Origin of the sequence: Mesorhizobium sp. YM1C-6-2, assembly GCF_003666685.1 — a bacterium.
GTDB lineage: Bacteria > Pseudomonadota > Alphaproteobacteria > Rhizobiales > Rhizobiaceae > Mesorhizobium_K.
In genome coordinates this window covers 1-55,830 of record NZ_RCIZ01000017.1, presented here as the reverse complement: position 1 = coordinate 55,830, position 55,830 = coordinate 1, and the positions used below count along the sequence as shown (strand labels likewise).

Here is a 55,830-nt window from a genome sequence, read left to right as displayed (position 1 = left end):
CACCCCCCAAGCCCCGATCCTTGCAAATTGGCCGGCGCCACCCCGAAGCCACCCACCTCCGGATCAGGACGCCGGCCATTTCATGTCCTGAACCACGCCAAGATCTTCATCACAGACTCGCCCAGAAGCACCACGCCGCCGAGTATGCCGAGGATCGTGATGATGATCCACTTCGATACCTTGGCGAAGCCGATCAACGCCCGGACGAGCGGCATGCCGGCTTCAAGAGCCTTGGCATCCTCCACGGTCAGATCAGTCAGGAACTTCCGCGTCGGCTCGGGAAGCTCGGCAAACTGCTCTGCGATCTTGGCGTCCCTGTTCATGCTATGCCTGCCCCCTGCCGAGATAGAAATCGATCCGCCGCCGGTCCGCGCAGATGATACGAGCGATGCGCCGCTTCGGATGCTCGGCCACGTATTGCGCCGCGGCGCGCTGCGACTGGATCTGGCATTCCATGACGCCGAGCCCGTCGGCCTGGACATGCGGCCGGCAGTCGCCGCCGGCGAGCGCACAGGTGAGCAGGATGAGGGCCATCATGGGCGCCACCCGCAGGCGTGCTCGCCATATTCGTTGTGCGAGACGATCCAGCGTTGCTCGCCGTCCGAGTAGTTCGTCCCCTCGGTTGCGGGATAGGCGCTCGAGACGTCGCAGAAGCTACCCACGCTTGCGCAGCCAGCGGCGAAAGCGCTGATCGAGAGCGCCAGGATCAAGGCCGGCAACCTCATCATCGATCTCCTTCTTCTCCTTGATGGATTTCAGGCGGTCAGCCACCTGCTTGTTGCGTTCGTCCTGGCGGGCGTCTCGGCGCAGATAGACGACCGCAGCGCCGATCGCCGCGAAGAGCACGGCATAGAGCCCACCTGGTCCGGTCAGGAAGGCGACGATCGCGGAGCCCATCACAGGCTCCAGATGCCGGCGCCGAAGATGGCGGCGAGGCCGAACACCACCGCCACGAAGATCGCGAAGAGGATGTTACGCATTGGGGCGGTCCTTCACGAAGTAGCCGACGGCAAAGCCGACGAGATATGGCAGCGGCTCCCAGATGACGGGGTCGGCGAACTGCGGCCATGCCTGCACGACGAGCGCCTTGACAACGCCCGCGATCGACGCCGACAGCATGGCGGCCGTCAGCTTGTTCGTCGGGAGCGCCGTGGGCTGATTGACGGTCTCCATGTCACTTCTCCTTTGGTGGTCCGAATATCCAGCCGAGCACCGTCTGCACGATCCTCCACCAGAGGGCTTCGGGCTGCTTCGGCGCCGGACCGGGTTTGACGGCGGGCGGCCGGTCCTCGACGTGGACGACGACGGGCCCCGTAGGCAGGGCAGGCTTGGCCGCTGGGGGTGTCGAGCTAGGCTCGACAGGCTTGGACGCGCCCACGGGCTTCCTCGCGGCGTCTCTGGCCAGCGCCAGCACCGTCTCCACCTTCTCAGGGGCGATCAGGGATTTGTTCAGCCCGTCGCCGGCGTAATAGGACTGCCCTCGCCTCACCCTCCGGCTTGCGCCCTGCGTGTCGACGAGAACCGGAAGCGACGCCCATTCCTGCGCCAGCCGCTTGCCGAACTCGGCGGCGCTGATCTTGCCCGCCACGAACGCCTCGTAGCCACGGCGCTTCAGCAGGTGGTAGCCCAGCCGATCCTGCAGGTTGGCGTCCAGCTTCTGCGAGGGGGAGAGCCCGAGTTCGGCGATCAGGCCGGACAGCGTCGCCTTCATGAACTGGTAGCGGCCAGTCGCCGAGGAGCCGAAGCGCTTCGTCCACGATCCCTGCTCGGACTGCACCTCCGCCAGCGTCATCGACGTGACCGGCTTCGGCAGCTTGCCCTGGTTGTTGCCGTAGATCGTATCGTAGCCGCGCGGGGCCTCGATGCCGCCGATGAAGTCGAGCAGCATCGCCGCTCCGGCCGGAACGGTCTTGTCCATGGTCAGTGCTCCGATGATGACAAAGAGAAGGGCAGCCGCTAGCTGCTTTCGCATGCCGGGCTGCTTTGAGAAGTGGAAGACTAAAGCACTACGACCAACGCGCTTGCTTTTGCTGCACCATTGGCGAGGATGATCCCCGGCGGAATTACGGGCGGGGGTCCGATCATGAATGTTTTTGTATTATGCACTGGTCGCAGCGGGTCGGCGTCTTTCGCGAAAGCTTGCAAGCACTTCACGAATTACTCGGCGGCCCATGAAAGCAGGAGCCGCGTCTTCGGGCCCGGACGTTTCGACTACCCCCCGAACCACATCGAAGTGGACAATCACCTCGCGTTTCAGCTCGGCTATCTCCATCAGCGGTACGGCAATGACGCGTGCTACGTTCATCTCGTGCGGGACCGGGAGCGCGTCGCAAAAAGCTTTGTCCGGCTGATCGACAGCCCGGTGTCCAATGTTCGCGGGTTCGCGACCGGTGTTCTGATGCGTCCGGAACTAACCGATGAAGAACTTTGGGCGGCAAGTCTCGATTACGTCGACGTGGTGTCGGCCAACATCAAAGCCTTCCTGAGAGACAAGACCCGGACCCATTTCGTGGACATAGACGACCCGGTAGAGGCATTCCTCGCTTTTGCAGAAGACATCGGCGCTGAGGGGGATTTGGACGCGGCGGTCAACACGCTAACGACCCCATCGAACCTCAAGCTGAACACCGCCTATGCTCAAAAGAAGAACCTGCTGCAGTATATTCCCAAGGCGCTGAAGCGGATTGCCGGCGGCTGAGCATCATCTCAGTTCAGACTTCTAAGCCGGAGAACAGCCCTGCCAGGATGTAGAGGCGGATCGACCACGCGTAGCGCAGCACGGCGCGCCAGTTGGGCACGAGACGCATGGCTGGCTTCCTTGTGAAAATTGATGTGAGGTCGTAAAGTCGCGCCGTATTCGGGGCTGGGGGCAGCTATCGAATGGACATTCGGAGCGGAATAGTCACCGTCGCGCTTTGCACGGTCGCCTTCATGTTTGCTGACGCGATCCTCTTGCTGGGATCGAACGTGCAGATCGCTCCTCAGAACTGGCTTGAACTCGCCAAGGTGGCTGTCGGTGTCGCCTTCCTATGGTCTGTGACCTGGTTGGTCGACAGGAGGCTGGCGGGCGATCCATCTCGCATTGCCCTGCTGATCAAGCGAGCGTCGGCATCGATTCGCCTGATGCTCGTGGCAGTCACCGTTTTCGTGCCGATGACGTTTGCCACGACCCTTTTCATGTTCCTCGCAAGCGCGACATCCGCGCCGCTAACGGACGCCTACCTGGCCGAAATGGACCGGGTGATGGGCTTCGACTGGATAGCATTCCATCAGGCAATGAGCGGTCCGATCACAAGCCCTGTCCTGATCTTTGCCTACCACGCGCTCGGGCCGCAGGTTCCGCTGGTACTCCTCTATCACTCGGTCATGCTGAAGCGGCGGCGCATCATTGAATTCCTTGTTCTGCTGGCCGTAGCGGGAGTCCCTACTGCCATCGGCATGTATTTGTTTCCGGCCGCCGGTGCCTATTCCTTCTACCAGATCGATCCAGGCCAGTTTTCGGCGCACGCCGGCATGTGGCATTATGATCTTCTGTTGCGGCTCCGCGCCGGTGAGCCGTTTGAATATCTTGTCACCCACCCTGCTGGCCTGACGACGTTCCCGTCCTTTCACACGGCGCTTGGCTTGCTGATTATCTACTCGCTGCGCCACGCGCCGAAGGTGATCCTGTTGCCCGTGGCAGCCGTGAACGCCGCCATGATCGTCAGCACTCTGCCCGAAGGAGGGCATTACCTGATCGATGTGATCGCTGGCGTAGTCGTGGCTGCTTTTGCAATCACGTTCGCACGCTTCGCAGCCCCGGCCCCCATGAACGAGGAAATGCCGTTGCCGGCGGCGTGAAGTTCTCGCGCAGGCCGACATAGCGGCGCGGTCGCGATCCACGCCGGGTCGGGCTTTGTCGTTTCTCCATATAAGCGAGTATATTTTCGGCGAGGTCTGCCTCTCGACATCCCGAAATGGTTAAACGGGCAAAAATGCTTGCGAAAACATCATCTTGGCAGTCGTCGTCAAGAACAGATCAGTTAACGAGTTATTAAATCCCGTTGACACTTTAGCGATTTCTTGTGCAAGCTTCAGTCTGGCGATCTGGGGATCGTCTTTGTTTTGAGGCGAAGGGGAGTATCGTAATGCGCAAGTTGCTTGCAAAGTTCGTGCGCGAAGAAGACGGCGCGGCGATGATCGAATACACGGTTCTTCTGGGCATCATCACTGTCGCGGTGATCGCGACGATCATTCTTGTCGGCACATGGGTTTCCGGCGAGTGGTCGGACCTGAACGCCGCACTGCCGGCTTGATTGGAAGCGGAACTGAAAACCTACGCCCTATGGTTCCTCACTGGCATCTGTCTCGGCGCTTTGACGGTTGCTGCCTACAAACAACCGCTTAGCCGGCCGTACAAGACGTGGAGCCCTTGGGTTGCTGAGAACACGCTGCGTTTTTGAGTCACCCACTTGAGGCGCAGCGGAGAGGGGTCGGTGAAAGCCGGCCCCTTTTCTTATGACCTCGGGAACGCCGCGGCCGGCACCGTGTATCCAGCATCCGAAGCATAGCGTGCGACGCCCTTGGTGATGCGGACTTCATCCAGCCATCCGTTCAGCGCATTGCCGGCCGCGCCCTGCGCTCCGAACCGGAACGTCTCGGCTATGTTTGCCTGCGTGGTCGTCCAGCCGGTATCCTTGGCGACCATCGTACCGTTAACGTAAAGGCGCAGGGTGTTCCCGGATCGATCGACCGCGACATGGTACCATTGGCCGGTCGTCATCACGCCGGAACTCGATGGAAGCTCAGGGTTTGACGGCACGGTGCTGCGCCAGCCAAACTTCAGCACGCCAGATGAACTCAAATCCAGGATGAATCCGCGCGAGCCGCTTGTCCCTCCGGACTGGCTAAGAATTGCGTTGGCCGTCGCCAACGAATTGAACCGCACCCACGTCTCGATTGTGAATGCCGCAGACCCAACGTTCCAATCATCGCTATCGGGCAGTGCGACGTAGTCGCCGGTTCCGTCGAGCAACAGCGATCCGCCGCCGAATTTCGACTGTGCCGTGTCGATCTGGGCGTTGCCCAGGAACGTAAACGGCGAGTGCCCGGCCGGGCTGTCGTCAACGGCTGTCGTCGCTCCATCCGTCCCATCGAAGCCGACGAGCAGGACGACGTTGGCGAAGTGAGGATCGGTAGCTACCGGCTCCTCTACCTCGAGCGTAAAGCTCACCAGATCGGCGGTGCCGGGCGGATCGCTGCTGTCGGTGACGCGGACTGACAGGCCTGTGAAGGTGCCGCTTTCGGTCGGCGTGCCTCCGACGGCGCCCGTATCCGGATCGATTGTGATGCCGTCCGGCCAGTCGCCGACCAGAGAGAAGGTGTAGGGCTCGATACCGCCGTCCGCCGTGACCGTGAAGCCGGCATAGACTTCGCCGACGGTTGTCGTAAGGACCGATGTGCCCGAGATCACAAGCGAGACCGCCACGACAGTGATGTCGTAGTGCTGCCAGCTCCGGTAGCCGTCGCGAACCGAATAGACGCGGATGATCCCGGCATCCTCGCCAGCGAAATCAGCATGAGGGATCGCTTGAGACGTGCCGCTGATCCCGGAATAGGTCTCCAGCACGTTCTCGTCGATGTCGAGCACGTCGACCGTGACAGTTGCACCGCTTTCCGGCGTCACATCGGCGACCGTCCAGTCCTGCAGATTGTCCAGCACAAGCCGGCCGGGCGGGCGTGCCCAGGAGACCGTGAACGGGTCCGATCCGCTGACGTCGACCGGACCGGTATAGCCGGGATCAGTCGCGACTGTGACACCCTTCGGAACGTACGGCCGGATCGCGCGGCCGTCGAAGGTGACTGTATCGGCCGGCGCGTCGACCAGTTCCAGCCCGCCCTGACCAGTCACCGGGAGCAGCTTCACGCCGAGCACGTCGGCGTCCGTCCTGGCCTCGAAATCGGACATCGAGAAGTCATCGAAGAAGATGATGCTGGCGCCGGAGGCATGCTCCGCCGGAACGGTATCGAGGCAGCCGCGGCCAAGCGTCAGGGTTTGGCCCGAGATGGCATCGATCCGGACGATCTCAGCGCCGATCACGGCCAGTGTTCCGATGACAACCTGATCGAGATCGACGTCATCAGTCACATCGACCGACGTGTCTCCGCGTTCGAGTGCAGCTCCCAGCAGGGCATGCGGCGCGAAGAAATCGAGCGTGTCGGCAGCGTCCTCATAACCTGAACCGGCATCGATCGAGATGGTGGCGTAGAGTGTATCCTCGGAAGGCTGCGCACCGGCAACCTGCAACAGTCCGGCGTCGGCATCCGTGGTCAGCAGCGCGTCGGCGTCGGTACCGACCATCTGCACCATTTCGCGGTAGGGCATTTCCCAGACCAGCCGCGGCGTCACCACAGCAGGCTCCGAAGCCGGATTCTCCCAAGGCGATTCCCCGCCGTCGACCAGGATTTCCTCGCCGAGGCTGAACACGTCCTGCGCGAACTTCAGGCCTATCGCGTTCTTCCGGCCATCGCCGAACGTGAGCTCGCCGACCCGCATCACCTCGCCGGACAGATCATGCCTCGACGAGACCAGCCGGAAGGGATCGCCTGGATTGAGGCTTTCCACGGTCCGCTTGCATGTGATCCGGCCCGATGCCATGCCGGCGCCCAGCGCCTTCACATCGCGCGTGCCGACCCTGACCGCCAGGTTGGCCCCGGTGATGCCGGGATAGTGCCGCGTCGTCGATATAAGTTCGCCGGTCTCCTGGATCTGCGCGATGTTGTGCACCGCCCGGCTGGCATCCTTCGCCTTGGCACGGTCGTGATAGGTGACGATGACCGAATTGACCACCTCGGCCGGCTGGCGACGGGAAACCTCGTCCCATTCAACCACATCGTCTTCGTCGACAACCGGGATGGTGTCGATGTCGTAGTCGGCCCGGATCGGCTTCAGGACGAACTTGCCGGTCTCGCGCGACGTGTAGAGGAAGGCATCGACATGGGAGAGCACTGTGTTGATGAACTCGCCGATCTCCTCCTCGCGCTGCCAGAGCATGGAGAGCCCGAACGCTTCGGCATAGAAGGCGTCCGCTGCCCCGGTGAAGCTGACATCGTCGATGTCGCTCTCGTTGTAGCCCATGCCCCAATTTCGGTCGGTCAAGCACTCCCGGATGATGTGCGCCGGGTTCATATCCTGCCCGATGGCAAAGATCGGCCAGAGCACGGTGTTGGTGAAATGCCCGCCTATGAACGCCGTGCCGTGCTGCGCGTTGTAGAGGAAGTATGTAAAGGCGATGCCCTTGCGCACGTAGTTGCTCGCCGCGATATCGAGGTCCGAAACGACCTCCAGGTCGGACACCTTGATCTGGTAGACGTGCTTGATCACGTTGCCGCTGCTACCGGAATCCGCCACGATCACCGTGCCCGCATTCGTCGCCATCCGCTTCGAATGGACAGGGATACCGAACTGCGCCGGGAAACTCGTCGAGGACCGGTGCAGCGTGGACAGTTCTTCGCTGAATACGAAGATCCCTGTCCCGGCGGTGACCGCGACCTCGCCATTGACGTAGGCGATGGCTTTGATGTTGCCGGGTATCGAGGCCGACAGGTCGACCAGCGTTTCAGCCCATGTGCCGTTCCAGGTCACGCGAATGACGCTAGTGCTGTTGACCAGCCGGCAATAGGCATAGGTCGGCCCCATCGAGATCGTCTCGACGAAGGCGCTGCCGGGATGCGATGCGCCCACCTGCGTGTCATCAAGCGACCAGCCGGACTCGCCGCGGCTCAACAGATACCAGGGATTCGTCTCCGTGCTGATCGGCCCGATCTTGACCAGCGCATGGCCCTGGCGCTCGCCCATGACGAAGCCCCAGTTGAGGATATTCCCGAGATTGAAGCTTTGCAGAATCGTATCGGGATCGGAGATGCGACGGAATTCGAGGAAGCACGGAATGCTCGCCCCGAGATTGCCGCCGCTCATGACAACCAGATCTTCGGAATCGGTGATGTGGACGCGACCGCCGCCAGCTATCGATCCAGTGAGTGTTACGGTATCTAGGCCGCCATCCGGCAGGTGCCAGACCTTGACCGTGTTGCTCTCCGACCAGACCGCATAATCGCCGTTGGTGTCGACCTGGCCCTCGGCGTTCATCGTATCGCCGGACGCGAGTTCAAGGCCCGGCTCGTCTTCGGCGATATGCTCTGAGGGCACAGCGGCCTTCGCCGGATACCACTGCTCAGTGCCATCAGAGCGCAGGAAGATGCGCTGCAGCGTGAACGCCCACGGCTTGATGTATGGCGTCGTGCCGATATACATCCGCCGCAACACAGCGGTGACCACGCCCCGGAACGCCGGAACTGCCGCCCCAAGCTTCGAGACCAGATAATCGTTCTGGTCCTGCGTCGGCTCGCCCATTTCGAGGTCGAGCGTGCCGGAAATGCCACCTTCCCGGTCCTCGCCGCCGAACAGCCTGCTCTTGCTGATCGTGATCGGCCCGCCCGGTGCCACCCCGCGGAATGCCACCTTGTCGCCGACACGGATTTTGTAGCAGGCATCCGCCGGGCCGTGGCAAAGGGCCATCTGCATGCCGAGCGAGTATTTGTGGCCGATGGTCTGTTTCGGCCCAAACAGCCCGTAACGCCGAGCTCCCTTGATCGCACGGGCCCGAAGATCGCCGTACCAGGTGACGTTCGGCGACTTCAGTTCGCGCGTGCCGAACAGGACCGGGATTTCCCGGCCCTCCTCCGCAGTCGGCGCCTGGAAATCATCCAGGCTTGCCGGTTTGGCGTTCTGCGGCTTCGGCGTCAGCACGAGCTGCAGCGCAAACGACGCCAGCCCGATGATGATGTTCCAGAACATGGCTCAGACGATGCTGATCGAGAACGGGTTTTCGTCAGGCATGAAGGGGAAACTCCCGTTGTTCTCGATGTTGTCGAAACGGTCGTTGCAGCGGGGGACGGAAAGATCGCAGCCCGGATAGATCGTCACCGAAACCGGCAGAGTCGCATCGTTCAGGCCAGGCAGCGGATTGAGCAGCGTGCAGACCTGTCCGACATGAGCGGAGAAGAAGCCGAATGCTCCCGCGTATTCGATCATGCCGGCCTTGTATTCGCCGTCCGGTTGGTCGTCCGCGACCGGGATAGTGAGCGCGAGCCCGTCGATCGCCGTCACCGTCGCCGCAACCGCGAAATCCGCTTTGTCGAGATTGCAGCCCTGATGATAGAGCGCATGCCGACACGTCCGCTGGTAGCGTGCCCGGCAGCCCGGTCGGCGCAGCGAGGTGAAGATGCTTTCCGAGACGACCTCGATGCTCTGGGCCGCCGACATGGCACCGACGACGCGGCCCTTCCACACGACGCGCAGGGTATCGGTCAGGTCGGTGTGATGCCCACGCCAGACCGTGACAGTTGTGATCTCCGAAGCGGCCGGCAGTAGAGACCGCGCGAACTTGTCGGAGAGCGGGAAGGTGAACTCGACCGACGACTTCTCGATGCTGCCGGTCTGCTCGAGATTGCCGTGCCTGACCGGCGACTTTTCGAACCAGTACGGCGTGCCGCCGATGGTGCGCTGCAGCCTGGTCGCATCCGACGTCAGCCGGACGGGCTTGATGCCGTTGTCGAACAGATAGAGGAAATAGGGCTGGGCGTCGGAGACCGAACCTTCTGGCGTGTCGTAGCTCATGCAGGCGTCTCGATGACGGGGATGCTGACGATCGAGGCATCGTCGAATTCGTGCCGGATCTCGACACTGTCGGCGCTTAACCTGACCTTCGACATGAAGCAGAACAGTGCCACATCGGCCGCCGCAACCGATTGCCCGAGCGCCGAAGAGATCGTCAGCACATCGTTGAAGCCGGCAGGGGCAGCCCCCAGGATCTCGCGATAGAATTTCGTCCCGTTGGTCAGCAGGATCATGACGTGCTGGCCGGCATAACTATCGACGTCCGGCGAGATGCTGGCGACCGTAATCGTCGTTGCCGCTGCCCCGATGGTGGCCTGCAGCGATAGATCCGCATTGAACGATGGTAGCCAGAACGGCTTCTGCTTTCCGTTCAGCGAGTGAATCCAGCAGCGCCGGCGCCACAGCGCCGCACCGCGCCATTCGTGGAAGCTCAGCGTCTGACCGAAGTCCACATAATCGCGCACGGTCTCGACGACGATGGGCCCGAATCCGTTGTCGACATACTCGGCAGCCCGGACAATCGATTCCGCGATGTCGCTGACCAGCTTCGGTGTTTCCGAGATGACGTCGAGATCCTCGTACTGATCATATCCCGCGTCCTCGTCGAGCCAGATGTTGTCGATGACCTGGAACTTGGCCGAGATGTCCTGATAGGTCGTATCCCGCAGGACCTGGAAGCCCTCGTAGGGCAGGGCGGAGCGCAACGGCAGGATGGTCGGACGGATGAAATCGCCGCCGACCGGACCCAGCAAGGTCAGCATGTCGTCGGCGATCGCAGATATCCGGCAGCGGGCGTAGCGCTCCGGGCTTTCCCAGATCAGCACACCGCCGTCGACGCGCCAGTCGCCGCGCGTGGTGTCGATCGCGATTGTGGTATCGGCAGCACCAACATCGCCTGCCAGGCTGATGCCCTCGATCCAGACCGGAACGCCGACCGGTGTTCCGGCGCGCCGTCTGGCGTAGTCCTTGGCGCGCGAGAACCTCGCCGGCGTCGTCCGAACCGCATAGGAGAAGAATTGCCGCGGAGCCTTTCGGAGCGCTATTCGCTGCTCCCCGGTTCGAGCGCTGAGAATATCCGTCAGGGTCTCGATGGTTTCCGTCACTGGCAGGAGTGGTCGGAACGGCCACGGCTCCCGCAGGATGACGTAGTTTGGATCGGTGAACTCGATCTCGTCCATGACCAGATCGGCCGGATGCAGCAGATAGTCGAGCGCCGTTTTGACGGCCGGCACGATATGCGCGGCGAGCGTCAGATCGGCCGACGTGACGTTGACGGTCGCCACGGTCAGGCCCCGGGTCCGACCACGGAAAACGCTTCGGACGTGATAACGTCAGCCGCGGCAACTGCCATCGGCTCGACAAGCGCACCGACCGCCAGCAGTTTTGAGGCGCCGGCGTCGACAAGCGCCCAGTGCGTGATGTTCCCTGTTCCCGTCGCCGCACCGTCCACCACGGCCGAGACAATGACCCTGCGGCCCTTCGGCGAGGCGGCTGTGGGCGATCCGACCGTAGGTGTGGATTTACTTCCCAGGGACAGGGAAACGGCCGTGGCGTAGCTTGTGGGCTCCGCGGAGCAGTAATGCAGGGTGTCCACGTCAGCCGTGAGCACCGCCAGCCCATTATCCAGCACGTCTGGGTGGATGTAGGCCATATTATTTCCCGTTCCTGCGCATTGCGTTGATCAGTACCTTCTCGCCCTGCGCCGTCGCGAGGTAATCGCCGACGACGGTAGGATCGAAGACGTTGATGATCTTGAAGCGGTCGCTGCCGTTGGAGTTGGCGTGCGCGGTGTTGCGGTTCGCCGCGACATAGCCGCCCTCGGCGAAGCCAGGCATCCTGCGCATGGCCTCAAGCGTCGAGACGCCGATCCGGCTGGTCGAGGCAGCATCGAAGACGAATTCGCCGCGGTGAACGAGGCCGGCCGGCTCATACTTCCCGCCAAAACCGGTGAAGCCGCCATCCGTGAACAGGCCGCCGAAGCCGCCAAGGATGTGCGCCGTCGCCTTTGGCGAGATCGAGTTCATGAAGCCGAGCGCGCCGCCGGCGCCGCCGAACGATCCCATCAGACCCTGGAACCAGGAGGAACCGCCGCCCATAGGAGAGGACAGGAAGCTGCTCAGCATGCTGCCGAAGTTGTTCAGCCCGCCAGCTGCATTGACGAGGCTCTGGCTGACCTGGATACCGGAGACCGACACCATGTTCATGGCTTCTGAGACGGAGCCGGTCACCTCCGTGGAGACGTTGCCGAACTTCTCCAGAGCTTCCTCGGCTCCCTGGAGACGGCCGCTGAAGTTGTGGGCACCCTCCGGATTGCCCCATGAGAAACCACGGGGCCGCTCGAAGCCCGCGAAGGCGCTGGTCGCGCCGCGCACGTCCTTCGACCCCAGCAAAGCCTGCATGGCCCTGCTTTCGGTGGTCTGAAGCTCCTTCCACGCAAAATCGAGTTGGCTCGACACGCTGCCGAGGTTGCCGCGACCGCCGATGTGGTTGAACAGCGAGCCGGAGCGGTCATTCCACTGGAACAACCCGAAGGCATTGCCGCCGTCGCCGACCGCGAGCGGATTGAAGGCGCTCTCGGCGCTGACATTGCCCATGATGCCGGCGATCTGATGCGGGGCGAGGCCCTTGCCGGCAAAGAAGTTCCAGACCTGACCCGCGATGCCACCACCCGACACGCTGCTTGCAGCGCCCATGCCGGGGGCGCCCGGCGAACCGATGCCGCCGAGGAAGCCCGGCGCGAAGTCGTTGGCGAGAAGACCGAGGTTGCCAGGTGAGCCGATGCCAGCGAGTGACATCGGGACGCCGTTGCCATTCGCGGGAACGATCCCGAGCATGCTGGCAAGTCCGCCCGCCGACCCGAACTGAGCAGGACTGCCGCCGAAGCCGCCCAGCAGCCTGCCTACACCAACGGGTGCACCATTGATGAAGACGGACGCCGCCTGCACCTGCATCGACGCCACGGCGCGCTGCGCGCCAAGCAGATTGCCAAGAACACCCCCGAAGCCACCGCCGCGACCGCTCGATGCGCCGGAACCGAAGATCCCCAGATCGGCGATACTGTTGAGGTCAGACCCGGTCAGCCAGTTCTTCAGCGGGTTGGTAACGGCCAGATCGAACGCCAGCCGTGCAAAGTCCCGGCCGACCTGCTTCAGCACTTCGCCGATATCCTGCCCGCCCTCGAAGAGCGAATCGACCAGACTGTCGATTCCGTCGCCAGCCTGGTCAAAGATCGACTGCCAGGTATCGCGGGTGCGCTCCAGCTGCGCGTTCTGAGCCGCCAGATCGGCCAGCGCCGCCGCGTTGGCGCGCATCGCGTTGGCCTCGGCTCCATACAGATCGATGCCGAGCCGGCGGATTTCCTGCTCGACTTTCAACTGCTCGATGACGCGGGCTCGGGCATCCTCGCTCATGCCCAGCGTGGCGATTTCAGCCCTTGCTGTCTCGATCCGGTCCTGCTGACCGCGAATGGTCGTGCGGGCTTCCTCGATCGCGCGGAGACGGCCATATTCGGCGGACTTCTCGCGAATGCGGGCGATCTCGGCCTCGTCGACGGCGACGTTGTTACGGGCGGCGTCCTCACGAAGCTGCTGCAGAAGTTGATGCTCCAGGCGCAGTCGTTCCGTCTCAGCTGTGGACTTTCCGATCAGTTCCAGGTCGAGCTGCGCGGAAGCCAGCGTGGCGTCGAGCGACCTGTTCCGCTCCCGCTGGGCCTCGGCGAGATCATGCTCGGCCTCGATAAGCGCGCGCTTGCCCGCAAGTTCGATGCGGTCCCGGCGGGCCTGGGCGCTCTCATCGCCATTGTAGGTCGCCGCCTCGCGCGCCCGTGCAGCCGCCGCAAGCTCGGCTGGCGAACGAGCCAGCATCTGCTGCGTCTCAGCGTCAAAGGCTTGCTGGCGCCGTTGGGCGGCGACCGCCTCCTGGGCCTGGAGAAGTGTCAGTGCGCGACGATCGGCGATATTGATCGGGTCCTGCGACCCGATAATGCCGTCCCGAATTCCCTCAAGCGCTTGCTCCAACTGAGCGGCCTGATCGGTCATCTCGAAGAGGCGATCCCGCCACTCGTTCAATCGCCCGGGATCGGTCGCTGCAATCTCGGATATGCGGGTCTGGAAACGGGCAAAATCGGGGTCACCGTCAACGATACCCTGCCGCAAATCCTTCATGGCGTCGCGGAACGGGGTCGGCACGACGTTATCGAAGTCACCCGGAAGGATCGCTCCCCAGATGCCGCGATTGCCAAGCAGCCGTTGGTCAAGACCTTCACGGACGCGATCAATCTCGCCCTTCTGTGTGATCTCGAGCAGCTTGCGCGACCGGCTTTCCGCAGCCGCCAACGAAATTGTGGATCGCCGGCCAAGCTGCTCGGCGCTGTTTCCGACTCGCCCATAGGCAGCGTCGAGTGCATCGACCGATCTGATGTAGTCGTCGAGTGACTTCTGGACGTCCTCGCTTCCTTCCTCCGAGGAGGTGAAGAACTGGATCGCCGCAGCGGTTGCGGCGGTCAGACCGACGGTAAGCAGCATCGTCGGGTTGACGAGCGACATCAGGCCGGCTCCGAGGGCAGACACTCCGCCCCCCTGCAGCATCGCCATCGCCAGTTGCGGACCCTGCTGCAGCCCAACGGCAAGCGGCGCCTGCCCCATCATGGACATCATGGCGATGTCCTGAATCTGGAAAGCCGCATTGGTGGAGTTGAAGCCGCCCACGGTGTTCTGGTTCGCGGCCGCGGGATGGTTGGACGGGCGGCCCCAGGGACCAACGAATTCCTGTTCGCGAGATACGATCGGCACCCGGCCCGACGGCCGGTTGCGCACCAGGAAGTTCTGCTCGATCAGACGGGCGTTTGCGCGGGATATAGCAGCCGCGAGCTCATCCTGCCCTCTCGCGGCGAAGACCGAAGCGTCGCCCATCATGCCGAACTTGCGGTAGATCCCGTCAAGGATCGGCTCGGCCTGCGCCATCGTGATCTTGCCGCGGTCTATCCCGGACGACAGGGCATTGAGCGCCGTATTGAACCGCTGTGCGTTGGCGTAGCCATCGACATATTGCCGCGACAGGCGCGCGAGAACATCGCCCGACACGCTGATCTTGGTGTCGGTCTGCTGTACGGCGGCGCCGACCTGCTGCGATGAAGCAGCCATAGCGGTGTCAGCCGCGACCTTGGCGCTGGCTCCGGCCTGATACTTCGAGGCGTCGAACTCGGCCGAGACGCGAAGGGAGGATAGCTGCACAGTCACGTCGTCATCCTCCCTTCTTTTTGCGGAGCTCTGTTTCTCGCGCGACGTGGTCGAGCCACTCGGCGTCGATCGCGGTCATGAAGCGGTGGAACAGGGTAAAATCGGCCGGCGGGATCTCGTTGTCCTGGGCGAACCGACTGATGGCGATGTAAGAGATCGGGGTTTCACCGCCGAGCGCCCCATATTGACGGTCGTGGCGTAGTGCTTCCCATGCCCGCCAGTACAACTCATGCCAAGGTGCCGGTTCGGCGTCGTCCGGCCGGTCCTCGATGTGAATGGCATCGGCTTCGTCGGGATTCTCATCACGGACGCGCTGGAGCCAGCCCTGATTGCCTTCCTGAGTTATTCGCCACCGGAAGGCTGCTCGGAGTTTTTTTCCGCATCCTCGACGAATTCGAGGTCGATCTCCGAGACCTTGGCCGCGCAGTATTCCACCGCGGCGACAACGTTACGATACGCCGGGTCGGACAGGATGCGCTGGGCGGCGTCGGGAGAAAAGGCCTCATCGAGCCCGCGCCAGTTGTGCAGGATGTGCTTGCAGTAGAGCTTGCCGAGCTCGGTGATCTGCACCTGCTTCGGGATCGGCTTCTTCTTGTAGGTCCGTGCCAGCCGCTGAAACAACAGATCGCGCGCGGTCTCGTAGGCGGGGAGGTGGAGGGAGGAGACGTTGAACGCAACACCCGGCCAATCCGGGTAATCGATCCAGTCGCCCTTTTCTTCGCGAGCGAGGTCGGCTTTCACCGAGGAAAGCTTGACGGTCATCGGATAATCCTTTGTCGGAAGGGTAGCCGGGCGTCCGACAACGCCCGGCCTTTCTGCGCAGAACTCTACTCCCGCTGTCGGGCGGGATCCGTCAGGCCTCGAAGTATTCGAGGCGATCGAGGATGATGTGCGCCGAGGTCAGGGTGTCCTTCGAGGCCTGACCGGTCAGGGGCAGCATGGCGTCGGTATTCTTCGCCGTGGCGTTGGCGGCGCCATCGGTGTATGTCAGCCGCGGAACCCCCCAGATCATGGCCTGGCTGTCCTTGGCGATACGGACGTTGATGTTGGTCGCGACGCCGGAGAACAGCTTGGAGAGCAGCGAATTGGAGCCGAAGTAGGTCTCCAGAGCTACGCCGACATCCACAGAACCCTTGCCGATATCCTCCGGCCCGACCAGACCGTCGGAGCGGATGCCGCCAATCGGCCGCAAGTTGTTCTGGATCGTGAACCGGGCGGAGCGGATATAGTTCGGGCCGCCGACGGCGGTGCCGTTCTCGGCTATGCGGCCGACATTGACCGCGGCCGCCATGACCGGGTTCATGGTCGCGGCATCCGGCGAGGCGTCCAATGTGACCGCTCCCTGCGCGCCGGTCATTCCGGTGAAGGTGATCGATGTCGTCGCGATCTGCTCGGAGACGAAACCGAACTCGCCCTGGCCGGCGACCATTCCCCGGCTCACCTGGTAGGTTGGCGTCTGCTGGCCCATGAAGCCACGCTCGATCGTCTGACCGAGGGTGAGGACGCCGTTCTTGAGCTGGTCGCCGAACCAAACCTTGAGCGTCTTGCCGGTGCCGGCGTCGGTCGTCCAGCCCGTGGGCAGGTTGTCCAGCGTGAGAGCGTTCTGAGCGATCGCCGTGATGCGTGCCCATCCGTTGCAGGCAGCCGTCGCGAATTTGTCACCCGCCGCGCTGCCGCCGATCTTGATCCAGCCCCCGATGTTGAGGCCGAGCGAGGTGAAATCGAGCGAGGAAGACGTCAGACCATCCGCCGCCGCAGCGATGTCACCGGAGGTGCCTTGAAAGCCAATCACCTTGAGCTTGGCGGCTGCCGGAGGAGCGGTTTCGGCCGACAGCGAAAGCGATGAGCCGACAATAGTCGTCGTGGTCGACGAAGCGGCACGAAAAATCTGATTGTTGGCAGAGTTCGAGAAGCCGGTGGCCCTCACCAGATGTCCGGCAACAACCGCCGAGCCCCCGGAGGCGACGACATAGGTATCGGTCGTGGTGCCGGCATCCGTAACCACGCTGTCGGCAGTGCCATCGTTGTCGAAGGTCGGCGTGTTGTCCCATTCCGAGCAGAACAGCGATTCCAGCCAGTCGGAGAACGGCCAGTTGTCGACCGGATAGGAGAGCTCGCCAGGGACGGCGCCGTTGTTCTGCTCGTTGACCTTGATCGGATCCGAGTTCATGCGGTCGTCGCGCAGCTCGTTGGAGTTGACGAATACCGGCGCGAACCTGATCTGCTCGCCGGTGACGCGCGCGGTGCGCATCCTGGGCGTGTTCGGGGTCGTTCCGAGCGTTGCTTCCCTCACCGAAGTGAGACGCATGCGGTTGGCGTCAGACATGTTTGGTCTCCATCATGGCAAAGGACGCCGCGGCCTTCGAGACCGTGGCGAGGCGAGCGAAAGTCTGCTGGGGAGGTCTATTCGGCCGGCTTTGACTTCTTCCCGGACGGCTTGTCGGGTTCCGCGATGAACTTGCCGGCGGCGAGATTTTCGATGGTGTGCGGCCCGACATCGGCGCCATCGGGAACATCATCACCCGCCGAGAACCGCTGAATTCGGGTGTTGAACGGCTTAAGAACCTTGAGCATGGTCATTCATCCCTTTGCCAGTCGATGGTCGCTGTGAAGGCCCAGTAGTTGGCCTTCTTCATGCCGGGCTCGCCGGCGCCCTTTGAGGCACCGAAGAAGGTGACGGCCCCGATGTCCTGCCCCTTGAGCAGATCGACGAGCTGATCGGCGTATTGCCTGGCGAGACGGCTGCCGATGTCGTTCTGCGTCATCACGTGCAGGTAGAGTTGCCCGGCTTCACGCCAGAGATTGTCCTCGCGAGGGTCCGCGCCGATCGACGCCTGGTCGAAGACGTCGCCGAAGATCTCGACGAAGACGAAATGCGCCGGGTTACCGGGCAGTTCGTAGGGCTCGTTTTCAAAGACGAGCGGTGTCGTCGTCCATTGAGCCCGCAGATACTGCTCGATGGTGTCGAAGGTGGCTGCGCTGGACATCAGAGGGCATTGATCACGATGGACGGGTAAGTGATTGGTTGCCCGGCCTGCCGATCGGCCCGGCGAGCAAGGAATTGACGGCCGGCGCGGAAGGCGCTCGATCGCCTGTCCTGCTTCGCGGTGACCTGCGGGCCATTGCCCCTCAGAATGTACGGGATCGCGGGATGCACGCCGCTCCTGATGTCGAGCCACCTGCTCTCGATCCGAAAGACGGCACCGAACCGGCTCGCCAGCGACCGCCTCGAGCTATCGAATACCCGCTTCTGGCCGATACGCTTGCCGCCCTCGATCTTGCGGATATAGGGCTGGAAATTGGTGATGATGACCTCGGCCTGTGGCGGGATTTCGCTGTAATTTGTCACCAAGGCACCGCTGGAGATCACGATGAAGGAGGAGGCGAACCGCCCCGAGCGGCGCGGCGATCGCCTCTGGAGTTCGGCGACGGCCGCGTTGATGATCAGCGGCCAGTTCGAGAAGACATAGAGGATAGGACCAGGTGCGATGACCGATTCCTCAACTGCGCCGGCGCGGCCATTGACGAAGCGTTCGAATTGCGGCGACGCGCCTGCAGAAAGCGCTTTCGCAAGTTCGGCGCGCGCGAACTTGGCAAGCTCCGCGTTGATCTGCTCCGGCTCTAGCCCGGCGGTCGCCAGACGGAGATCCCGCTCGAAGAATCCGAAGCCGGCCATCAGCCCGTCACCGTCAACTCGATCCGGACCAGGACATCCTGGACCCGGATGTGTGAGGCGAACTCCACATTCTTCTCGGCGTCGGCGACTAGAACCTTGTCGCCCTTGCGCAGCGGCAGCAGTGCCGAGATGCCGGTCGGGCTCATGATGACCTTGCTGTCGTTCTGCGTAATCGAACCGACAAGCTCGTCGGCGCGCACTGCCCGGACATGCGCCTTGATGCCGGCAACGTCCGTCTTCGGCCTCGGCGTGCCCGTGGCGGCCGTGTAGCGGCGTATGGTGACCGTCTCGCCCCTGCGGGCAAGCGCGCCCTCCAGACGAGCGATAGCGGCTGTCGGGGTGTCTGCTGCCGTCATGTCAGACGACGGGCTCCCACAGGCCAAAGACGAGCCCGGAAGCAGCCTTGCGCATGATCCCGCTCACCTTATCGGCGTCAAGGTAGGTGATCGTTTCCACGCCGACCGTCTCGACCGACCGAAGGCCGAGCGTTTCGGAGCGGGCAAGGATGAGTTGCTGGACGCCCTCGATGATCGCCTGCTCTACCTGGACTGGAACCGGGCCGGTGCCGCCTGACGACAGTTCCCCGTCGTTGTAGCCGGCCTCGTACTGGATCTTGATCGGATAGGCCTGCTTGACGGTCGCAGGGCGGCCGAAGGTCGTGGCGAAATACAGATAGTCGCCGTGGCGGGTCCAATCGGCATCGTCGAGGAACACCTCGGCGCCGCCGGCGTTGATGTAGCTGATCGCCTCGACGTCGATCACCGGCCCATAGGGCAGCTTTTCGATGCCGCACCAGTCCGCCACGCTGAACTCCAGCGTCTGGGGACCGAAGCACCGCCCCAACCAGCCGGTCGGGCCGTCGATCAGCGCGGTTGCCGCCGCGATCATAGCCTCGACCGCAGGATCATCTGCAGCATGGTCGCCCGGCACGTCCGAGGGGACGAGCAGCGGCGCTGGCGGGGCTATGACGCGGATCGGCATTGGTGGTCGCCTCAGCTCACGATGAAGCGGAAGAGACCGGTCTTGGCGGCGCCGCCGGCCGACACGGCGACCTTGATGCGGCCGCTGATCGCGATCTTGCCGAGCACGGCCTCGCCGGCATCGGCATAGAGCGCAGCGGCGCCTGCCGTGTCGTGGAGAGCGGCGCGCGGGCGCACGATCGCCGAGGCGTTCACATTGGTGCCCGTCCAGAGCGTTTCGCCGGTCACAGCATCGGTGACAAGCACGTCGACGCCGTCGGCGTAGTTGCCCGATCCGGCCTTGACGTACTGGATCGATTCCAGATCGCCGCGGACAACTGGGGTCTGTTCTTCGGCGGCGCCGTCACCATCGGTAACCGCCGTCACTTCATAGCGACGCATGGTAGTTCTCCATTTTCGTGGATCCTGAGGGCGCAATGCCCCGACTGCCGGTCAGCCGGCCCTACTGCTGGAGCTTGGAAAGCAGCGGATAGAGGTCACAGGTGACCTCCGATCCGTCATCGTTCTTCAGCAACAGCAATCCGTTGTCGTCGATGTCCATGCGATCGATGCGGGGGCCGGATGCGCCACGCATGCCGTCCCTGCCTCGTTCACCCGGGTTACCGCGCTTCCCCTGCGCAGCAATAAGCTGCCAACCATCGCCAGGGCAGGAGCCGGGATTGTCACGCTTCGCAGCAAAAGACGCGCCACCGAGCGCAACCACGTCGAGATGGCGGTATTCGGCATCCTCCTGCCAGGTGCCGCGGATGGTGAAGGACCGGCCATGGTCGCCGTCGGCACCGGCGCGCGCGACACAGAACCAATCGTCGTGCGGCGGCTCCTTGGCCGTGTCGCGGATGGCCTGGAAAGTCGAGCCTTGGTGCGTGCGGACATCGCCCTCGTAGTGCACCGCGTCCGACCACTCGCGGACGACCGGCATTTTCCCCGGTGCACCATCGGCGCCGCGCTCTCCGGGCTGTCCATCAGCTCCATCGCGTCCGGCTGGACCTTCTGGCAGCGGAACCTCAAAGCTGCGCTCCACCTCCCCCACGGTAAAGCGGAACACGGCGGTGCGACCATCTTCCACAAGGTCGACATCTATTTCGCTGACGCCGAGGCCGGCCGGACCGCGATCACCGTCCGATCCATCCTTGCCGTCGGCGCCGTCGCGACCGGATGGGGCGGGGTTGGCCTGGAAATGCGCCGCCACGATGCCAGGGAGAGCGAGCGTCACAGCTGCCTGCACCTGTTCGTCCGATACGGCAGGAGCGTTTGCTCCGTCCTTGCCGTCGCGGCCGTCAACACCGTCCTTACCTGGCTCGCCATCCTTCAACTCGGCAAGGCGGGCCACCACTTGGCGCTCCAGATCGGCGACGGCCAGGATCCGAGCATCGAGTTCAGCCAGGCGCGCGCGATGCTCGGCATCACGAAGCTCCCTCTCCCGCTGCGCGTCCCGCTGGACGGTCGCTATGGCGCGTGCGACCGCATCAGCCGCAGCGTCAGTGAAGCGGGTTAGCGTGTCGCGCGGTGAGTTCATCGATCTGCCGGGAGAAGTCATCGAAGCTTCGGCCTGCGTCGTCATCGTTTTCCTCGCGATCGGGTGCGGGCGCGGCCGGCGCGGTCTTGTTGGGATCGGGCGGCTTCATGTCGGTGCCGTAGCTCAAGGGAACGACCTGCTGCTGCACGCGCGGCATGGCGCCGTGTCCGCCGTCGACCTTCGGCAGATCTTCTGCTTCGCGGGCTTCGTCCGGGCTGTAGATGCCTCCGATGACCCCAAGGCGCAGGGCCTCGATGCGGTCCTTGTAGGCGCTCCGCAGCAAGGCCTTCGTGTCGAGCTCCAGATACTCGTCCGGCATGCCCTTGAGCCCGAAAAGCAGGCCAAAAGCTTCCTCGATGTGGTTGAGGGCAAAGCCGAGGCCCGAAGCAATCCAGGACTGCATCAGCAGTTCGGTCGACGCGAAGGTCGTGCCACCCAGGCCAAGCACCTGCAGGGGCATACGAAAGGCAAGCGCGATGTTCTGCTCGCTCATCTTTAGCAGTTCGGCGAGTTGGCTATCCTTCGGGCTGCCGCCTACCCGGCTCGCCTTCAGACCCCACGACAGGATTGGCGTGCCGCCGGCGTTGCTTCCTTGCGTCTGCTCGTTCCAGCGTGCGCGCAGATCATCGACCTGCTGCTTCGTCAGCTTCTGGTCAGTCTCGAGCATGAAGCTCGGCCGCGCCTCATTGAGATAGAACGCAACCTGCTGGTTCAGCGCGGCGCCTGACAGCGCAAGGTCGATGGTGGCCGCGATGATGGGCGATTCACCTTTGAGCGGATGCCGGGGCGTATGAAGCCGGACATGGAGCACGTCGCGCGCCGGGATGGGGTCGCGCAGATCATATCGGCGCTCGATGATCTCGTTGCCGCTGAGGTGGTAGAAGATCGAGCCGTCTTCCGCGATCAGCGCCTGGCCGTGGCGCATCAAGTGAATTTCCGTCACCTCGTGACGGTCGCTTCGAATGGCGATCGCGAACGCCTCGCCCTTGGAATAAAGCCGGCGCGTGAGGTTGAGAAGCAAGTCGCTGCTCGACTGATAGTCGTTCGGTCGCTTCAGGACGCGGCTCAGCGCCGAGTTGGTCACCCTCTCGCGACCGCCGTCTGCTTTCTTCCGCCAGTGGTCACCGGGGCACATGGCCACGGTCTGCGCATAGGCGGAAATGCACGCCTCGACCATCGCTCCGCATTCCCCGTAGGGATTGAGCGAATAGCCGGCCTGCCACCAGTTCAAGATGGAGCCGGCCTTGGCCGGAAGCCAGCCGTCAGACATCATGTATGGACCCGGGCGGTATTCGCCTTCCTTGGCGCGCGAGGGCCAGGAAGGCAGCATCCGGGTGAGCCAGTTCGCCATGGTCAGACGGACTTCATCTCACGGTTGCGGTAGGTGCCAGCCTTCATGGCGTCCAGGTCGGCCTGCGATGGATATGGAGCATCCGAGGTCGCAGCGGGTGCCTTGGCCTTGGCAGGCTTTTCATCGGCCTTGGGCGCCGGGTCTGCGACGGTCGTGGCGGCTTCCGCGCGGATATCGTCGGCCTTTGCCTGAGACGGCGCTGGGTTCGCGGCGGTCTTCGGAGCGGTCTTCTTGGCTGCCATTTCGGTTCTCCTTCAACAAAAGGGGCGAGGCGCGGGCGCCTCACCCCAAGCTCACGTCACGTCGTCGGATCAGGCTGGGCTGCCGCCGTAGGCCCAGTCGGCGCCGTCGATCCACTGCACCATGCCGGTGCGGCGCATCGCCCAGGTCACATCCATCAGCATGCGGAGCGCGATGCTGGCGGTCTGGAACATGGAGATGACCGGCGCGGCCACGGTGTTCGGGGTGCCCGCGGTGCCGATCTGCGCCGGGGACGTGTCCTCGGCATGGATCACCGCCTGCTCGCTGACGTCGAACTCCGGCCGATCGCCCGCCGCAGTGGCGAAGTCGGCCGCATCGATCATGATCAGACGGCCCTCCGGCACGTTGACGGAGGAGATCGGCGTGATGCCGGCGTCAGCCAGCACCTTGCCCATCGCTCCGAACGTGCCATCCGGACCAGGGACCATGCTCAGCTTGCGCGCTTCACGCCGGTTCATGAGCAGTACCAGCGAGCGTCCCGCCTTGGCCGTGTCGAACGGCGCGGCGAGCGTGTCGATGTCCTCCATGATGGCGGTCCAGCCGCCGGCGCTGGACGCCGACAGGGCGGAAACACCATTCAGGAGACCGGCTGGACGCGTGCTCGACCCGGCGTTGGCGTCGATCAGCAGCGTATCGAGAGTGTCCGCGGTGTCGGCGCGGATCTCGTTACGCAGCATGTTCTCGATCTGGGGGCTCGAGTACTTCGCGATCTCCCGCGTGAAGTAGGAGATCACGCCCATCTTGTGCGGCGAGAGCGTCGCCGAGGTGAGGCCGATGCGGCGAACCGGGATCGGGGCACCCTCAGCAACGAACGAGCCGCTGATCGAGGGGGTGGACGAGCGCGCGGGGATCTTGATCTGCCCGCGGCCGGGGCCGAACTGCAGATTGGCGCCGAGTGCGGCGAGGCGGGGATAGAACGAGATTTCGCGCAGCGTTTCAAGGAACGCGACGGTTTCCGTCTCGATCAGTTCCGACGCCCAGCCGCTGACAGTCGTCTTGGCCGGGTCAACGGCGGCGCGGACGAACACCTGCGTCGCTTCGTGATCACCGTAGCGCTCTTCAAGCACCTTCAGCGGGTCGCGCTGGCTGACGTAGGAGATCAACTGGACGACACCAGCACGCAGCACCATGTCGCCGGGCTTCGGCTCACGGGCCTTGATGCCGAGCGGCTTGCGCAGGTTCGGCCTTGCCGGTTCGCCGGGCTTCGGTTCGGCGGCGCGCTTGCCGAGTGCCTTCTCGGCGCGCTGGTAGTTCACAAGGCGCTCCTCCAATACTTCGATGTTGGCGGAGCGGGTTTCGATCTCGGCATTGTCGTCTGCCTCAACCGCCGAGGTCAGCGCATCACGCTCGGTGACGAGTTCGGCCTCGGTCTCTTCGATCTTCTTCGAAAGGGGCTTTTCCATCTGATTGACTTTCTTCGGAGGATTGGCGGCGTGCTTGCCGGGGGTAGACACGCCGCGCCGGCCCTCTTCGGCATGCTCGCCAAAGGCCAGTTCGATCGTGGATTCGGAGATGTTGAGGGAACGGGCTTTCGCCACCGCATTAGTGTTCGACGGAACCGAGACCAGCGAGGCCTCCATAAGTTCCATCTCCTCGTAGTCGTATTCGCTCTTGCCGGGCGTGCCGAACTTCTTCACCGAGAAGCCCACCGAGACGGCGCGCAGGATTCCCTGCTCCACCAGCCGGCGGAGTTCATCGATCCTGGCGCTGGTGCCTTCGGCTGCCAATACAAGACGGCCGACCAGGCGGTCTTTATCGACCCGTACATTTTCCCATTTACCGATCGGGAAGCCGTTCGAGTGGCCGAAGAGCGCGATCGGATTGCGCTTGAAGTTCGAGAGATCCCAGCCCTTCGGGTTGAGCCGCGTGCCGTGGCGATCGAGCGATCCGTCGGAGATGACAAAGTCCATCCCCTCGCCGGCCGCAGCCGTCGTGCGATGCATGATCTGCATTGGATTTCTCCTAAGTCAGGCGACCATCGCCATCACGTCGACGAAGCCGGCGGGCTCCGGGTTGGTCAGCATCACCGTCGCGGCGTCGAACAGCGACATGGCCGGGTCGATCTTGTTGTCGCCGGCAACCTGTTTCGTCGCCCGTATCGCGGTCGCCGTCGGCTCAATCTTCAGGTTCGAGACGCACCAAGGCATCAGAAGGCCGCCGCAGTGCTGCAGTAGGCCCTTTGCGAGCCGCCGCTCCGTCGTCTTGATGGCATTCATCATGCCGAAGCCCTGCGGCACGCCGCGCAGCAGGGCGTTGTCGTCGGTGACGTCGATGTCCGGGGCTGCCAGAGCGTCGACGAATTCGCCGAGGCCAGCCGGGTCGACACCGACGCCGCCGAGCAACTGCCGTTCCTTCACCAACTTGATCAGTTCGATGATCGAGCCAAGGTCAGACAGTTCGTCGCCGACGATGGTCAGTTCGCCAGCCTTTTCGAAGTCCCGCAACTTGCTGGCGATCGACTTGCGCCTGATCAGCACGCCCTCATGGCACCAGGCGTGCGACCACGACAGCCAGCGTTTCATCTTCTGCACCGACTTGCGGCCGGCAATCTCGATCTCGACCTCGATCTCCGCCGGTTCCCTGCCGAGGATAGTCAGGCCCCACAAGTCGTCCAGGCCGCCGCCGTCGCCGCCGATCGTCGCGCACTCGACCCGATCGAGTAGCGCGTAGAGCGCATCGAACGGTGACCGCTCGTAGATCTCGGCGAGTTCCGGATGCCGGCCCTTCGTCCAGTGATCGGCACCGGGCCAACGGTTGGCCCGCAGGTTCATGCCGATCTCGATATTCAGATGCTTGGCGAGGAAGGTCTGGATCGTGTCCCCTTCCTCATCCTGCCCGCTAAGCACCGCTGCGAGCTTGCGCTCCAGCCAGTCCTGTCGAACCGACCGCCCCATATTCGGGTTGGTCACGTAGAAATTCGCTGGCTCGAGATAGGCCTTGCTTTTGACCATCTCCTCCGGAAACTCGTAGAGCACCGGCAGGAACCGGGGATCCACGATCTTCCCGTCCCGCACGTCGCGGGCGTAATCCATCTTCTCCTTGAACACGCCGGCAGGCGGCTTGTCGCTCTGCGTCGTGATGTAGATTACGAAGCCCTCGGGCCGCGAGATTAGGCCGCCGGTGGCTTCCTGCAGCATCGCCGCGGCGTTCGCCTTCTGGCCGAACAGCCACAACTCCTCAACCAGGATGAACCCAGCTTTCTTGCCCGCGGACGTGGTCGAGTCGGCCGAGATGACTTTCAGCACCGCGTTGGTCAGGCGATGCGTGATCTGCTTCAGGTCGTCCCTGATATGTAGAAGGTCGCTCAATTCCTCGTCGGCCCGGACCATCGCCGCGGCCGGCTTGTACGAATTGTCGGCCACCTCGCGCGTCGGGGCGAGGATCACCAGTTCCTGCGAGTGCCGCCAGTTGCGGATCAGCGCCGTCAGCATGATGCCGGCGGCGAGCGTTGACTTGATGTTCTTCTTGCTGATCAGCAGGAAGAATTCCTCGATTAGCCGGGTTGCGCTCTCATGGTCATAGGCGCCGAAGATGGCTCGGACGAAGTCGAAGACGTACTCCTCGCACGCCTCGCCGAACGTCGGCTGCCCGGCAACGTCGACGATGCGCAGCGACTTGAACACCGACAGCGCCGCCTCGGCCTCGTCGGGGAACAGCGGATCGAACGGGATCAGCGAGCGCTTGGCGACGATCCTCTCCCGCCAGTCCAGGCAGGCCGTTGACCACTCCGTCACTTGTTGTTGACGACCAGCCGCGGCGGTTCAGGCGGGGCAAACTTCCCACCGACCTGCTCGGCCGCCTTCTGTTTGGCTTCCTTCTTGCCGACCGGCGGCTCCTTGGTCTTGCCACGGCCCTTCACACTCTCGTCGGCGCCGACCGCGCGGCCGATCTCCTCCAGCCGCTTCTGGTTCGAGGCGTTGCCGTCGCGGGCCGACTTGAACATCAGCCCGATGACCTCCTTCCGCCGGTTCGCATGGCCGTTCGCGAGCTCCTCGACGAAGTGCTTGCGGAGCGTGTCCGGGTCGATGCCGAGCGCCCGCGCGATCACCGTTTCCGATTCGCCGCAGTAGCGCATTTCCTCGACGGTCTGCCGATCCTCGATCTTCGGCTGATACTCCGGGCGGCCGGCCTTCCGACCCTTGCCCGGCGACTTGGATTTTTCCGTCATTTTCGCCTTTTCAGCCCGAAATTTCCCGGCCGAGAAAAAACTCTGTCCGTGCCCCCCGTGCGGTTCAGGCCCCCAGCCGCATCAGATTTCGGACCTACCCCCCTATGCGCGCTGAGCGAGCCGAACTGCCCGCGCCTGCGCTGTCTTGAGCGTGTGGTGCTTACCGCATAGGCATTGCCCATTGCGGACATCAAGGGGATCGCCGCCATCCCTGCGCTCGACTATGTGGTCAGCAAATAGTCGGGCCGGAGCCGAAACCGTGCAGCGCTTGCCCTTGTCCGTAGCCTGGCACCTATGGCCAGCCAGACGAAGGACGTTGGCGCGCCATGTCCTATGCTCAGGGGTGAGCAGTTCGGGATCGGCCTGTTTCGGTGCTGGCCTCGCCGTCCTGGCCTCCATCCGCCTGACCTTGGGCTGGATCATGCGGACCATTGCAGCGCCCCGTGGTTGGTGGTTGGATGCTGGCTCAACCTACGGGAGGGGAGAGCCAAATGTTCTTGATGCTGACTGATCGACGGGGGAAGGAATTCGCCGTCAACACCGACAACATCGTGAAAATGGAAGAGTTCGAAAACGGCGCGCGTGACGAAATCTACACTGTCATATACACGACCGTTCCAAGCGGTGACGCGGTCTTCGTCGCCCATTCCAACGACCGTCTGCACCGCATCATGCAGATGATCGACGAACGCGGGGGCTCTTAGGCCGCCTTCTGCTTCGCCTGCTTCCGGGCGGCGGCCTCTCGTTGGCGCCGTCGCTCGTTGCGCTTTGCAGCCCAGGAGAAGTCTGCTTGATCGAGGCTGAAATTCCTCGTGAAAGCGTCGGGTGAGAGCCAATGATCGAGGCCGTCTCGTTTTCCCGCATCTTCCGCGAATGTAGCTGAAACATCCCCGATTTCTGTGCCAACATGCAACACCCTGATTTCGGGGTTTTCGTTATGCTGCATAGGCCTGCCGCCCAAATACGCGGAAATCTTCTCCAAGGCGCGGTCTTTTCGCCTCCTGCCGGTCTCCGGATGGATGCCCTCGACCTTGAAGCACCATCGACGGAATGACTTGCCGCCGACCTTCGATCGAGCCCATGCCAGAAGCGCGCGCCGCTCGCCGTCACTGTCCGTCGAGGTGAGCCATTCATAGAGCGCATCGAGTTCGGCTATCTCATGGGCCGAAGGCATGACGCCGAGACGTTCCCAGAATGCCTTGCGCTCCTCGGCGAGCGGGTCGGCGCCGGCGATCAGCTTGTCGCCAGGCTCCTTCCGCCAGCCGGCCTTATCGGCGTAGTCGTGCACGTAGGGCAGTTGCAGCGCGCGGAGCGGCATGGGGCCTACGTGGATATGCATGGCGCGCTCGATCTCGGCGGCGCGGATGAAGCGTTCTGCAATTTCACCGATGTTCAAGCGATCCTCCTGCGGTCATCGAATAGATCTGGCTCGACGAAGCGATCGCCGAACCGGCCCTGGATACGCTCAAGCAACATGCCGTCCAGGACATAGCGGACGGGGAGAACGCCACTCACGGTCTGCGCTATGGCCTGCAGCTGGCCGACGGGCATCTGATCCCACAGCGCCAGCCATTCGCCGGCCTGCTTCTCCACTACGTCTGGACGGGCGCGGATCATGTCTGATGCGCACCACAGGCCGACCTCGTCAAGCAGAACGTGATTGTTGGCGGTTTCCCGCAGTGTGGTCAGCGCCAGGCGCGCATGCTCCTCGCCATACTTGCGCAGGATACGGTTGATCGTTTCCGGCGAGCGCGTCTGTCCGGGCTCGGGATACCGACTCTTGCCGATGACCTCGATTTCGAACTCTTCGCAGAGAGCTTTGACGCGGAGATCGATCACTATACCTCCAGTCCGGCCTGACACCGCTTCATCCCGTTGCCCCTTGAGTCTCTGTGGACGCAACGCTCTTGCGGAACCTAGGCGCACCCGATTTTGTTACGACGTGGGAATGGGAGAGCGATCTATGGCCACAAAAAAACCGATCGTCGGCTATGCCGTCTATGGGCCGCCGATTACGGGACTGCCACACCTCGCCGTGACGCTTCTCCCCGACGGCAAGGTGGAAGCGAAGCGTTTCGACAGCCGGGAAGCCGCGGAGGAATACTCCAGCGAAATGGCCAAGGGTTTGAAGCCCGATACGGTCAAGCATTAGGATATCACCCCGCATCCTTGGGCGACGCTCCACGCGGTCGAGCACCGGCGGCTCGCCGGGGATATGATCCGTCAATAGGCGGATGCTCAGTCATTGCGCCACCTCATCGTTACGGGTGCGTTTGGTGCAAATTTGCCTGAAGCCGGAGCCGTAACGCGGCGATGGTTTTTCTGTTTGCAGGCTCGCGAACAGAACTTCGCATCAGCGCGCGCGGGCTCGAACGTCTCGCCACACTGCTGGCATTCGTAAGCACCTCTGCGCTCGACGACCTTTTGATGCTTCTCTCGGCTCCGGGCTCGGGCCTCGCACAACCCGCAGCAGAACGTTCTAAGCCGCGGGCGTGCCGTGACGATGTTGAAGACGATTCGGTCGCAATGCTCGCATGGCGCACCAACGTCATGCTTCGCCCATTTCGACTTGCATCCGGCACATACCGGAGAAAGCCATTGGCCCCGAGTTTCGCGATAGACGGGCTGCCCTGGCTGAAAGGGCTGTTTGCAGACGACGCAGTGACTGCAGGCTTTGGTCGCGTTGTGGCGCCACGACCTTTCGGCCCTCTCATCCGGCGTAGAGCTCCTGCCCATCGCGGCTTCGATCCGACGAGCGGCTTCTTCCGCCTGCGTTACGGCTTCGGTTTGTGTACTTTGGGAGACGTTTTCCATCCGTAACGCTCACGCTACATAGGCGAGTTGTTGGCGGATCGGGTCGGCGGCTTGGGCCGCCTCGATCGCTTCATCCCGGCCGTCCACCGACAGTTCGTCGGCGCGCTCGTTGCCGATGATCCCGGCGTGGCCTTTGCACCACTCGAGTTTGATCGGTACGGCCGTCAAAGCGGCATCGAGTTCGCGCCACAGATCGGGGTTGGCGAGTGGTTTTTCGACACCGCGGCGCCAGCCCTTTTTCTTCCAGCCATGGCGCCAGTCGTTGCACCCGTTGACGACGTAGCTGGAGTCCGAGAACAGACGTGCACCAGTGCGATCGGCGCATCCGGCCAGCCATTGCAACGCCATGAGCACACCGGTCATTTCCATCACATTGTTGGTGGTCTGGAGCGAGCCGCCAGTTTCAGCGTGGATTTCGACGCCATCGCGATAGGCAACGAAGCCCCAGCCGCCCGGCCCCGGGTTCGGGTCGCAGCAGCCATCGGCATAGACAACCAGCCCAGGCGGTAGCGCACGATCGAACACCGCCCGCGGTGCCGAGCGGGAACCGCGGTGGCGGTTGCCCTTTTTGCCGCGAAAATGTCCACCGTGGTGGACACCATCGGTGACCTTCTTCGCCTTGGGTGCACTGCCCGCGGCAATCAGCCGGTTGGCCATTTTCCGCAGATCGTCCTTCGACGCCGTCAGCAGGTCCGCCTTGTCGACCGCGATTTCGCTGCCCTGATACGCCATCCGCTGGCGCATCTTGTTCTTCGACCAGTTCATCCCGCTCATGCCGCGCCTCCGAAGTGATGCGGCAACGCCGCTCTGACTTTGGCAACGGCAGCTTCGCGAGTGGCCTTCTCGAACGGCGCGATCAGGCGAGCGGCTTCGGCCTCTATCGCGTCATCAGCCTCCCGCCCGATTGCGAACAGCGTGTCGCACAGCCGGATGATCTCTGCCCAATTGGCTGAGGCGGCAATGACCGCTGCACGGTAATCGCGCACTTCCGAACCATCTTCGGTCCCGTCCGCATAAGGCATGGCCTTGTACGTCTTCGGCATCACCTTCGTAATTTGGTGAACGGCGAACAGGTCACCGGCCTTGACGTAGGTCCAGCCGGCGCCACCAAATCTCAGACCTTCCAAGGCCTCTGCCATCTCGTGTTCACCGGCCAAGAAGGCGGTCGGCTGCCAAGCCAGCACCCATTGCCCAGGCTTGATGTCAACAAATGTTGTCATGCGCTTCTCCGTTTCGGCATTTGAGGGTCATTGCGCGCCGCAACTCGAGGATGCGGGCGTTGTGGATGGCCGGCTTGGTTCCGCGCTTTCGCCAGGCGGCCATGAGGATTTCAGGCAGGAGGTCGTGGATCGTCGCCGACGGCAGCGCCGACACTGGCGGCACCCACGACAGAAGGTCCGGCTGGTCGCGTTCGCGCTTCACGCCGCGTCCTCCAGTCGGTCGATGTGGCTTTGGCGCAGGTCGCCAGCCATCAGCTTGTGCTGCAGGAACAACACCTGAGCCGGTGAAGGCCTCTTCCCCTCCAGCAACCTGATGATCAACAGGCGGGCGTCTGCCTCTTCCTGTGGAGCAGGGAACGGTGCATCACCTGCTACCTCAGTGTGCTCCTTTAGGGTCTCCCCTTCTTCAGAGTTAAAGCTTTCTAGGAGTTCTTCTAGGAGATTGTCCCTAGTAGGTGAAATCACGTCCCCCTGCCCGGTGAAATCACAAACAGGCTTTGTGACTTCATCTGGTGAAATCACAGGATCGCGCTGGGAGGACCGCTTTTCGCGCTGCTTCCGCTTGCGCTCCTCGTCACGTTCGAGAAGCTCCTGACGCGTCATCTCGACGTGGTCGATGATCAGATTTTGGCGAGCGAAGCTCAACTTGAACTTGTCGATCCCGACCTCTGTCTTCCCATCAAGGACGAAGTGGCCGAGACGCCTCAACCGAGCCCGTGAAGATGTGATCGCCGCCGGAGGTAGGCCAGTTGTCGCCTAAACATCGATTGTCGACGCGTAGACGGCATCCTTCTCGAAATCGTCGACAAACCGCAGGTAATGGCGGACGACCTTTAGATCGGCGAGTTTGCACATGGGATCGCCGTTAATCATGTCCTCGAAAGCGAACTTCCTGGTCGCAAGGGACGCGGCCCGCTTTTTTGCTGCTGCTTTCGCCTTACGAGCGGCAGCACGACTGGACCTCATGCGGCGCCTTCCATGAAGAACGCGATCAGCTTGCCGCGGCTAACAACGTAGCGCTCGCCGATCTGCTTCACCATCGGCAGCTTGCCGGTCGTGATCATGTGGTAGGTCTGCTGATACGAGCGGCCAATTATGTCGGCGATCGCCTGCACTCCCCAGACCAGATCAAGTTCCTTGTCTCCGTTCATGTCCATCCTTCCGTAACCAAGCTCGAAGGGCGCGCTTGTTTGTGCGTCATCGGTGTGGCATTGACGGTGTGGCATACGTGCGGCATAGCCGTCAACCACTTTGTGTGGCATTGGTGGGGCATGGCTCGTGAAGATTTACATTTCCGTCTGCGCATTCCGCAGGACCTGAAGCAGCGCATTGAGGCGCATGCAGATCTCAATGAGCGGAGCATGACCGCCGAAATCGTGAGTCGCCTCTACGAGAGTGTGAACGACGATTCTCGAGCTCGGATCGTTTCCGCTGATTTGGATCGTGCAAAAAAGCAGATCGCAGAGCAGGAGGAGGAACTCACCGTTCTACGTGCTGCACGCGAAAATTTTGCTGAGATTACCCGTCAAAACCAAGAGGTCATCCGACTGAAGGACGAAATGATTTCGCTTCAAGAGGAGACCAAACAGGCAATGCGGGAAAACATCGCGACTCTACAAAAGTTTTTGCTCAGCATATTCGATGCTCTCGACCGCGCCGCGGAAGGCGACGACCATGGGTTGAACCGCCTTGTCGATCTCCACAAAAAGTCGCCTGCACGAGATGATCCCTTTCTTCAGGAAGTTCGGCGAACGCTTGCTGAGGAACCGCCCAAATGAGCGTCCGCAAGCGCGCATGGACCGACGCGACGGGTGCCGAAAAGTCGGCATGGGTGGTCGACTATGTCGACGCCAAGGGCGTGCGCCGGCTGAAGACGTTCAAGATGAAGAAGCTCGCCGACGCATTCGCGGCCACAGCCTCTGTCGAGGTCAGAGAGGGCGTGCACGTCGCTGATAGCGACAGCGCGACCATCGCGACCGCCGGGAAGTTCTGGCTGGCTTCCTGCGCCGACAACGGGCTCGAGCGTTCGACGCTGGACCAGTACCGCCAGCATCTCGACTTGCACATTGTCCCACTGATCGGCGGTACGCTGCTTTCGAAGATGACCGTGCCAACCGCTCGATCGTTCGAGGACAAGCTGCGCGAGCAAGGCCGCTCACCTGCGATGGTGCGCAAGGTGCTCGTCAGCCTGGGATCGCTCCTCGCCGATGCGCAGGAGCGCGGCCTCGTCATCCGCAACGCCGTCCGGGAGAAGAGCCGTGCTCGCACCAAGGGTAAAGAACGCCGGCAGGAGCGGCGCCGGAAAGGCAAGCTGAAGGTTGGCGTGGATATTCCGACCCCGGCCGAGGTCAAGGCCATTGTCGGCGCCCTGGAGGGCCGCTGGCGCCCTCTCCTGCTCACGGCGATCTTTACCGGCATGCGCGCCTCTGAGTTGCGCGGATTGCGGTGGCTGGACGTCGACCCGGACCGGAGCGAGATCCGCGTGCACCAGCGTGCCGATCGCTTCAATGAGATCGGGCAGCCCAAGTCCGAGGCCGGCGAGCGGGCCGTCCCTGTCCCTCCCCTCGTCATCAATACGCTGAAGGAATGGAAACTGGCCTGCCCTCGTCGAGAGACGGGCGTCACCGGTACCGACGGGGAACCGGTGAAAGAGCTCTATCTCGTTTTCCCGAATGGCCAGGGCAAGGTCGAGTCGCTGGCGAACATCATCAACCGCGGGCTCATCCCGGTGCAGATTAAGGCCGGCGTCGCCGATCCAACAGGCGAGGTCGACAAAGACGGCAAGCCGGTCATGCGGGCCCGCTACACGGGCATGCATGCGCTGAGGCACTTCTACGCCTCATGGTGCATCAACCGGCCCCAGGACGGCGGCCTGGGGCTGCCGGCGAAGGTCGTGCAGGAGAGGCTTGGGCACGCGACGATCGTCATGACGATGGACGTCTATGGCCACCTCTTCCCGCGCGGTGATGACGCTGGCGAATTGGCGGCCGCAGAGCGAGCGTTACTTGCTTAAGATGAGTCGTTGGAAAATGAAGGCCAGAGGGCCGGTAACCCTCAAAGAACGAGTGATCGGGATGATTGTCCCCACCGTACTGGCTGCCGGCGTCGGATATCTCCTTTTTCGTAATAATGGTGGTCAGACAGCCTACATGTCAGTGCTCGTGGGATGGGTCGGCGCCATGGTCGTGGCCATGGTCGCCAAACGACCTGGAGCGAGCGGCGATCGGCCTGAATAGCAATCTCTCTACGCGCCTACCCGCGACATAAACGCGACATAGCTGGCGCAACGCCTTACGCCGCAAGGCTTATGCTAGGACTGAAAATCCGCGTGTCGCTGGTTCGATTCCGGCCCTGGGCACCAAAATTCTGCAGTAAAAATAGGCGTTTAGGTTCTATCGCAAGCAAGGGCTAAGGTCGGGTCATCCCCTTTGCGGGCAGGACGCCAAGGACCGGGCCGAAAATCTCCTCACACGCGATTGTCCTATCGGGCGTGTGACATCGCCCGGTAACCGCCGAAATCATCCTCTCCGGCGTCGAGATCGTTACTTGATGCGCAAACGACAAGCGAGTTTGCCTACAATCCACGCCCTTCAACCGCCGAGCAGTTCGGGATCCTTGCCGTCTGATCGCCCGCACGGAAGCTTCGCGTTGCGACCCAAAACACCGCTTGCGACAGGACCGTACTGATTTGCGCCTGCTCTCAGTGAGCTCGCAACTGCCTGCTATCAGACCATCATCCGCGGAACGTGTTGGCCGCAATTGAGGCCGGCTTCATCTCGATGGAGAAGCCCGGTGCCTTTGGCGGCATATAGGCCGCGTTGTCGATGACGCAGGGCTCGATGAAGTGCTCGTGCAGATGGTCGACATATTCGATCACCCTGCCTTCCTTGGTGCCCGACACGGCGACATAATCGATCATCGACAAATGCTGCACATATTCGCACAAGCCCACGCCCCCGGCATGCGGCCAGACAGGCAGGTTGTACTTCGCCGCCAGCAACAGCACAGAGAGCACCTCGTTCAGCCCGCCCATGCGGCAGGAATCGATCTGCACGATGTCGATCGCGCCTTCCGCAATGAACTGCTTGAACATGATGCGGTTCTGGCACATCTCACCGGTCGCGACCTTCATCGGCGCAACAGCCTGACGGATCTTCTTGTGGCCGGCGACGTCATCAGGGTTGGTCGGCTCCTCGATGAAGAACGGCTTTGCGAAGACGAGTTCCTTCAGCCAGTCGATCGCCTGGCCAACCTCCCAGACCTGGTTGGCGTCGATCATCAGGTAGCGGTCGGGACCGATCACTTCGCGTGCTATGGTGAGGCGGCGGATGTCGTCGGCGAGGTCGCGGCCGACCTTCATCTTGACGTGGTTGAAGCCGGCATCGATGGCCTCCTTGCAAAGACGGCGCAGCTTGTCGTCGTCATAGCCGAGCCAGCCGGCGGATGTGGTGTAGCAAGCGTAGCCTTCGCGCTCGAGCGTGGCGATACGCGCGGCCTTGCCTGCTTCAGCCTTCCTGAGGATCGCCAGCGCTTCCTCGCGCGTGATGGCGTCGGTCAGGTAGCGGAAGTCGACGATGTCGACGATCTGTTCCGGCGTCATGTCGGCGACCAGCCGCCAGACCGGCTTGCTCGCTTCCTTGGCCCAAAGGTCCCAGAAGGCGTTGACCACGGCGCCGACGGCAAGATGCATCGCGCCCTTGTCGGGGCCGATCCAGCGCAGCTGGCTGTCGCCTGTGAGGTGCCGCCAGAATTTTCCGGGATTCTCCTTCATCCGCTCGAGGTCCTGGCCTACCACCAGATGGCGCATCGCCTCGATGGCGGCGCAACAGATCTCGTTGCCGCGCCCGATGGTGAAGGTCAGGCCGTGACCCGCCAAGCCTTCGCGGTCTGTGTCGAGGATGACATAGGCTGCCGAATAGTCCGGATCCGGGTTCATGGCGTCCGACCCGTCGAGATGCTGCGAGGTCGGGAAGCGAAGGTCGAATACGCGTATGTCGGTGATGCGGGTCATGGGAGGAGCCCTGATTGTCGGTAACGTTGCATCGACTCGACCGATCGTCAGATCGTCCAGCCGCCGTCGATATTGTAGGCCTGTCCTGTCGTGTAGGTTGCTCCGCCGAGGTACACGGCGAGGTCCGCGATCTCCTCCGGCGTCCCGATGCGCCCGATCGGCTGGCGCGCAATGAAGGCCTTGCGGGCAGCTTCGTAGTCGCCCTGCGCGCGCAAACGGTCGTCGAGCGAAGGGCTTTCGACCGTACCGGGGCAGATGCAGTTGCAGCGGATATTCCTGGCTACGTAATCGGCGGCGACCGCCTTCGTGAGCCCGACGACGGCTGCTTTCGAGACGCCGTAGGCGAAACGGTTCGGCACGCCTTTCACGCTGCCGGCGACGGAAGCGATGTTGACGATCGCGCCATCGCCGTGCTCCAGCATGCCCGGCAGGACGGCCCGAATGGTACGGATCATCGAGCGCACGTTGAGGTTCATCGCGAAGTCGAAGTCCTCGTCCTTCATCTCGAGGATGTTGCCGGCATGCACGAAGCCTGCGCAGTTGGCCAGCACATCCACCTGGCCGACGCCGCCGACGAAGGCCTTGACCGCATCGTCGGAAAGCACATCGAGCTTGCCGGTCGTGATGTTGGGTTCGGAGCCGATCTCGTTCAGCTTTTCGAGATTCACGTCAGTGGCGACAACCTTGGCGCCGCTCCTGGCGAAAGCAAGCGTGGTGGCGCGGCCGATGCCCTGCGCGGCGGCGGTGACGAGAACGGTCTTTCCGGTGAGGTCGGTCACGGCTTGTCCTGTCGGTTCGAATGTTTCGTTGTCACGCCGCCGTTGGCGGCGCGCTGGTCGCTAGCACCCTATTTTTCCGGCCGGCGCTCGACGATGTAGATGTGGTCCGTCGCCAGCACGACCTCGCCGCGCTGGTTGATGACCTCGACCCGCTCGATCACGCGGCCGTGGCGCGGGCGCTTGGGGTCATCTTCCTTGGCGGATATCGTCGTCTTGGTCTTGATCGTGTCGCCGATGAACACCGGCTTGATGAAGCGCAGGCGATCGTAGCCGTAGGAGAAGGCGACCGGGTTCACGACATTCGCCGTCAGTCCGACGCCGATGGCGAACACCATGGTGCCATGCGCGATGCGCTGGCCGAACTCGCTGGCCTTCATGAACTCGACATCCATGTGGTGCGGGAAGAAGTCGCCGGTGTGCCCGGCATGGACGATGAAGTCCGTCTCGGTGATGGTGCGGCCGAAGGTCGTGCGGCCGGCGCCGATCTCGTAGTCCTCGAAGTACGTGGTCTGTTCCATCACGGTCTCCTCGCCAGCGGCGTCGCCGGCGTTGCACTCGACTGGTACGCCGCCTCGACGAGCGCCATCGTGTTCCAGGCGTCCTCGACGGAACCTATGAGTTCTGCGTCCTCGCCGGCGACGAAGCGCTGGAGGTTGGCCATGCGGCCGACGAAACCGTCGGGGAACCAGGTGCCTTTCAGCGGTACGTCCACCCAGCCGTCTCCGCCTTTCGGATAGAGCTGCAGGATATCCGGCTCGCCGCGCGGGTAGTCGAGATTGACGCCGAGCTTCAGATAGGCGGCGCCCTCGGTGCCGCAGACCCGGAATTCGCAGGCCTGGTAGTCGCGGCCGAAGGCGTGGTCGTGATTGATCGACAGGTTGCAGCGGATGGTGCCGCCGTAATCGAGGATCGCGCTGGTGCGGGTCTGGGCGACGGTGTGGTTGGGATGGCCGAGCGTCTTGGCGTGCACGCCTTGCGGATCACCGAGAATCTGTCGGATCAGGTCGAGGTAATGGATCGAATGCAGCGCGATTTCGACGCGCGGCTCCTTTAGCAGGAATTCCCAGAGGTGCCAGGGCGTCGACAGCGCCAGCAGGACGTCGAAATCGACGACTTCGCCGAGCCAACCCTTGGTGATCGCGTCTTTCAGCGCCAGCATCATGGGCGCGAAGCGAAGCTGGAAATTAACTGCGGCGGTGAGGTTTTTCCGCCGGCAGATCCGCAGGATTTCCGTTGCCGTCGCGAGATCGCTCCCCATGGGCTTCTGGATCAGCGCGGCGGAACCATCCGGGAGGGCTTCGAGCACTTTTGCATGGACGGCGGGCGGGGTGGCGAGATCGAAGATTGCGCCTTCGACCGCTACAGCTTCCTCGACAGTTCTGAAGGCGACTGCGTCCCAGGCATCGGCAAGCTTTTTCGCCTTGTCATGATCCGGATCATAGAGGCCGGCGATCGGCACGCCGCTTTTCCTGTAAGCAGGATAGTGCGCATCGCCGACGATCGAGCCTGCGCCAAAGGTGACGACAGGGCGCGGCCTCGACGGTGCCGGCCAGGACTGCGCAAGGGATGAGGGGTCGAAGGTCATCGCGTCGCGAAAATCTCAGTCCACATGGAACACGCTTTCCATCTCGGCCCACCATTCGCCTTTCTTGCGGGTCGCCAGCGGCGTCTGCATCGGCATGCAGACCGACCACCACTCCTGCGTCTTCGGATCGGCCGCCATCTTCGCAGCATCGGCCGCCCAGTCGTCGCCGTGATATTCAAAATAGGCGAAAAGCAGGTTCTCCGGCTCCTTCAGGAATATAGTGTAGTTCCTGATGTTGCAGGCCGCGATCATCGCCAGCACCTCCGGCCAGACGTCGGCGTGGATGCGCTTGTACTCGGTGATCGCCTCCGGCTCGATGCCAAGCACGCTTCCCATGCGCTGCATGCCTGCCTCCCTTTGTTTTTTGCGCAATTCCGAACGGAAAACCGCTGCACACTTTTCCTGGAATTGCTTTTAGGCGGTGATCGTCCTGTCGAATTCGGCGATCGAGAGCTTCTTCACCTTGTCCCAGTCCCAATCAATGCCGATGCCGGGATCGTTCGGCGCGTAACCGTAGCCGTCGGCGATCTTCATGCGTTTGCCGGTCAGATCATCGAGCTGGGGGATATATTCGATGTATTTGCCGTTCTGCACCGCGCAGACCAAACTGATATGCAGTTCCATGAGGAAGTGCGGACAGACCGGGATGTCGAACGCCTCGGCCGCGTGCGCGACCTTCAGCCAGGGCGTGATGCCGCCGATGCGGCCGACGTCGACCTGCACGATGTTGCAGCCGCCCTTCTGCATGTATTCGCGGAAATGACGGATGGAATAAAGCGACTCGCCGACCGCGATCGGCGTCGGCGTCGAGTTCGACAGCCTGACATGACCGTCTATGTCGTCGGCCGGCAGCGGCTCCTCGATCCAGGCGAGGTCGAGTTCCCTGAGGCGCGCGGCGCGGCGGATGGCCTCGTCCACGGCAAAACCCTGATTGCAGTCGGTCATGATCTCGTAGTCGTCGCCGAGCGCCTTGCGGACAGCTGACAGCCGCGCAAAGTCCTCGGCGCCCGTCGGCTTGCCGATCTTGACCTTGGATCCGCGGAAGCCCTTTGCCTTGGCCTGCAGCGCATCATCCACCAGCGCCTGCGGCTCGATGTGAAGCCAGCCGCCCTCCGTGGTATAGAGCGGCGCTTTCTCCTTGGCGCCACCGGCGAGCTTCCAGAGCGGCAGACCCTGCTTTTTCGCGCGCAGGTCCCAGAGCGCGGTGTCAATCGCCGCCAACGCAATCGCCGTGATCGCGCCGATGGTCGTGGCGTGGGTGGCGAATTCCAGCTTGTGCCAGATCGCCTCGATCATGTCGGCGTCGTCGCCGATGATGCGCGGCGCTAGATGGTCGGCGAGCAGACGCATGACGGACGAGCCGCCGGTGCCTATCGTGTAGGAATAGCCGGTACCGACAGCGCCATCCGAATCCGTGATGGTGACGATCGGCGTCTCCTGCGACACGAAGCTCTGGATGGCGTCCGTGCGCAGGACCTTGGGTTTCAGGTCAACCATCCGGAGTTCGACTTTTTCGATTCTGGCCATGGCGTCAGTTCCTCAGCGACCGTCCGGTGCCGGCGTCGAAAAGGTGGGCCTGCGACAGGTCGAGGCTCATGTCGACGCGCTCGCCCGACCGCAACGGCTTGGGGTTCAGCATCCGGGATACCCAGTCGCGCCCGGTGAACTCGACGAAGACCAGCGTCTCGTTGCCGAGCGGCTCCGTGATCGAGACCGGCAGTTCGACCACGTGGATGTCCTCCGCCTCGCCGGCATGGATGCCATGCCCGCTCGGATAGATATCATCCGGCCGCAATCCGAACACTACCTTCTGGCCGGCGCTGACTGCCTGCCTGAACTGGCGGGGAACAGGCAGGCTCGCGCCTTCCTCGAAGCGAACCTCACCGCCATCGACGGTCGCCTCGACGAGGTTCATCGGCGGAGAGCCTATGAAGCCGGCGACGAAGCGCGTCGCCGGCCGCTTGAACACCTCGTCGGGCGTGCCGACCTGCTCGATATGACCGTCGCGCATGATGACTATGCGGTCGGACAGCGTCATCGCCTCGACCTGGTCGTGCGTCACATAGATGATGGTCGACTGGACCTTGGCGTGCAGTTTCTTGATCTCGGTACGCATCTGCGTGCGCAGCTTGGCATCGAGGTTAGAGAGCGGCTCGTCGAACAGGAAGACGTCCGGATTGCGTACGATGGCGCGGCCCATGGCGACTCGCTGGCGCTGACCGCCGGAAAGCTGCGAGGGACGCCGCTCCAACAACTGACCGAGATCGAGGATGCGCGCGGCCTCGACTACCCGCTTCTCGATCTCATCCTGTGGACGTCCGGCGATCTTCAGCGAGAAGCCCATGTTCTCCTTCACCGTCATGTGCGGGTAGAGCGCATAGGACTGGAATACCATGGAGATGTTGCGCGAGCGCGGCGGCAGATCGTTGACGACGCGGTCTCCGATCCTGATCTCGCCACCCGAGATCTCCTCGAGCCCAGCGATCATGCGCAGCGTCGTCGACTTGCCGCAGCCGGAGGGACCGACCAGCGCGATGAACTCGCGGTCGGCCACATCGAGGTCGATGCCGTGCACGACGGAGGTGGCGCCATAGCGCTTCTCGAGCTTCTTGAGGGAGACTGTAGCCATGGATTATCCTTTCACCGCGCCGGAGGTCAGCCCGCCGACGAGATGCTTCTGGACGATGAAGGTGAGCGTCAGCGCGGGGATGATCATCACGACCGCGAGCGCGCACATGCCGCGCCAGTCGATGGTAAACTCGGCGGTGTAGTCGAGCAGGCCGACCGGCAGCGTCTTGGAGTTCACCGAGCGCGTCAGCTGGGAGGCGAGCGCGAACTCGTTCCAGCAGGTGAGGAAGGCGAAGATGCCGGCGGACGCGATGCCGGGGCCGGCGAGCGGGAACTCGACCTGCCAGAACGCCTGCCAGCGCGTGCAGCCGTCGATCTGTGCGGCTTCGGCGAGGTCGCGCGGCACCTGGCGGAAGAAACCATCGATCAGCCAGATGGTGAAGGGGATGTTGAGCGCGACATAGACGAGGATCAGACCAAAATGGGTGTCGATGATGCCGATCCGCGCGAAGATGAAGAAGAGCGGCAGCGACAGCGCAATGCCGGGAATCGTGCGCGTCAGCATCAGCCCGAGGAACCAGCCCGACTTGCCGCGGAAGCGGAAGCGGGCAAAGGCGTAACCGCCGGCCATGCCGATCACGATAGCAATGACCGTCGAGGTCACCGAGATGATGATTGAATTGCGAAAGTAGTCGATGACCGGGATGCCGCCCTTGCCGATGCCGGAGAACATGGCGACATAGGCGTCGAAGGACAACTCATTCGGAATCCAGACCGGTGGCTTGGCCATGATCTCGACTGTCGGCCGGAACGACGACAGCACGATCCACAAGCCCGGCAGGCAGATGAGCAGCATCGCCAAGAAAAGACCGATCCAGTAAGCGACCCGCAGGAGCGTCTTCTTCAGTCGGGCAGCAGCGTTCTCGTTCATCCTACCACTCCGCGCCGATCTGGTTGCGCGCCGCAGCGAGCTTGCGGAAGAAATAGACGGTGAAAAGGATCGACAGCAGGATGGAGAAATAGGCCATCGCGTTGGCAAGGCCCATGCGGGCGTCGCTGTAAGCGGTGCGGCCGACAAGCGTCCATAGGAGTTCGGTGCGGCCTGCGGGGCCGCCATCGGTCATGATCTTCACGATGTCATAGGCGCGCGCGACATCGAGCGAGCGGATCGTCATGGCGATGTAGGCGAAGGGCATGACGAAGGGCAGCGTGACATAGCGGAAGGTCTGCCAGGGCGTACAGCCGTCGACGCGGGCCGCTTCGATCGGCTCCTTCGGCATGGCGAGCAGACCGGCAAGGATCAGGATCGCGAAGACCGAGGTCGACGACCAGACTTCGGCGACCGTGATGGCGATGAAAGCGAGGTGCCCTTCGATCAGCCACGGGATCGCTTGGTCAGTGAGGCCAAGCGACTGCAGCGCGTTGTTCACCAGACCGATATTGTCATTGAACATGAATTTGAACTGAAAGCCGACGAGGATCGGCGAGAACATCATCGGGAACATCATCAGCGTGCGCAGCAGGCGCTGGCCGCGCGTCGCCTTCTCGACCAGCATGGCAAGGCCGAGGCCGAGCATCATCTCGAGATTGAGCGCGACGGTGAGCAACAGCACCGTGCGGCCGAATGCAACCCAGAAGTCACGGTCGGTCAGGATGTTGAGGTAGTTGCGGAAGCCGATGAAGACGTAGAACGTCTCGGGCTTGGTCAACCGGAACGGCGTGAAGCTGGAATAGAGGGAAAGCGCCAGCGGGACGATCACGACCGCAGCCAGAACGATGATGGCCGGCAACAGCAGAAGCGTCGGTGCGGATGGCTTCCAGTTTTTCATGTCGTCCAGGCAGATGAAGAAAAGCATCCCCGACGACTGGTCGGCGGGAGCGGACAGCGGCCGGGCGAACATCGCCCGGCCGCGATTGCCGGATCAGAGTTCGCCGGCGTCCTGAAGGATTTCGGTAGCCTTGGCCGCCGCGTCGTCAAGCGCCTGCTTGCTCGTCTTGTCGCCGAGGATGGCTGCCTGCAGCTCCGGATAGACGGCGTTGGAGATCTCGATCCACGAAGCCGTCTGCGGCACCGCGAAAGCGTTCTCAGCGGCTTCCTGGAAGGCTGCCAGCACCTCGGCCTTGTACGGATCGTCCTTGGCCGCCTCGATGTTTGCCGCCCAGACGGCCGTGCGGGTAGGCAGTGGACCGGCTGCCGATTCAAGCTTCTGGCTATCCTCGTTGGTGAGGAACCAGACGAGCGAAGCGGCGGCTTCCTTGTTGGCGCAGTTCTCGGTGACCGAGAAGCCGTGATGGCCCGACCAGCCGGTGCGCTTGCCCGATGAACCCTTGGGCTGAACCTTCACGCCGACATTGCCAGCGACCTTGGAGGCCTTGGGGTCGTTGAAGAAGCCGGCCCAGCCCGGCCAGTCGAGGTTGAGAGCCACGGTGCCTGAGGCAAAGCCCTGGCCGAGATCGTCCCACAGGTAGTTGGTGGTGCCGGCCGGAACCGCCTTTGCCTTGTAGAGGTTGACGAACCAGTCGAGCGCGCGAACACCAGCCTCGGAGTTGAAGGCAGGCTTGCCGTCAGCGTCGAGATATTCGCCGCCCTCGGCGACCAGCATCTCGTAGAAGCGGCCATTGATCGCCTCTTCCTTGCCGGCGAACTGGGTGCCGTAGAAGTCCGGCGGCGAGGCGAAGAACTCCGCCTGCTTGGCCAGTTCTTCCCAGGTATCCGGCGGAACGAGATCGTTGCCGGTCTTTTCCTTGTAGGCGGCCTTCTTGGCTTCGTCCTCGTAGAGGCTCTTCTGGTAGTAGAGCGCCGAAACGTCGAACTGGGCGCGCGGCAACATCGCCAGCTTGCCGTCGAGGGTCGAGGCGGCAATCGTGCTCTGCACGAAGGCGTCCAGCTCGGACTTCGGCAGCAGCGCGGCAAGATCGGTGTAGATGCCCGGATATTGCGGCGCGAAGGACGAGTGGTTCGACGCGACGCACCAAGTAATGCTGTTCGAGGCGATGTCCGACTTGATCTCCTTGTCGAGATCGAAATGGTTCTTCTTGGAGATGACGTTGACCTTGGCGCCGGTCGCTGCTTCCCATTCCGGGATGCGCGCGTAGAGCGCCTCATACTGCTGGCCGCCGATCAGCTTGGCGTCGATGGTGACGCCGTCGAACTTGCCGGGCAGCTCCTGGGCGAAGGCAGAACCTGCTCCCAATGCCACGAGCAAGGCACCGGCGCAAACGCCGGACCGCAATCCGTTCATGAGTGACCTCCCTAACGCCGTAGCCCTTGCGCCACGGCCTTTGCCCGCGCCACTTTGCGCGTCATTCATTTGTAAATCGTATTTTCATCCTTCAGTCAAGCGCGGTAAATATACCCCCTGACGCTTCCAATCCCGCCCGCTTCATGCGTATATGCAGAGCAACATTCATAGGGGAGGATTTTTTGGGGGAGACTGATACTGAATCCGAGGTGGATCGCTACCGTGCCCCCGCACTGGACAAGGGGTTGGACATATTGGAGCTGCTGGCGGGGGTCGACGGCGGCCTGAGTCAGGCCGAGATCGCCAAGCGCCTCCAACGCAGCCCGAACGAGTTCTACCGAATGCTCGACCGCCTGGTTCGGCGTGGTTATGTGACCCGCCTGGAAGGGGATCGATATTCACTGACGCTGAAACTCTTCGGACTTGCACAACTTCACCAGCCCGTGCGTCGCCTCGTTTCCTATGCCACGCCGTTGATGCGCGAACTGGCGGAGAAGTCGCTGCAAGCCAACCAGTTGGTCGTCTTCGACCGCGGCTCGGCAGTGGTGATCGCGCAGCAGGAGGCGCCAGGCTACTGGGGCATCTCGATCCGCGTCGGCTCGCATATCAGCCTGTTCGATACCGGCTCGGGCCATGTGCTGCTTGCGTTCCGCCCGCAGGCCGAACGCGAGATGATGATCGCCGAACAGGCGCACAGTGGAGAGGCTCCCCGGACGCCGGCCGACTTCTTCGCGCGGCTCGACCAAGTCCGTGAGCGCGGCTTCGAGATGATGTCAAGTTTGCAGACAGCGGGCGTCTACAACCTGTCGGCGCCGGTGCTTGGAGCAGACGGGCAGGCGATTGCAGCGGTGACCGTGCCGTATATCACCTTGGTCAACGCGCCCGACGCGCCTGACATCACGCGCACGATCGAACTGCTGCTCGGCACCGCGGAAAAGCTCTCGCAGCTGGCCGGCTCGGACGTCAAGCAGACGCGCTGAGGGAGCGGCGACCCGCGTCAGATGGTCTGACTGACGTGGCGCTCGCGGCCGTAGAGCGACACAAGCACAACAATGATGAGACCGAGCGCGGCCTGCACCGCCGCCGGCTTGAAGCCGAGGCCGATCAGCAGCGTGTTGATCTCGGTCAGCACCAGCACCCCGGCGATGGTGCCGAGGTAGCTGCCACGCCCGCCGACGAGCGCCGCGCCGCCAACCACGACCGCGGCGATGGTCTGGAAAAGGTAGGGCTGACCGACATCGCCATACGCGGAGCCGGTGAAGCCGAGCAGCAGGACGCCTGCCACGGCAGCGAAGAACGCGCTCGCCGCGTAGGTGACAACCCACATCTTCAGCGGATCGATGAGGGCCAATGGCGCAGCGCCCGGATTGCTACCCAGTGCGTAGAGACGGCGGCCATAGGGCGTGCGCGCAAGCACCAGCACGATCAGCGCCGTCATAACGGCGACGGAAGGCACCAGCCACGGAACCGGCAGCGGACCGACCGAACCGCCGATGGAGACGAAGGCCGATACTGCCGGCGGGGCCGAGCCGGACGGGAATCCTTTTGTCCAAAGCAGCACGAGCCCCTGGACGATCATGCCGACACCGAGCGTGACGATCAGCGGGTGGATGTTGAGCCCGCGCGAGATCAGGCCGTTCAGCCCGCCGATGACAATGGCGAGCAACCCAACCAGTGTGCAGACCAGGACGAAGTTCCAGCCTTGCCCATAGAGCTGGGCCGCGACCACATTGGCGAAGCCGATGACGAAGGGGATCGACAGGTCGATACCGCCGATGATGACGGTCAGCGTCTGCCCTACCGACGCGACGGCAAGCAGCGCAGCCAGCACGAGGATCGCGCGGATCGCGAAGGGGGACGAATATCCGGGGATCAGCGTCGTGCCGATGAGATGAAGGAGAAGCGCGACAAGAAATGCCGCGGCGATGCGGCCGTTGGTCGTCGCGAGCCAGCTTCGAAGCGCGTTCATCGCGATACTCCACGAAGGGCGTGCCTGTCCTGCAACGCGGTCAGGACGACGGCGGCGACCAGTATAGCGCCGTAGGCGACCTGCAGGACGTAGGTCGAAACGTTGAAGGCGGTGAGCAGGCTCTGCAGCAGGAAGATGGCGATCGCGCCGATCGCCGCGCCGACGAGCCCACCCTTGCCGCCGGCAAGGCTGACGCCACCGAGCGATACGGCCGCGATAGCGATCAGCGTATAGGTCGGGCCGATGTTGGGATCGGCCGAGCCGATCAGCGCGGTGAGCATAAGACCTGCAATGCCGGCGAGAACGCCGGTCATCACATAGGCGATGAAACGCACCTTGGTCACCGGCACGCCAGCCGTGTAGGCGGCGCGGTCGTCGCTGCCGACGGCCATCAACTGGTCATAGTACGGCGTTCGCCTGACCAGCCACCAGAGCAGGAAGATCGCGCCCAGCGGAAGGATGGAGTACGGCCCCGCCATCGCCTTCAGCCAGGCTGGGGCAGGCCCGACAGGTGCTGGAAGGATCGTGAGCGTGACGCCGGCGAGAATGAGGTAGGTTCCGAGCGTCGCGACGATCGGCTGGATGCGCAGAACGGTCGCCATGAAGCCGTTGGCCGCGCCGACCACGGCGCCGATCAGAAGGGCAGCCGGCACGAGAACCAGCGGCGACGAGATTCCGGCTTGCAGGAACAGTGCCTGGATGACGATCGCGTTGACGAAACCCATCAGCGGTCCGACCGAGATATCGATGCCGCCGCGCCCGGCGAGGATGACGGGAGCCGAGGCGACCGCCGCGCCGATCAGCGGTGCAGCCAAGCCGATCAGCGTCCCCCATGCTGCCGGATGGAAGCGAGCGGGATTGAGCATGAGATTGACCGCAAGCAGTACCACGAGCAGCACCAGCGCAAAACCGGCACCGCGCACGAACTCGCCGAGCGAACGAATGACCGGGTTCACGCCGCCCTCCCGAACATGCCGGCGATCACCGCGTCCGTGGTCATGCCTTCGCCCGAAAACCGCGCGGCGACCTCGTGCTCGCGGAACACGAGGACACGATGGCAGAGCACCAGGATCTCCTCGATCTCGCTGGACAGGATGACCAGCGCCATGCCGTCCGCTGCGAGACCTCGGAACACATCGTACAGCACATGCCTTGTCGCCACGTCGACACCGCGCGTCGGATCGTTGAGCAGCAGGAATTTCGGCTCCAGCGCGAGTGCCCGCGCAAGCAGCACCTTCTGCTGGTTGCCTCCCGAAAGCGCCGTGATCGGCGCGTTCGGATGCGGAGCCACTATCGACAGCTTTTCACGGTAGGTTTCGTAGCGCTTGCGGCGCTCGGCCTTGCTGATTAGGCCGAATCGCATGTCGCGACCGACCGTCGAGATAGCGAAATTGTCGAGGATCGACTGGGTCGGGAATATGCCTGTCGAACGGCGGTCTCGCGGCAGATAGGCGATGCCGGTGGAAGCCGCCTTGGCGAGGCTGGTGATCGGGCGGCCGTTACCCTCCACGCCGAGCATGATCTTACCGCTCGCCGGCGTCTCCAGCCCGGCCATCGCCTTCAGGAAAGTCTCCTGCCCGTGACCGTCGAGCCCCGCCAATCCAACGATCTCGCCGGCGCGGATGGTTTCGGCGATCGCTGCGCGGCCGGGTTTCAGCGAGACGTCGCGCGCCTGAAGCGATGCAGCTTCAGCCATGCGCCAGTTCCTTCGCCGTCTGCGGCGCCATGGCCTTCAGCAACTCCTCAGGTGTCGAGACGCCGCTCTCCTCCGTCCGCACCACCCGACCGCCGCGCAGGATGGATATGCGGTCGGAGAGCGCGGTCACCTCGTCCATGCGATGCGTGATGAAGAGGATCAGCACGCCCTGCCCTGCGAGTTCGCGCATCAGATCGAAGACGGCGGCGCGGTCGGCGAAGTCGAGCGCGGCGGTGATCTCGTCGAGGATCAGAATGCTGGGGTCGCGGGCGATCGCCCGAGCGAGAACGACAAGCTGCTGGGCAGCGAGCGGCAACAAGCCTGCCGGCAGGTCGAGCGGCACTTCCGTGCGTGCGAAGCGGGCAAGCACCGCCGCGGCGCGCTCGCGCCGTTCGCTGCGCGGGATATTGCGTTTCAGAAGGCCGTCCATGCCGAGCAGGATGTTATCCGTCACGGAACGGTCGGGTGCGATCAGCACTTCCTGGAATACCGTCGCGAAACCCGCCTTCTGGAAGGCCGCTGGCTCGCGTCCCGCAAATGGCTTGCCGTCCAGAAACATCGTACCGGAGTCGGGATGAACGATGCCGGAGAGGAGTTTCACCAGGGTGCTCTTGCCCGAACCGTTCTCGCCAAGGATGGTATGAATCGTACCCGCCCGGAACGCGATCGACGCGTCCGACAGGGCTACGGTCTCGCCGTAGCGCTTGGATATGTTGCTGACTTCGAGCATGCGCCGACACTTGCAAATTGAAAGGCGAAGCGGGGCAGCCGAAAGGCCGCCCCGCCGTCGATCTCGGCCTCAGCCTACTGCGCGGCGCAGGCGCCCGGCACCTTGGCGTAGTCCCAGCCCGTGGTTGGCGCCGGGTTGGCGAAATAGGCGTCGAGCCATTCCTCCGGCATCGGGTCGGTCGGCGGCACCGGGAAGACCGACACGGCGTCCGCAGTCATGCAGTCCTTGTACCACTTGTCGAGGTCGGCATTGTGGACCGGCGGGATCGGGATCAGCAGCGTGTTCAGCTTCGGCTTCTGGCCTTCGAGCGTACGAACGCCGACGCGGAAGAGCGTCTGCGCGGTCCAGCCGGGAAGCACCGCATGGCCCTCGAAGCGATATTTGTCCGGGTTGGCTTTCCAGTAGCCGAGCGCATCGCCGGTGATCGATCCGGTGATTAGCGGCGCGGGGCGGCCGGCCTCGGCGAAGGCTTCCGCGACCACGCGGCTTTCCGAGCCTGTCGTCCAGACCGCATCGATCGGCGCCGGGTTGGTAGCGATCGCCTGCAGCACGACGGTCTTGGTGACATTGGCTGTCCAGTTGCCGTTCACAGAGCGGGCGACCTTGAGGCCGGAGTTCTCGGCAAGCGCCTTGTCGCCCCCCTCGCGCTCCTGCACGACGATCGGATGGCCGGCGATGCCTTCGACCAGAAGAACGCTTGCGTCGGCCTTCTCCTTGCCGATGGCGGTCATCATGTCATAGCCCCAGCGCGCATAGTTGGAGTCGACATTGATGGCGTTCGGGCTGGTGACCGAACCGGCCGCCGTGATGAACGGGATGCCGGCCTTGGCAGCCGCATCGATCGCTTCGTCGAGTGCGGTCGCCGAGCCCGGGATCGAGGTGATGATCGAGCAGCCCTTGTCGATGAAGGCGCGGATCTGGTTGATCTGCTGAGCCGGATCGTTGTTGGAGTCCGAGACCTCGAAGCTTTCCACAGTGCCGTCGGCCTTGAGGCCTTCGACCAGCCGCTTCAGCTCGTTGGTGACGGAGACGCGCCAGGGATTGCCCTGGTAGGATTCCGAATGGCACCACTTCCATGGTTTGGCCGGCGCCGCGAAATTGTCCCACGCGGACGGCAGGATCTTCTGCGGCGCGCCGTCGTATTGCGCCTTCAGTTCGGCAGGGAAACCGCCGATCACCCCGGATACATCCTGAGCGAATGCGACCGGACCGAGCGGTGCAAGCAATGTGGCAGTGAGAAGCAGTTTACCCAAGCGAACCATGTTTTCCTCCATTGTGGTTCTTGCTCTATCTCTATGAAAAACTCGTGCGGAAGAGACCGTTGAGGTCCGCGACGACCTTCCGGCTTTCCTCGTTGCGCCTCAGGCTGGCGTTGATCCGGTCAGACGCCTTCTGCTGAAAATCCATGTAGCCGTCGTGGCGCGGCCTCACCCAGGCGCCCTCCAGCGTGGCGCGGGTGTTGCGGTAGAAGTTGCCGGTCGCCGCGTTGACCGCCTCGTCGACCCAGCCGGCATCATGGCCCGGCTGTCCGCCTGAAGCTGGATAAAGGCCGCGCTGAACTTCGGCGCTGGCGATCCAATAGGCGAAGTCGATCGCCGCCTGCCTGTTTTCAGAGAAAGCCGAGACGGCGATGCCGGTGCCGCCCAGCGCGGAACCGACCGGCCCGGATGTTCCGGCAACCGGAATATCGGCGAACATTAGCTGATGCGGGCGGAAGCCTTCCATCGCATAGTTCACATAGCCATAGATCAAAGGCGAACAGACGATCTTCGAGCCCGTTTCCACCATGCGCTCGAACACGGCGATCGGATCCATGTCGAAGCACTCCGGATCGACCAGTCCGGCGATCTCGCGCATCCTGTCGAAGACGCGCGCGCCATGGGCCTCGTCGACTAGGTCGCCCGGTCCGGTGACGGCGCAGGGTAGGCCGAGGTTTCCGGAGAGTGTGTAGAAAGTCATCAGCGAGTGCGGCGGCCGCAGCGGCAAGAGCACCAGCCCGTCCTTTGCCAGCGCGACGACTTCGGTCCATGACGTCGCCGGCCCGGCCATCAGATCGGGGCGGTAGGCCTGCACCTGCGTCGCTGCGTCGATCGGGAACGCCCATTGCCGACCGGCCCAGTTGTAGCTCTGATAGGACTTTCCGACGCTTCCATTCGCAAGCGCGTCACGCTCGTTCTCGCGGCCCTGCACGTCGAGCGGCGCGAGGCAGCCCTCGCCCGTGATCTGGCCGACATGCGGATGATCGATGACGATCAAGTCGTAAGCGCGCGCCAGTTCCTCGACGGGGAAGGATTCGAAGTCCTGCAGCGAGCGTTTGTCCCACTCAATCGAGACGCCGGTCTTCTCCTTCCAGAGCGACGAGCAGGTGACCAATGGGTCGTAGCCGCGCGGATGGCTCCACGTCATGCCCTTCAAGGCAACGGCGCTCACAGGGCAAACTCCTTGCGTATGCGGTCGCTGTGTTCACCTATGCGAGGAGCCGCGTGCTTGACCTTGTTGCGCCTGCCGTCGATGCGCAGCGGCGAGCTCGTCGTGTCGATGGAGACATTGTCCTCGCGCGTGACCGTCTGCAGCATATCGAGGAGCTTGAAGCCGTCGTGCTGGATCAGCTCGGACCAGTTCAGCACCCTGGCGCACCAGATGTCCGCGGGCTCCAGCACCGACAGCCAATGGTCGACAGTTTCGGATGCGATGCGCTGGGCGATGATCGCCTTGATCTCGTCGCGCGCGCTGAACCATGTCGCCGGCTTCTCGCTGTAGTCGGCGAGCTCCTTTTCCAGTCCGAGAAGCGGAGCAAGCTTCGGGATAGGCGTCATGGCGAGCGCCAGGAAACCGTCGCGAGCCGGATAGACGCCGTAAGGCGCCGCAAGATAGGCATGGGCACTGCGGAAGCTTGAACGGCGAGGCAGCCGCCGGCTGTCGTTCAGATGCGTAGTCAGCACCTCGAACTGGAAGTCGACCAGAGCTTCCAGCAAGCTGGTCTCGACGAGGCCACCCCTGCCGGTGACGCCGCGCCTCACCAACGCGGCAAGGATGCCTTGGCAGGCCGCGGCGCCAGCCAGCATGTCGGCGATAGCGAGGCCGAACGGCACGGGTCCCTGGTCCTCGTCGCCGTTCAGCCACATCACGCCAGAGCGCGCCTGCGCCAGCAAATCCTGACCGGGCCGCTTCACCCACGGCCCGTCCTCGCCGTAGCCGCTGATCGATGCATAGACGAGCCGCGGATTAATCTCACTTGCCTTTGCATAGTCGAGGCCGAGACGCTCGATCACGCCCGGCCTGAAATTCTGGATCAGCACATCGGCCTTGGCGATCAAGCTTTTCAGCGCCGCCATGTCAGCCTCGTCCTTGAGGTCGACCGCGAAACTTTCCTTGCCGCGATTGATGGCGTGGAAGATGGTCGAGTCCCCGCCGATTTCCGTGTCGCTGAGATAGAGCCTGCGCGACAGGTCGCCGCCGTCGGGACGCTCGATCTTGATGACGCGCGCGCCGAGGTCGAGCAACCGGAGCGAGCAGTACGGCCCCGACAGGAATTGGCTCATGTCGACGACGACGAGGCCTGCGAGGGGTGGGGCGTTGTCGGCGGTCATCGTCTGCTACTTCTCCGTCTGCCCGGCAAAGTCGGCCGGATTCCTGTATTTCACGGTCTGCAGGTGCTCGCAGTAGAGCACCAGTTCGCCCTCACCCTTGAAGACCTCATAGCTTGCGCGGATGAGGCCCATCTCCTTGTAGCGGGGCTTTTTCTCGAGGTTCGTGCGGATCGTGTAGATCGTGTCGCCAATGAAAACCGGCTTGATGAAACGCAGCCTGTCGTAGCCGTAGGAGAAGGCGTTGACGCAGTTCGTCGCCACCAGGCCGAGCCCGGCTGAAAACACGAACGCGCCGGCCACCAGACGCTTGCCGAAAATGCCCTCGCGCTCGGCGAACATCTGGTCCTGAACGTAAGGGTGGATGTCCACCACGAGCGTGTTGAACAGATGGCTGTCGCCCTCTGCCATCGTGCGGCGCAGCGAGCGGATCTTCTGGCCGACGGGCCAGTCATCGTAGAACCAGTTCTCGGCATTCCAGACGGGGATCGCGGCGTGTTCGGCGGGCATGTCCTGCGGATGCGTCGAGGACACGCCGACTGTCGGAGCAGGCGCGCTCATGGCCGCATCGGCTCGCCATGAGCAGGGCGGGCACGCAATCGCGCCGGCGCCTTGAAAAGCCGCATGTCTTCCTCCCAAAATTCTCTTATAAATAGTATTTTCAGATATGGGGCTTGTTTGCAAGTGGCCTCGTTGGCATTGTGCCGTCGCGGCGGGTGGCTTCGGCCAATCGCCGCGCACGTCAGGGAGGATTTGCGTGTCGGAAGTTCTGGTGTTCGTCGGGTCGCTCAATCGCGAGGCGCCCTATTTTCAAGGTGCACGCGGCGTCGGGCTGTCAGTCTACGCTTTCGATGAAGACACGCTCGAAATCCGCAAGCTCGCGGAAACCGACGAGGTCGACAACCCGACTTTCCTTTCCGTCAGCGCGGACGGCCGACGCGTTTACGCCAACTCGGAGGTCTTCGCCTGGCGCGAAGGCACTGTCACCGCCTACGGCTTCGACCGCGACACGGGCGCCCTCTCCTATCTCAACAAGCAACCGACGCTCGGCAGCATCACTGCGCATAATTTCATCACCCGCGACGGCTCGAAGCTACTGGTCGCCAATTACGGCATGGGCCAAGGCGGACCCGACCGGTCGGTCGTCGTCTATGGTTTTGGCGAAGACGGCTCCCTGACGCCCCCGCTTGCCAGCGTCACGCATAAGGGCACGGGTCCCAATGCCACCAGGCAGGAACGCAGCCACGCCCACAGCGTCACAGAGATCATCGACGGCGGCATCGCGGTTGTCGCCGATCTCGGCACCGACCGCCTCGTCAGCTACCGGATCAACGCGGACGGTTCGCTACAATATCTCGGCGAGACCGCGTTGCCACCCGGGGCAGGCCCGCGCCATGTCGCGTTGCATCCGAACGGAACGCTCCTCTTCGTGATGAACGAATTGGACTCGACCGTCGCATCCCTATCGCTCGACGGGGGCACGGGCACACTGGCCTTGATGGACGTGAAGCCCGCTGTACCGTCCGAGGCGCGCGAGCACAATCATTGTGCCGACATCCAGATTTCGCCGGACGGACGCTTCCTCTATGGCTCGAACCGCGGCCATGATTCCATCGCAGTCTTTTCGATCAATCAGGAGACGGGCGGGCTAACTAACGAAGGGTACATTCCCTGCGGCGGGGCGACACCGCGTAACCTCGCCCTTACGCCGACCGGCAAGTACGTTTTCTCGGCCAACCAGAACGCCGACAGCATTTCGATCTTCAGGCGCGATGCCCAGACCGGTGGTTTGGCCGACACTGGACGTTTGATCGAGATCGGCACACCGATGTGCGTCAAGATCGTAAGCTCCTGATTCCGTCCCGAAGGCGCCCTTGGCGAGATAGTCTTCGACGATGGACTTGGTCTTGGCGTTGTCGCCCTCGGTGAATTCCTCGCCGATCACCTCAAGTTCCTTCTCCTTCAAGATACGCTTGGCTGCCGAGGCGCGGGCCTCCAACACATCGACGCCGGGAACGATGCGCAGCATCAGGACCTTGACGCCCGGCTCGGCATTTGCGGCGACAAATTCGCCAGCCTGGACGCCAAAGCCATAGCCGCCGACCGGGTGAATGAAGGTGACAGGGTATTTGGTGGTGACGCCACGGTCGAAGACGATGACCGGCAGCACACCGCACGCCTTTTCAACCGCTGGGGTCCTGTTGAAGCCGGACAAATAGGCTGGCGAAGAATGTGCCAACCGGAGGGCGTTCGCGAAGAACGGTTTCCGCCGCTAAATTGTCAACAGCTTCTTCAGAACCGACAACACCTCTTCGTACGGTATCCACTGAGCTCCGACGATCGAGAAGGGCAGTAGCGCAGCCAGCGAAACAGGAACGATTGCGGCTCGGCTCAAAAGCACGACCGAAAGCTTCCTGATCGTCTCGAAGGTCTTGGTTGGATTTGGGACGTCCTCATCCGTTTCAAGGCCATCGTCAGCAACGACATTATGGCCGAGCAGCTTTCTTTCGGCCGAACGGTGAAACCGGGTCGCATTCGCCCCGAGTTGAGCCATGGCGCGCCGTTTCAATATGCCCAAAGGACCCGAAAAAGCCGAAAGCGGATAGGCAAACAGCAAGATCACGATGGCAAGCCACCCGACCATCATGGCGCTCAGGACAGAAATGGTGAGAGAGCCGTGAATGAAGTTTCGTGCAAGCGCGGCGGCAATGACGGAGCTCATGCCGAATACGAAAAACATATAGGCGTTCGGGTACTCGGCCAGGAAACCCAGTCCACCCTTGCCATCGGGGTGCGTTCCGACCAGGCGGAGCTCCAGTCGCGCAATCCTGCGCAGAAGCCGGGCCCAGACAAAATGCCTCCACAAACCTCGCATGAGCAGGAAGAAGCATAGAGGCAAACTTACGCATACCGACCACCAACCTGCAGCGGTCAATCTGATCCCGTCGACACCGCGCACAACCGCCCAGGACGATGTGTCGGCGGCTTCCAACGCCACGTAAGAGGCAGCCCCCGCCGCAAGGGCGATCAGCAGACTGACGATCTCCGCCAACCGAGAATCGCGCGCTCTGAGGGCAGCCGACACGGCCTCGGCCGCGGGGCTAATCGAATTCGGTGTCAAAAGGGGCGCCTCGAGAAACTGCCCCAGCTTGAACCGCAGCCCGCGCTCGACTTGACGCTCGGCCAGCACGAACGCTGCGATTGCGATGAAGAAGCGCGCCCACGCGCTGAGATCTGTGATATAGCTTCCGTCTCGCAGAGAGAGGCTGTCGGGCAATCCCAGCACGAGCGGCATGCCCCAGGCCAGCGCCACAAAAAGCACCGCGCGCGACCGGACCTTCAGCGATTGGGCATGCAGCAGATGCAAGCGGGCCTGCAGTTCGTAGAAAGGCCCGCCATGCGATGCCAGAAACTCTGCGAACGGTTTCGGCTGCAGGGTGGTCGATGTCCCTTTCGTCATCGGTCCTGTGCGCGAAGCCTCCTCAGTCCGAAGCCGCCAACGTCATCTACCAACGCTTGCGGCCAAATTGGCGGTTGGAGCCGCGGCCTGCGTGACCACGGCATCCATCCGTCCCGCTCCGGCAACTCCGGGACCGCAAGGTCCCGGCGTCAGTCGGCCACCACGTCCCAGGCTGCATCGGGGTTGAAGCGGTCGATGTATTTCGCGATCGCCTCGGTGGCCGGGCCGAGGTCGATCTCGTAGATGACGCCGTGCTGGTTGACGGCGAAGGTCTTGACGCCGGTCTCGCCGTATTTGGCCGGCCAGGCAAGCAGCCCGAAGC

General features: G+C 63.0%; 61 protein-coding genes and 1 pseudogene. 9 read left to right on the top strand and 53 right to left on the bottom strand.

Annotated features, from left to right (window positions below; translation table 11 throughout):
• Positions 1-80: 80 nt before the first annotated feature.
• The 5 genes from D8676_RS25430 to D8676_RS25410 form a co-directional block, all read right to left on the bottom strand.
• Entirely contained in the window at positions 81-323 is a 243-nt protein-coding gene (locus D8676_RS25430; RefSeq protein ID WP_121583897.1) for a hypothetical protein, read from the bottom strand.
• Position 324: 1 nt separating this feature from the next.
• A complete protein-coding gene (locus D8676_RS25425) occupies positions 325-537 on the bottom strand; it encodes a hypothetical protein (RefSeq protein WP_121583896.1) in 213 nt (70 codons plus the stop codon).
• A gap of 117 nt (positions 538-654) precedes the next feature.
• Complete coding sequence (locus D8676_RS25420; RefSeq protein ID WP_121583895.1) at positions 655-897, bottom strand: hypothetical protein; 243 nt, start codon at positions 895-897, stop codon at positions 655-657.
• Between the two features lie 75 nt (positions 898-972).
• Positions 973-1,173, bottom strand: a complete 201-nt coding sequence (locus D8676_RS25415) for a hypothetical protein (RefSeq protein ID WP_121583894.1) — start codon at positions 1,171-1,173, stop codon at positions 973-975.
• 1 nt (position 1,174) lies between these two features.
• Complete coding sequence (locus D8676_RS25410) at positions 1,175-1,918, bottom strand: hypothetical protein (protein WP_245427161.1); 744 nt, start codon at positions 1,916-1,918, stop codon at positions 1,175-1,177.
• A gap of 165 nt (positions 1,919-2,083) precedes the next feature.
• On the opposite strand from D8676_RS25410, the gene D8676_RS25405 reads away from it, so the two are divergent.
• The 3 genes from D8676_RS25405 (at position 2,084) to D8676_RS25395 (ending at position 4,295) form a co-directional block, all read left to right on the top strand.
• Positions 2,084-2,698 carry a hypothetical protein gene (locus D8676_RS25405; RefSeq protein WP_147448260.1) on the top strand — a complete coding sequence of 205 codons (615 nt, stop codon included), beginning with the start codon at positions 2,084-2,086 and terminating at the stop codon, positions 2,696-2,698.
• 182 nt (positions 2,699-2,880) lie between these two features.
• Complete coding sequence (locus tag D8676_RS25400; RefSeq protein WP_121583892.1) at positions 2,881-3,840, top strand: phosphatase PAP2 family protein; 960 nt, start codon at positions 2,881-2,883, stop codon at positions 3,838-3,840.
• A 287-nt stretch (positions 3,841-4,127) separates the two neighbouring features.
• Complete coding sequence (locus D8676_RS25395; protein WP_121583891.1) at positions 4,128-4,295, top strand: Flp family type IVb pilin; 168 nt, start codon at positions 4,128-4,130, stop codon at positions 4,293-4,295.
• A gap of 200 nt (positions 4,296-4,495) precedes the next feature.
• Here the strand turns inward: D8676_RS25395 and D8676_RS25390 are convergent, their stop codons facing one another.
• From D8676_RS25390 to D8676_RS25280, 20 genes are all read right to left on the bottom strand, one after another.
• A complete protein-coding gene (locus D8676_RS25390) occupies positions 4,496-8,836 on the bottom strand; it encodes a LamG-like jellyroll fold domain-containing protein (protein ID WP_183097245.1) in 4,341 nt (1,446 codons plus the stop codon).
• A gap of 3 nt (positions 8,837-8,839) precedes the next feature.
• Positions 8,840-9,658: a phage BR0599 family protein gene (locus D8676_RS25380; protein ID WP_121583888.1), complete on the bottom strand. Its 819-nt coding sequence runs from the start codon at positions 9,656-9,658 to the stop codon at positions 8,840-8,842.
• Complete coding sequence (locus D8676_RS25375) at positions 9,655-10,941, bottom strand: hypothetical protein (RefSeq protein ID WP_121583887.1); 1,287 nt, start codon at positions 10,939-10,941, stop codon at positions 9,655-9,657. Before D8676_RS25375 ends, D8676_RS25380 begins: the two co-directional genes overlap by 4 nt.
• A gap of 2 nt (positions 10,942-10,943) precedes the next feature.
• Positions 10,944-11,309 carry a hypothetical protein gene (locus D8676_RS25370; RefSeq protein WP_121583886.1) on the bottom strand — a complete coding sequence of 122 codons (366 nt, stop codon included), beginning with the start codon at positions 11,307-11,309 and terminating at the stop codon, positions 10,944-10,946.
• A 1-nt stretch (position 11,310) separates the two neighbouring features.
• Entirely contained in the window at positions 11,311-14,619 is a 3,309-nt protein-coding gene (locus D8676_RS27495) for a phage tail tip lysozyme (protein WP_210210763.1), read from the bottom strand.
• A 280-nt stretch (positions 14,620-14,899) separates the two neighbouring features.
• On the bottom strand, positions 14,900-15,121 hold the full coding sequence (locus D8676_RS25350; RefSeq protein ID WP_121583885.1) for a hypothetical protein: 222 nt from the start codon (positions 15,119-15,121) through the stop codon (positions 14,900-14,902).
• Positions 15,122-15,237: 116 nt separating this feature from the next.
• Complete coding sequence (locus D8676_RS25345) at positions 15,238-15,657, bottom strand: hypothetical protein (RefSeq protein ID WP_121583884.1); 420 nt, start codon at positions 15,655-15,657, stop codon at positions 15,238-15,240.
• Positions 15,658-15,748: 91 nt separating this feature from the next.
• Positions 15,749-17,221, bottom strand: coding sequence for a phage tail tube protein (locus D8676_RS25340; RefSeq protein WP_121583883.1), 1,473 nt, complete (start codon positions 17,219-17,221; stop codon positions 15,749-15,751).
• Positions 17,222-17,298: 77 nt separating this feature from the next.
• Entirely contained in the window at positions 17,299-17,475 is a 177-nt protein-coding gene (locus D8676_RS27490; RefSeq protein ID WP_183097244.1) for a hypothetical protein, read from the bottom strand.
• On the bottom strand, positions 17,472-17,882 hold the full coding sequence (locus tag D8676_RS25335) for a hypothetical protein (protein ID WP_121583882.1): 411 nt from the start codon (positions 17,880-17,882) through the stop codon (positions 17,472-17,474). Before D8676_RS25335 ends, D8676_RS27490 begins: the two co-directional genes overlap by 4 nt.
• Positions 17,882-18,571 carry a hypothetical protein gene (locus tag D8676_RS25330; RefSeq protein ID WP_121583881.1) on the bottom strand — a complete coding sequence of 230 codons (690 nt, stop codon included), beginning with the start codon at positions 18,569-18,571 and terminating at the stop codon, positions 17,882-17,884. Before D8676_RS25330 ends, D8676_RS25335 begins: the two co-directional genes overlap by 1 nt.
• The gene (locus D8676_RS25325) at positions 18,571-18,927 is read right to left on the bottom strand and encodes a hypothetical protein (RefSeq protein ID WP_121583880.1); all 357 of its coding nucleotides are present in this window, start codon (positions 18,925-18,927) and stop codon (positions 18,571-18,573) included. The genes D8676_RS25330 and D8676_RS25325 overlap by 1 nt, the downstream gene beginning before the upstream one ends.
• Position 18,928: 1 nt before the next feature.
• Positions 18,929-19,552, bottom strand: coding sequence for a hypothetical protein (locus D8676_RS25320; protein WP_121583879.1), 624 nt, complete (start codon positions 19,550-19,552; stop codon positions 18,929-18,931).
• A gap of 11 nt (positions 19,553-19,563) precedes the next feature.
• Positions 19,564-19,932 carry a hypothetical protein gene (locus D8676_RS25315; protein ID WP_121583878.1) on the bottom strand — a complete coding sequence of 123 codons (369 nt, stop codon included), beginning with the start codon at positions 19,930-19,932 and terminating at the stop codon, positions 19,564-19,566.
• Positions 19,933-19,993: 61 nt separating this feature from the next.
• The gene (locus D8676_RS27115) at positions 19,994-21,067 is read right to left on the bottom strand and encodes a collagen-like protein (protein ID WP_147448258.1); all 1,074 of its coding nucleotides are present in this window, start codon (positions 21,065-21,067) and stop codon (positions 19,994-19,996) included.
• On the bottom strand, positions 21,030-22,340 hold the full coding sequence (locus D8676_RS25300) for a phage portal protein (RefSeq protein ID WP_183097243.1): 1,311 nt from the start codon (positions 22,338-22,340) through the stop codon (positions 21,030-21,032). Before D8676_RS25300 ends, D8676_RS27115 begins: the two co-directional genes overlap by 38 nt.
• Before the next feature lie 80 nt (positions 22,341-22,420).
• A complete protein-coding gene (locus tag D8676_RS25295; protein WP_121583874.1) occupies positions 22,421-22,660 on the bottom strand; it encodes a hypothetical protein in 240 nt (79 codons plus the stop codon).
• A gap of 69 nt (positions 22,661-22,729) precedes the next feature.
• On the bottom strand, positions 22,730-24,631 hold the full coding sequence (locus D8676_RS25290; protein WP_121583873.1) for a phage major capsid protein: 1,902 nt from the start codon (positions 24,629-24,631) through the stop codon (positions 22,730-22,732).
• A gap of 15 nt (positions 24,632-24,646) precedes the next feature.
• Positions 24,647-26,413: a terminase large subunit gene (locus D8676_RS25285; protein ID WP_121583872.1), complete on the bottom strand. Its 1,767-nt coding sequence runs from the start codon at positions 26,411-26,413 to the stop codon at positions 24,647-24,649.
• On the bottom strand, positions 26,410-26,847 hold the full coding sequence (locus D8676_RS25280; protein ID WP_121583871.1) for a hypothetical protein: 438 nt from the start codon (positions 26,845-26,847) through the stop codon (positions 26,410-26,412). The genes D8676_RS25285 and D8676_RS25280 overlap by 4 nt, the downstream gene beginning before the upstream one ends.
• A 491-nt stretch (positions 26,848-27,338) precedes the next feature.
• Here D8676_RS25280 and D8676_RS25270 point away from each other — a divergent pair, with 491 nt between their 5' ends.
• Positions 27,339-27,551: a hypothetical protein gene (locus D8676_RS25270; RefSeq protein ID WP_121583869.1), complete on the top strand. Its 213-nt coding sequence runs from the start codon at positions 27,339-27,341 to the stop codon at positions 27,549-27,551.
• Here the strand turns inward: D8676_RS25270 and D8676_RS25265 are convergent.
• The gene (locus D8676_RS25265; protein WP_121583868.1) at positions 27,548-28,243 is read right to left on the bottom strand and encodes a hypothetical protein; all 696 of its coding nucleotides are present in this window, start codon (positions 28,241-28,243) and stop codon (positions 27,548-27,550) included. The genes D8676_RS25270 and D8676_RS25265 overlap by 4 nt on opposite strands.
• On the bottom strand, positions 28,240-28,686 hold the full coding sequence (locus D8676_RS25260; RefSeq protein WP_245427157.1) for a hypothetical protein: 447 nt from the start codon (positions 28,684-28,686) through the stop codon (positions 28,240-28,242). Before D8676_RS25260 ends, D8676_RS25265 begins: the two co-directional genes overlap by 4 nt.
• A 124-nt stretch (positions 28,687-28,810) precedes the next feature.
• On the opposite strand from D8676_RS25260, the gene D8676_RS25255 reads away from it, so the two are divergent.
• The gene (locus D8676_RS25255) at positions 28,811-28,999 is read left to right on the top strand and encodes a hypothetical protein (RefSeq protein ID WP_121583867.1); all 189 of its coding nucleotides are present in this window, start codon (positions 28,811-28,813) and stop codon (positions 28,997-28,999) included.
• Positions 29,000-29,670: 671 nt separating this feature from the next.
• On the opposite strand, the gene D8676_RS25250 is transcribed toward D8676_RS25255, so the two are convergent.
• From D8676_RS25250 to D8676_RS25225, 5 genes are all read right to left on the bottom strand, one after another.
• Positions 29,671-30,435: a ribonuclease H gene (locus tag D8676_RS25250; protein WP_245427155.1), complete on the bottom strand. Its 765-nt coding sequence runs from the start codon at positions 30,433-30,435 to the stop codon at positions 29,671-29,673.
• The gene (locus D8676_RS25245) at positions 30,432-30,881 is read right to left on the bottom strand and encodes a hypothetical protein (protein WP_121583866.1); all 450 of its coding nucleotides are present in this window, start codon (positions 30,879-30,881) and stop codon (positions 30,432-30,434) included. Before D8676_RS25245 ends, D8676_RS25250 begins: the two co-directional genes overlap by 4 nt.
• Positions 30,865-31,083 (bottom strand): hypothetical protein, encoded by a 219-nt coding sequence (locus D8676_RS25240; protein WP_121583865.1) that lies wholly within the window; start codon positions 31,081-31,083, stop codon positions 30,865-30,867. The genes D8676_RS25245 and D8676_RS25240 overlap by 17 nt, the downstream gene beginning before the upstream one ends.
• Positions 31,080-31,589, bottom strand: coding sequence for a hypothetical protein (locus D8676_RS25235; RefSeq protein WP_121583864.1), 510 nt, complete (start codon positions 31,587-31,589; stop codon positions 31,080-31,082). The genes D8676_RS25240 and D8676_RS25235 overlap by 4 nt, the downstream gene beginning before the upstream one ends.
• A 254-nt stretch (positions 31,590-31,843) precedes the next feature.
• A complete protein-coding gene (locus D8676_RS25225) occupies positions 31,844-32,032 on the bottom strand; it encodes a hypothetical protein (protein WP_121583862.1) in 189 nt (62 codons plus the stop codon).
• Between the two features lie 120 nt (positions 32,033-32,152).
• Here D8676_RS25225 and D8676_RS25220 point away from each other — a divergent pair, with 120 nt between their 5' ends.
• Complete coding sequence (locus D8676_RS25220; RefSeq protein WP_121583902.1) at positions 32,153-32,659, top strand: Arc family DNA-binding protein; 507 nt, start codon at positions 32,153-32,155, stop codon at positions 32,657-32,659.
• The gene (locus D8676_RS25215; protein ID WP_121583861.1) at positions 32,656-33,894 is read left to right on the top strand and encodes a site-specific integrase; all 1,239 of its coding nucleotides are present in this window, start codon (positions 32,656-32,658) and stop codon (positions 33,892-33,894) included. The genes D8676_RS25220 and D8676_RS25215 overlap by 4 nt, the downstream gene beginning before the upstream one ends.
• Positions 33,895-34,614: 720 nt before the next feature.
• Here the strand turns inward: D8676_RS25215 and D8676_RS25210 are convergent.
• From D8676_RS25210 to D8676_RS25165, 10 genes are all read right to left on the bottom strand, one after another.
• The gene (locus D8676_RS25210) at positions 34,615-35,892 is read right to left on the bottom strand and encodes an L-fuconate dehydratase (RefSeq protein ID WP_121583860.1); all 1,278 of its coding nucleotides are present in this window, start codon (positions 35,890-35,892) and stop codon (positions 34,615-34,617) included.
• Positions 35,893-35,939: 47 nt separating this feature from the next.
• Positions 35,940-36,671 carry an SDR family oxidoreductase gene (locus D8676_RS25205; RefSeq protein ID WP_121583859.1) on the bottom strand — a complete coding sequence of 244 codons (732 nt, stop codon included), beginning with the start codon at positions 36,669-36,671 and terminating at the stop codon, positions 35,940-35,942.
• Between the two features lie 68 nt (positions 36,672-36,739).
• The gene (locus D8676_RS25200; RefSeq protein ID WP_183097242.1) at positions 36,740-37,192 is read right to left on the bottom strand and encodes a MaoC/PaaZ C-terminal domain-containing protein; all 453 of its coding nucleotides are present in this window, start codon (positions 37,190-37,192) and stop codon (positions 36,740-36,742) included.
• Positions 37,189-38,256: a Gfo/Idh/MocA family oxidoreductase gene (locus D8676_RS25195; RefSeq protein ID WP_121583857.1), complete on the bottom strand. Its 1,068-nt coding sequence runs from the start codon at positions 38,254-38,256 to the stop codon at positions 37,189-37,191. Before D8676_RS25195 ends, D8676_RS25200 begins: the two co-directional genes overlap by 4 nt.
• Before the next feature lie 15 nt (positions 38,257-38,271).
• The gene (locus D8676_RS25190; RefSeq protein WP_121583856.1) at positions 38,272-38,601 is read right to left on the bottom strand and encodes an L-rhamnose mutarotase; all 330 of its coding nucleotides are present in this window, start codon (positions 38,599-38,601) and stop codon (positions 38,272-38,274) included.
• Positions 38,602-38,670: 69 nt separating this feature from the next.
• The gene (locus D8676_RS25185; RefSeq protein WP_121583855.1) at positions 38,671-39,783 is read right to left on the bottom strand and encodes a mandelate racemase/muconate lactonizing enzyme family protein; all 1,113 of its coding nucleotides are present in this window, start codon (positions 39,781-39,783) and stop codon (positions 38,671-38,673) included.
• Between the two features lie 4 nt (positions 39,784-39,787).
• Entirely contained in the window at positions 39,788-40,885 is a 1,098-nt protein-coding gene (gene ugpC / locus D8676_RS25180) for a sn-glycerol-3-phosphate ABC transporter ATP-binding protein UgpC (protein ID WP_121583854.1), read from the bottom strand.
• A gap of 3 nt (positions 40,886-40,888) precedes the next feature.
• On the bottom strand, positions 40,889-41,755 hold the full coding sequence (locus tag D8676_RS25175; protein WP_121583853.1) for a carbohydrate ABC transporter permease: 867 nt from the start codon (positions 41,753-41,755) through the stop codon (positions 40,889-40,891).
• A gap of 1 nt (position 41,756) precedes the next feature.
• Positions 41,757-42,653, bottom strand: coding sequence for a sugar ABC transporter permease (locus D8676_RS25170; protein ID WP_121583901.1), 897 nt, complete (start codon positions 42,651-42,653; stop codon positions 41,757-41,759).
• A gap of 93 nt (positions 42,654-42,746) precedes the next feature.
• Complete coding sequence (locus tag D8676_RS25165; protein WP_121583852.1) at positions 42,747-44,066, bottom strand: sugar ABC transporter substrate-binding protein; 1,320 nt, start codon at positions 44,064-44,066, stop codon at positions 42,747-42,749.
• Between the two features lie 143 nt (positions 44,067-44,209).
• On the opposite strand from D8676_RS25165, the gene D8676_RS25160 reads away from it, so the two are divergent.
• Positions 44,210-45,046 carry an IclR family transcriptional regulator gene (locus tag D8676_RS25160; protein ID WP_121583851.1) on the top strand — a complete coding sequence of 279 codons (837 nt, stop codon included), beginning with the start codon at positions 44,210-44,212 and terminating at the stop codon, positions 45,044-45,046.
• Positions 45,047-45,063: 17 nt separating this feature from the next.
• On the opposite strand, the gene D8676_RS25155 is transcribed toward D8676_RS25160, so the two are convergent.
• The 8 genes from D8676_RS25155 to D8676_RS25120 form a co-directional block, all read right to left on the bottom strand.
• Positions 45,064-46,035: an ABC transporter permease gene (locus tag D8676_RS25155; protein ID WP_121583850.1), complete on the bottom strand. Its 972-nt coding sequence runs from the start codon at positions 46,033-46,035 to the stop codon at positions 45,064-45,066.
• Complete coding sequence (locus D8676_RS25150) at positions 46,032-46,991, bottom strand: ABC transporter permease (protein WP_121583849.1); 960 nt, start codon at positions 46,989-46,991, stop codon at positions 46,032-46,034. Before D8676_RS25150 ends, D8676_RS25155 begins: the two co-directional genes overlap by 4 nt.
• Positions 46,988-47,731, bottom strand: a complete 744-nt coding sequence (locus D8676_RS25145) for an ATP-binding cassette domain-containing protein (protein WP_121583848.1) — start codon at positions 47,729-47,731, stop codon at positions 46,988-46,990. The genes D8676_RS25150 and D8676_RS25145 overlap by 4 nt, the downstream gene beginning before the upstream one ends.
• Entirely contained in the window at positions 47,724-48,461 is a 738-nt protein-coding gene (locus tag D8676_RS25140) for an ATP-binding cassette domain-containing protein (RefSeq protein WP_121583847.1), read from the bottom strand. Before D8676_RS25140 ends, D8676_RS25145 begins: the two co-directional genes overlap by 8 nt.
• Before the next feature lie 74 nt (positions 48,462-48,535).
• A complete protein-coding gene (locus D8676_RS25135) occupies positions 48,536-49,723 on the bottom strand; it encodes an ABC transporter substrate-binding protein (RefSeq protein ID WP_121583900.1) in 1,188 nt (395 codons plus the stop codon).
• Positions 49,724-49,754: 31 nt separating this feature from the next.
• Positions 49,755-50,891 carry an extracellular solute-binding protein gene (locus D8676_RS25130; protein ID WP_183097241.1) on the bottom strand — a complete coding sequence of 379 codons (1,137 nt, stop codon included), beginning with the start codon at positions 50,889-50,891 and terminating at the stop codon, positions 49,755-49,757.
• Positions 50,888-52,051 carry a CaiB/BaiF CoA-transferase family protein gene (locus D8676_RS25125; protein ID WP_121583846.1) on the bottom strand — a complete coding sequence of 388 codons (1,164 nt, stop codon included), beginning with the start codon at positions 52,049-52,051 and terminating at the stop codon, positions 50,888-50,890. The genes D8676_RS25130 and D8676_RS25125 overlap by 4 nt, the downstream gene beginning before the upstream one ends.
• A gap of 6 nt (positions 52,052-52,057) precedes the next feature.
• Positions 52,058-52,609: a MaoC family dehydratase gene (locus D8676_RS25120; RefSeq protein WP_121583845.1), complete on the bottom strand. Its 552-nt coding sequence runs from the start codon at positions 52,607-52,609 to the stop codon at positions 52,058-52,060.
• A 196-nt stretch (positions 52,610-52,805) separates the two neighbouring features.
• On the opposite strand from D8676_RS25120, the gene D8676_RS25115 reads away from it, so the two are divergent.
• Entirely contained in the window at positions 52,806-53,903 is a 1,098-nt protein-coding gene (locus tag D8676_RS25115) for a lactonase family protein (protein WP_245427153.1), read from the top strand.
• 30 nt (positions 53,904-53,933) lie between these two features.
• Here the strand turns inward: D8676_RS25115 and D8676_RS25110 are convergent.
• From D8676_RS25110 to D8676_RS25100, 3 genes and pseudogenes are all read right to left on the bottom strand, one after another.
• Positions 53,934-54,263, bottom strand: a pseudogene (locus D8676_RS25110) (substrate-binding domain-containing protein); the annotation flags it as partial.
• 57 nt (positions 54,264-54,320) lie between these two features.
• Positions 54,321-55,508, bottom strand: coding sequence for a hypothetical protein (locus D8676_RS25105; RefSeq protein ID WP_121583843.1), 1,188 nt, complete (start codon positions 55,506-55,508; stop codon positions 54,321-54,323).
• 149 nt (positions 55,509-55,657) lie between these two features.
• On the bottom strand, positions 55,658-55,822 hold the full coding sequence (locus D8676_RS25100; RefSeq protein WP_245427159.1) for a DUF2950 family protein: 165 nt from the start codon (positions 55,820-55,822) through the stop codon (positions 55,658-55,660).
• Between the last annotated feature and the right edge of the window lie 8 nt (positions 55,823-55,830).

Coding starts and splice junctions, on each gene's coding strand:
- D8676_RS25430 (WP_121583897.1), bottom strand. CDS start 323: ATGAACAGGGACGCCAAGATCGCAGAGCAGTTTGCCGAGCTTCCCGAG.
- D8676_RS25425 (WP_121583896.1), bottom strand. CDS start 537: ATGATGGCCCTCATCCTGCTCACCTGTGCGCTCGCCGGCGGCGACTGC.
- D8676_RS25420 (WP_121583895.1), bottom strand. CDS start 897: ATGGGCTCCGCGATCGTCGCCTTCCTGACCGGACCAGGTGGGCTCTAT.
- D8676_RS25415 (WP_121583894.1), bottom strand. CDS start 1,173: ATGGAGACCGTCAATCAGCCCACGGCGCTCCCGACGAACAAGCTGACG.
- D8676_RS25410 (WP_245427161.1), bottom strand. CDS start 1,918: ATGGACAAGACCGTTCCGGCCGGAGCGGCGATGCTGCTCGACTTCATC.
- D8676_RS25405 (WP_147448260.1), top strand. CDS start 2,084: ATGAATGTTTTTGTATTATGCACTGGTCGCAGCGGGTCGGCGTCTTTC.
- D8676_RS25400 (WP_121583892.1), top strand. CDS start 2,881: ATGGACATTCGGAGCGGAATAGTCACCGTCGCGCTTTGCACGGTCGCC.
- D8676_RS25395 (WP_121583891.1), top strand. CDS start 4,128: ATGCGCAAGTTGCTTGCAAAGTTCGTGCGCGAAGAAGACGGCGCGGCG.
- D8676_RS25390 (WP_183097245.1), bottom strand. CDS start 8,836: ATGTTCTGGAACATCATCATCGGGCTGGCGTCGTTTGCGCTGCAGCTC.
- D8676_RS25380 (WP_121583888.1), bottom strand. CDS start 9,658: ATGAGCTACGACACGCCAGAAGGTTCGGTCTCCGACGCCCAGCCCTAT.
- D8676_RS25370 (WP_121583886.1), bottom strand. CDS start 11,309: ATGGCCTACATCCACCCAGACGTGCTGGATAATGGGCTGGCGGTGCTC.
- D8676_RS27495 (WP_210210763.1), bottom strand. CDS start 14,619: ATGGCGCAGGCCGAGCCGATCCTTGACGGGATCTACCGCAAGTTCGGC.
- D8676_RS25345 (WP_121583884.1), bottom strand. CDS start 15,657: ATGACCGTCAAGCTTTCCTCGGTGAAAGCCGACCTCGCTCGCGAAGAA.
- D8676_RS25340 (WP_121583883.1), bottom strand. CDS start 17,221: ATGTCTGACGCCAACCGCATGCGTCTCACTTCGGTGAGGGAAGCAACG.
- D8676_RS27490 (WP_183097244.1), bottom strand. CDS start 17,475: ATGACCATGCTCAAGGTTCTTAAGCCGTTCAACACCCGAATTCAGCGG.
- D8676_RS25335 (WP_121583882.1), bottom strand. CDS start 17,882: ATGTCCAGCGCAGCCACCTTCGACACCATCGAGCAGTATCTGCGGGCT.
- D8676_RS25330 (WP_121583881.1), bottom strand. CDS start 18,571: ATGGCCGGCTTCGGATTCTTCGAGCGGGATCTCCGTCTGGCGACCGCC.
- D8676_RS25325 (WP_121583880.1), bottom strand. CDS start 18,927: ATGACGGCAGCAGACACCCCGACAGCCGCTATCGCTCGTCTGGAGGGC.
- D8676_RS25320 (WP_121583879.1), bottom strand. CDS start 19,552: ATGCCGATCCGCGTCATAGCCCCGCCAGCGCCGCTGCTCGTCCCCTCG.
- D8676_RS25315 (WP_121583878.1), bottom strand. CDS start 19,932: ATGCGTCGCTATGAAGTGACGGCGGTTACCGATGGTGACGGCGCCGCC.
- D8676_RS27115 (WP_147448258.1), bottom strand. CDS start 21,067: ATGAACTCACCGCGCGACACGCTAACCCGCTTCACTGACGCTGCGGCT.
- D8676_RS25300 (WP_183097243.1), bottom strand. CDS start 22,340: ATGATGTCTGACGGCTGGCTTCCGGCCAAGGCCGGCTCCATCTTGAAC.
- D8676_RS25295 (WP_121583874.1), bottom strand. CDS start 22,660: ATGGCAGCCAAGAAGACCGCTCCGAAGACCGCCGCGAACCCAGCGCCG.
- D8676_RS25290 (WP_121583873.1), bottom strand. CDS start 24,631: ATGCAGATCATGCATCGCACGACGGCTGCGGCCGGCGAGGGGATGGAC.
- D8676_RS25280 (WP_121583871.1), bottom strand. CDS start 26,847: ATGACGGAAAAATCCAAGTCGCCGGGCAAGGGTCGGAAGGCCGGCCGC.
- D8676_RS25270 (WP_121583869.1), top strand. CDS start 27,339: ATGTTCTTGATGCTGACTGATCGACGGGGGAAGGAATTCGCCGTCAAC.
- D8676_RS25255 (WP_121583867.1), top strand. CDS start 28,811: ATGGCCACAAAAAAACCGATCGTCGGCTATGCCGTCTATGGGCCGCCG.
- D8676_RS25250 (WP_245427155.1), bottom strand. CDS start 30,435: ATGAGCGGGATGAACTGGTCGAAGAACAAGATGCGCCAGCGGATGGCG.
- D8676_RS25245 (WP_121583866.1), bottom strand. CDS start 30,881: ATGACAACATTTGTTGACATCAAGCCTGGGCAATGGGTGCTGGCTTGG.
- D8676_RS25225 (WP_121583862.1), bottom strand. CDS start 32,032: ATGAACGGAGACAAGGAACTTGATCTGGTCTGGGGAGTGCAGGCGATC.
- D8676_RS25220 (WP_121583902.1), top strand. CDS start 32,153: ATGGCTCGTGAAGATTTACATTTCCGTCTGCGCATTCCGCAGGACCTG.
- D8676_RS25215 (WP_121583861.1), top strand. CDS start 32,656: ATGAGCGTCCGCAAGCGCGCATGGACCGACGCGACGGGTGCCGAAAAG.
- D8676_RS25210 (WP_121583860.1), bottom strand. CDS start 35,892: ATGACCCGCATCACCGACATACGCGTATTCGACCTTCGCTTCCCGACC.
- D8676_RS25195 (WP_121583857.1), bottom strand. CDS start 38,256: ATGACCTTCGACCCCTCATCCCTTGCGCAGTCCTGGCCGGCACCGTCG.
- D8676_RS25190 (WP_121583856.1), bottom strand. CDS start 38,601: ATGCAGCGCATGGGAAGCGTGCTTGGCATCGAGCCGGAGGCGATCACC.
- D8676_RS25185 (WP_121583855.1), bottom strand. CDS start 39,783: ATGGCCAGAATCGAAAAAGTCGAACTCCGGATGGTTGACCTGAAACCC.
- ugpC (WP_121583854.1), bottom strand. CDS start 40,885: ATGGCTACAGTCTCCCTCAAGAAGCTCGAGAAGCGCTATGGCGCCACC.
- D8676_RS25175 (WP_121583853.1), bottom strand. CDS start 41,755: ATGAACGAGAACGCTGCTGCCCGACTGAAGAAGACGCTCCTGCGGGTC.
- D8676_RS25170 (WP_121583901.1), bottom strand. CDS start 42,653: ATGAAAAACTGGAAGCCATCCGCACCGACGCTTCTGCTGTTGCCGGCC.
- D8676_RS25165 (WP_121583852.1), bottom strand. CDS start 44,066: ATGAACGGATTGCGGTCCGGCGTTTGCGCCGGTGCCTTGCTCGTGGCA.
- D8676_RS25160 (WP_121583851.1), top strand. CDS start 44,210: ATGCGTATATGCAGAGCAACATTCATAGGGGAGGATTTTTTGGGGGAG.
- D8676_RS25155 (WP_121583850.1), bottom strand. CDS start 46,035: ATGAACGCGCTTCGAAGCTGGCTCGCGACGACCAACGGCCGCATCGCC.
- D8676_RS25145 (WP_121583848.1), bottom strand. CDS start 47,731: ATGGCTGAAGCTGCATCGCTTCAGGCGCGCGACGTCTCGCTGAAACCC.
- D8676_RS25140 (WP_121583847.1), bottom strand. CDS start 48,461: ATGCTCGAAGTCAGCAACATATCCAAGCGCTACGGCGAGACCGTAGCC.
- D8676_RS25135 (WP_121583900.1), bottom strand. CDS start 49,723: ATGGTTCGCTTGGGTAAACTGCTTCTCACTGCCACATTGCTTGCACCG.
- D8676_RS25125 (WP_121583846.1), bottom strand. CDS start 52,051: ATGACCGCCGACAACGCCCCACCCCTCGCAGGCCTCGTCGTCGTCGAC.
- D8676_RS25120 (WP_121583845.1), bottom strand. CDS start 52,609: ATGAGCGCGCCTGCTCCGACAGTCGGCGTGTCCTCGACGCATCCGCAG.
- D8676_RS25105 (WP_121583843.1), bottom strand. CDS start 55,508: ATGACGAAAGGGACATCGACCACCCTGCAGCCGAAACCGTTCGCAGAG.